The organism is Algoriphagus yeomjeoni, from assembly GCF_049821175.1.
Classification (GTDB): domain Bacteria; phylum Bacteroidota; class Bacteroidia; order Cytophagales; family Cyclobacteriaceae; genus Algoriphagus; species Algoriphagus yeomjeoni_A.
Map to the genome: position 1 here is coordinate 115,343 of NZ_CP187512.1, position 57,671 is coordinate 173,013.

The 57,671-nt window shown below is 40.3% G+C and carries 55 protein-coding genes (2 of these 55 running past the window's edge); 37 read left to right on the plus strand and 18 right to left on the minus strand.

The features are described from left to right. The 15 genes from ACPUEN_RS00385 to ACPUEN_RS00455 form a co-directional block, all read right to left on the minus strand. A protein-coding gene (locus ACPUEN_RS00385) for a DUF3137 domain-containing protein (protein WP_425637865.1) crosses the window boundary here: on the minus strand, nucleotides 1-216 show its 5' portion. The gene continues 858 nt to the left of window position 1, outside the view; only the first 216 of its 1,074 coding nucleotides appear in the window; the start codon lies at nucleotides 214-216; the stop codon falls past the left edge of the window. Next, the gene (locus ACPUEN_RS00390) at nucleotides 217-1,026 is read right to left on the minus strand and encodes a DUF1266 domain-containing protein (RefSeq protein WP_425637866.1); all 810 of its coding nucleotides are present in this window, start codon (nucleotides 1,024-1,026) and stop codon (nucleotides 217-219) included. It abuts the gene before it with no gap. Between the two features lie 3 nt (nucleotides 1,027-1,029). Beyond that, nucleotides 1,030-1,596 (minus strand): LemA family protein, encoded by a 567-nt coding sequence (locus ACPUEN_RS00395; RefSeq protein ID WP_425637867.1) that lies wholly within the window; start codon nucleotides 1,594-1,596, stop codon nucleotides 1,030-1,032. 19 nt (nucleotides 1,597-1,615) lie between these two features. Beyond that, entirely contained in the window at nucleotides 1,616-2,341 is a 726-nt protein-coding gene (locus ACPUEN_RS00400) for a hypothetical protein (protein ID WP_425637868.1), read from the minus strand. Further along, nucleotides 2,338-4,209 (minus strand): hypothetical protein, encoded by a 1,872-nt coding sequence (locus ACPUEN_RS00405; RefSeq protein ID WP_425637869.1) that lies wholly within the window; start codon nucleotides 4,207-4,209, stop codon nucleotides 2,338-2,340. The genes ACPUEN_RS00400 and ACPUEN_RS00405 overlap by 4 nt, the downstream gene beginning before the upstream one ends. 15 nt (nucleotides 4,210-4,224) lie before the next feature. Then, entirely contained in the window at nucleotides 4,225-5,247 is a 1,023-nt protein-coding gene (locus ACPUEN_RS00410) for a hypothetical protein (protein WP_425637870.1), read from the minus strand. 10 nt (nucleotides 5,248-5,257) lie between these two features. Continuing rightward, nucleotides 5,258-5,590, minus strand: coding sequence for a hypothetical protein (locus ACPUEN_RS00415; RefSeq protein WP_425637871.1), 333 nt, complete (start codon nucleotides 5,588-5,590; stop codon nucleotides 5,258-5,260). Nucleotides 5,591-5,609: 19 nt separating this feature from the next. Then, nucleotides 5,610-7,097: a hypothetical protein gene (locus ACPUEN_RS00420; protein ID WP_425637872.1), complete on the minus strand. Its 1,488-nt coding sequence runs from the start codon at nucleotides 7,095-7,097 to the stop codon at nucleotides 5,610-5,612. 209 nt (nucleotides 7,098-7,306) lie between these two features. After that, on the minus strand, nucleotides 7,307-8,362 hold the full coding sequence (locus ACPUEN_RS00425) for a hypothetical protein (RefSeq protein ID WP_425637873.1): 1,056 nt from the start codon (nucleotides 8,360-8,362) through the stop codon (nucleotides 7,307-7,309). Further along, on the minus strand, nucleotides 8,352-9,437 hold the full coding sequence (locus ACPUEN_RS00430) for a trypsin-like peptidase domain-containing protein (protein ID WP_425637874.1): 1,086 nt from the start codon (nucleotides 9,435-9,437) through the stop codon (nucleotides 8,352-8,354). The genes ACPUEN_RS00425 and ACPUEN_RS00430 overlap by 11 nt, the downstream gene beginning before the upstream one ends. 2 nt (nucleotides 9,438-9,439) lie before the next feature. Beyond that, nucleotides 9,440-10,645, minus strand: coding sequence for a hypothetical protein (locus ACPUEN_RS00435; RefSeq protein WP_425637875.1), 1,206 nt, complete (start codon nucleotides 10,643-10,645; stop codon nucleotides 9,440-9,442). A gap of 113 nt (nucleotides 10,646-10,758) precedes the next feature. Then, nucleotides 10,759-11,325 carry a hypothetical protein gene (locus ACPUEN_RS00440; protein WP_425637876.1) on the minus strand — a complete coding sequence of 189 codons (567 nt, stop codon included), beginning with the start codon at nucleotides 11,323-11,325 and terminating at the stop codon, nucleotides 10,759-10,761. Between the two features lie 17 nt (nucleotides 11,326-11,342). Beyond that, nucleotides 11,343-11,564, minus strand: a complete 222-nt coding sequence (locus tag ACPUEN_RS00445) for a hypothetical protein (RefSeq protein ID WP_425637877.1) — start codon at nucleotides 11,562-11,564, stop codon at nucleotides 11,343-11,345. A gap of 211 nt (nucleotides 11,565-11,775) precedes the next feature. Then, nucleotides 11,776-12,513, minus strand: a complete 738-nt coding sequence (locus ACPUEN_RS00450; RefSeq protein ID WP_425637878.1) for a LytR/AlgR family response regulator transcription factor — start codon at nucleotides 12,511-12,513, stop codon at nucleotides 11,776-11,778. After that, a complete protein-coding gene (locus ACPUEN_RS00455) occupies nucleotides 12,510-14,699 on the minus strand; it encodes a tetratricopeptide repeat-containing sensor histidine kinase (RefSeq protein WP_425637879.1) in 2,190 nt (729 codons plus the stop codon). Before ACPUEN_RS00455 ends, ACPUEN_RS00450 begins: the two co-directional genes overlap by 4 nt. A 672-nt stretch (nucleotides 14,700-15,371) precedes the next feature. Between ACPUEN_RS00455 and ACPUEN_RS00460 the strand changes: the two genes are divergently transcribed. The 10 genes from ACPUEN_RS00460 (at nucleotide 15,372) to ACPUEN_RS00505 (ending at nucleotide 29,691) form a co-directional block, all read left to right on the plus strand. Further along, nucleotides 15,372-16,100 carry a hypothetical protein gene (locus ACPUEN_RS00460; RefSeq protein WP_425637880.1) on the plus strand — a complete coding sequence of 243 codons (729 nt, stop codon included), beginning with the start codon at nucleotides 15,372-15,374 and terminating at the stop codon, nucleotides 16,098-16,100. Between the two features lie 362 nt (nucleotides 16,101-16,462). After that, the gene (locus tag ACPUEN_RS00465; RefSeq protein ID WP_425637881.1) at nucleotides 16,463-16,678 is read left to right on the plus strand and encodes a hypothetical protein; all 216 of its coding nucleotides are present in this window, start codon (nucleotides 16,463-16,465) and stop codon (nucleotides 16,676-16,678) included. Then, nucleotides 16,650-16,925 carry a hypothetical protein gene (locus ACPUEN_RS00470; RefSeq protein ID WP_425637882.1) on the plus strand — a complete coding sequence of 92 codons (276 nt, stop codon included), beginning with the start codon at nucleotides 16,650-16,652 and terminating at the stop codon, nucleotides 16,923-16,925. Before ACPUEN_RS00465 ends, ACPUEN_RS00470 begins: the two co-directional genes overlap by 29 nt. Then, entirely contained in the window at nucleotides 16,867-17,253 is a 387-nt protein-coding gene (locus ACPUEN_RS00475; RefSeq protein WP_425637883.1) for a plasmid mobilization protein, read from the plus strand. The genes ACPUEN_RS00470 and ACPUEN_RS00475 overlap by 59 nt, the downstream gene beginning before the upstream one ends. Further along, nucleotides 17,254-18,471 (plus strand): relaxase/mobilization nuclease domain-containing protein, encoded by a 1,218-nt coding sequence (locus ACPUEN_RS00480; protein ID WP_425637884.1) that lies wholly within the window; start codon nucleotides 17,254-17,256, stop codon nucleotides 18,469-18,471. Nucleotides 18,472-18,480: 9 nt separating this feature from the next. Next, entirely contained in the window at nucleotides 18,481-20,460 is a 1,980-nt protein-coding gene (gene mobC, locus ACPUEN_RS00485) for a conjugal transfer protein MobC (protein ID WP_425637885.1), read from the plus strand. Between the two features lie 997 nt (nucleotides 20,461-21,457). Continuing rightward, nucleotides 21,458-23,818, plus strand: coding sequence for an ABC transporter permease (locus ACPUEN_RS00490; RefSeq protein ID WP_425637886.1), 2,361 nt, complete (start codon nucleotides 21,458-21,460; stop codon nucleotides 23,816-23,818). A gap of 96 nt (nucleotides 23,819-23,914) precedes the next feature. Then, the gene (locus tag ACPUEN_RS00495; protein ID WP_425637887.1) at nucleotides 23,915-26,350 is read left to right on the plus strand and encodes an ABC transporter permease; all 2,436 of its coding nucleotides are present in this window, start codon (nucleotides 23,915-23,917) and stop codon (nucleotides 26,348-26,350) included. Nucleotides 26,351-26,908: 558 nt separating this feature from the next. After that, on the plus strand, nucleotides 26,909-27,895 hold the full coding sequence (locus ACPUEN_RS00500) for an ArdC family protein (RefSeq protein WP_425637888.1): 987 nt from the start codon (nucleotides 26,909-26,911) through the stop codon (nucleotides 27,893-27,895). A gap of 317 nt (nucleotides 27,896-28,212) precedes the next feature. Further along, nucleotides 28,213-29,691, plus strand: a complete 1,479-nt coding sequence (locus tag ACPUEN_RS00505) for a Fic family protein (RefSeq protein WP_425637889.1) — start codon at nucleotides 28,213-28,215, stop codon at nucleotides 29,689-29,691. Between the two features lie 148 nt (nucleotides 29,692-29,839). On the opposite strand, the gene ACPUEN_RS00510 is transcribed toward ACPUEN_RS00505, so the two are convergent. Next, a complete protein-coding gene (locus ACPUEN_RS00510) occupies nucleotides 29,840-30,139 on the minus strand; it encodes a DUF3892 domain-containing protein (RefSeq protein WP_111612663.1) in 300 nt (99 codons plus the stop codon). Between the two features lie 450 nt (nucleotides 30,140-30,589). Next, complete coding sequence (locus ACPUEN_RS00515) at nucleotides 30,590-31,111, minus strand: VOC family protein (protein ID WP_111612662.1); 522 nt, start codon at nucleotides 31,109-31,111, stop codon at nucleotides 30,590-30,592. Nucleotides 31,112-31,409: 298 nt separating this feature from the next. Between ACPUEN_RS00515 and ACPUEN_RS00520 the strand changes: the two genes are divergently transcribed. From ACPUEN_RS00520 to ACPUEN_RS00545, 6 genes are all read left to right on the plus strand, one after another. Next, a complete protein-coding gene (locus ACPUEN_RS00520) occupies nucleotides 31,410-31,634 on the plus strand; it encodes an ATP-binding protein (RefSeq protein WP_425640224.1) in 225 nt (74 codons plus the stop codon). A gap of 3 nt (nucleotides 31,635-31,637) precedes the next feature. Beyond that, nucleotides 31,638-31,853, plus strand: coding sequence for a hypothetical protein (locus ACPUEN_RS00525; protein ID WP_425637890.1), 216 nt, complete (start codon nucleotides 31,638-31,640; stop codon nucleotides 31,851-31,853). Nucleotides 31,854-32,182: 329 nt separating this feature from the next. Further along, nucleotides 32,183-32,641, plus strand: a complete 459-nt coding sequence (locus tag ACPUEN_RS00530) for a hypothetical protein (RefSeq protein WP_425637891.1) — start codon at nucleotides 32,183-32,185, stop codon at nucleotides 32,639-32,641. Between the two features lie 27 nt (nucleotides 32,642-32,668). Continuing rightward, the gene (locus tag ACPUEN_RS00535; protein ID WP_425637892.1) at nucleotides 32,669-33,058 is read left to right on the plus strand and encodes a hypothetical protein; all 390 of its coding nucleotides are present in this window, start codon (nucleotides 32,669-32,671) and stop codon (nucleotides 33,056-33,058) included. A 1,027-nt stretch (nucleotides 33,059-34,085) separates the two neighbouring features. After that, the gene (locus ACPUEN_RS00540) at nucleotides 34,086-36,902 is read left to right on the plus strand and encodes an outer membrane beta-barrel protein (protein ID WP_425637893.1); all 2,817 of its coding nucleotides are present in this window, start codon (nucleotides 34,086-34,088) and stop codon (nucleotides 36,900-36,902) included. Between the two features lie 28 nt (nucleotides 36,903-36,930). After that, nucleotides 36,931-37,674 (plus strand): GLPGLI family protein, encoded by a 744-nt coding sequence (locus tag ACPUEN_RS00545; RefSeq protein ID WP_425637894.1) that lies wholly within the window; start codon nucleotides 36,931-36,933, stop codon nucleotides 37,672-37,674. Nucleotides 37,675-38,408: 734 nt separating this feature from the next. On the opposite strand, the gene ACPUEN_RS00550 is transcribed toward ACPUEN_RS00545, so the two are convergent. After that, nucleotides 38,409-39,125 (minus strand): PQQ-binding-like beta-propeller repeat protein, encoded by a 717-nt coding sequence (locus tag ACPUEN_RS00550; RefSeq protein ID WP_425637895.1) that lies wholly within the window; start codon nucleotides 39,123-39,125, stop codon nucleotides 38,409-38,411. Nucleotides 39,126-39,708: 583 nt separating this feature from the next. Here ACPUEN_RS00550 and ACPUEN_RS00555 point away from each other — a divergent pair. From ACPUEN_RS00555 to ACPUEN_RS00655, 21 genes are all read left to right on the plus strand, one after another. Next, nucleotides 39,709-40,647, plus strand: coding sequence for an NAD-dependent epimerase/dehydratase family protein (locus tag ACPUEN_RS00555; protein ID WP_425637896.1), 939 nt, complete (start codon nucleotides 39,709-39,711; stop codon nucleotides 40,645-40,647). A gap of 4 nt (nucleotides 40,648-40,651) precedes the next feature. After that, nucleotides 40,652-41,305 (plus strand): DinB family protein, encoded by a 654-nt coding sequence (locus tag ACPUEN_RS00560; RefSeq protein WP_111612653.1) that lies wholly within the window; start codon nucleotides 40,652-40,654, stop codon nucleotides 41,303-41,305. A 78-nt stretch (nucleotides 41,306-41,383) separates the two neighbouring features. Next, the gene (locus ACPUEN_RS00565) at nucleotides 41,384-42,136 is read left to right on the plus strand and encodes a hypothetical protein (RefSeq protein ID WP_425637897.1); all 753 of its coding nucleotides are present in this window, start codon (nucleotides 41,384-41,386) and stop codon (nucleotides 42,134-42,136) included. Nucleotides 42,137-42,190: 54 nt separating this feature from the next. Further along, nucleotides 42,191-42,634 carry a nuclear transport factor 2 family protein gene (locus tag ACPUEN_RS00570; RefSeq protein WP_425637898.1) on the plus strand — a complete coding sequence of 148 codons (444 nt, stop codon included), beginning with the start codon at nucleotides 42,191-42,193 and terminating at the stop codon, nucleotides 42,632-42,634. A 61-nt stretch (nucleotides 42,635-42,695) separates the two neighbouring features. Then, a complete protein-coding gene (locus ACPUEN_RS00575) occupies nucleotides 42,696-44,225 on the plus strand; it encodes a M20/M25/M40 family metallo-hydrolase (RefSeq protein WP_425637899.1) in 1,530 nt (509 codons plus the stop codon). Between the two features lie 60 nt (nucleotides 44,226-44,285). After that, entirely contained in the window at nucleotides 44,286-45,170 is an 885-nt protein-coding gene (locus ACPUEN_RS00580; protein ID WP_425637900.1) for an alpha/beta hydrolase fold domain-containing protein, read from the plus strand. A gap of 137 nt (nucleotides 45,171-45,307) precedes the next feature. Continuing rightward, a complete protein-coding gene (locus ACPUEN_RS00585) occupies nucleotides 45,308-45,829 on the plus strand; it encodes a RidA family protein (RefSeq protein WP_211320494.1) in 522 nt (173 codons plus the stop codon). 67 nt (nucleotides 45,830-45,896) lie between these two features. Continuing rightward, nucleotides 45,897-46,805 carry an amidohydrolase family protein gene (locus tag ACPUEN_RS00590; protein ID WP_425637901.1) on the plus strand — a complete coding sequence of 303 codons (909 nt, stop codon included), beginning with the start codon at nucleotides 45,897-45,899 and terminating at the stop codon, nucleotides 46,803-46,805. Nucleotides 46,806-46,829: 24 nt separating this feature from the next. Continuing rightward, nucleotides 46,830-47,354: a cupin domain-containing protein gene (locus ACPUEN_RS00595; RefSeq protein WP_425637902.1), complete on the plus strand. Its 525-nt coding sequence runs from the start codon at nucleotides 46,830-46,832 to the stop codon at nucleotides 47,352-47,354. Nucleotides 47,355-47,427: 73 nt separating this feature from the next. Then, complete coding sequence (locus tag ACPUEN_RS00600) at nucleotides 47,428-47,571, plus strand: hypothetical protein (RefSeq protein ID WP_425637903.1); 144 nt, start codon at nucleotides 47,428-47,430, stop codon at nucleotides 47,569-47,571. Nucleotides 47,572-47,619: 48 nt separating this feature from the next. Further along, the gene (locus ACPUEN_RS00605) at nucleotides 47,620-47,934 is read left to right on the plus strand and encodes a hypothetical protein (RefSeq protein WP_425637904.1); all 315 of its coding nucleotides are present in this window, start codon (nucleotides 47,620-47,622) and stop codon (nucleotides 47,932-47,934) included. Between the two features lie 76 nt (nucleotides 47,935-48,010). Continuing rightward, a complete protein-coding gene (locus tag ACPUEN_RS00610) occupies nucleotides 48,011-49,192 on the plus strand; it encodes a P1 family peptidase (protein WP_425637905.1) in 1,182 nt (393 codons plus the stop codon). A 315-nt stretch (nucleotides 49,193-49,507) separates the two neighbouring features. Next, nucleotides 49,508-50,812, plus strand: a complete 1,305-nt coding sequence (locus tag ACPUEN_RS00615) for an APC family permease (RefSeq protein WP_425637906.1) — start codon at nucleotides 49,508-49,510, stop codon at nucleotides 50,810-50,812. A 154-nt stretch (nucleotides 50,813-50,966) separates the two neighbouring features. Next, a complete protein-coding gene (locus ACPUEN_RS00620; RefSeq protein ID WP_425637907.1) occupies nucleotides 50,967-51,743 on the plus strand; it encodes a hypothetical protein in 777 nt (258 codons plus the stop codon). Nucleotides 51,744-51,900: 157 nt separating this feature from the next. Next, nucleotides 51,901-52,122 carry a JAB domain-containing protein gene (locus ACPUEN_RS00625; protein WP_425640226.1) on the plus strand — a complete coding sequence of 74 codons (222 nt, stop codon included), beginning with the start codon at nucleotides 51,901-51,903 and terminating at the stop codon, nucleotides 52,120-52,122. A 427-nt stretch (nucleotides 52,123-52,549) separates the two neighbouring features. Next, nucleotides 52,550-53,113 (plus strand): ArdC-like ssDNA-binding domain-containing protein, encoded by a 564-nt coding sequence (locus tag ACPUEN_RS00630; RefSeq protein ID WP_425637908.1) that lies wholly within the window; start codon nucleotides 52,550-52,552, stop codon nucleotides 53,111-53,113. A 6-nt stretch (nucleotides 53,114-53,119) separates the two neighbouring features. Continuing rightward, a complete protein-coding gene (locus ACPUEN_RS00635; RefSeq protein WP_425637909.1) occupies nucleotides 53,120-53,536 on the plus strand; it encodes a zincin-like metallopeptidase domain-containing protein in 417 nt (138 codons plus the stop codon). 97 nt (nucleotides 53,537-53,633) lie between these two features. Then, nucleotides 53,634-54,095: a hypothetical protein gene (locus tag ACPUEN_RS00640; RefSeq protein ID WP_425637910.1), complete on the plus strand. Its 462-nt coding sequence runs from the start codon at nucleotides 53,634-53,636 to the stop codon at nucleotides 54,093-54,095. 82 nt (nucleotides 54,096-54,177) lie between these two features. Then, nucleotides 54,178-54,861, plus strand: coding sequence for a hypothetical protein (locus ACPUEN_RS00645; protein ID WP_425637911.1), 684 nt, complete (start codon nucleotides 54,178-54,180; stop codon nucleotides 54,859-54,861). 1,251 nt (nucleotides 54,862-56,112) lie between these two features. Continuing rightward, entirely contained in the window at nucleotides 56,113-57,264 is a 1,152-nt protein-coding gene (locus ACPUEN_RS00650) for a DUF4856 domain-containing protein (RefSeq protein WP_425637912.1), read from the plus strand. A gap of 49 nt (nucleotides 57,265-57,313) precedes the next feature. After that, a protein-coding gene (locus ACPUEN_RS00655; protein ID WP_158530607.1) for an imelysin family protein crosses the window boundary here: on the plus strand, nucleotides 57,314-57,671 show its start. 713 nt of this gene lie beyond the right edge of the window; the window shows 358 of its 1,071 coding nt (coding positions 1-358); it begins with the start codon at nucleotides 57,314-57,316; its stop codon lies beyond the right edge, outside the window.

Here is a 57,671-nt window from a genome sequence, read left to right on the forward strand (position 1 = left end):
GGCCGAGGGCTGAGCTTTTGAAAGGATATCTCCTAAAGGGAATTCTGTGCCTGGTAGATAAAGTGAAGACATCATCAATAGCATTCCTAGCAGATATATACCTGTGATTCCCCAAGTGATTTTCTGATAAAAATGCGTCTTCTTTCGCTTTGTCTGGATATCCTTCAATGATTCTTGGACTTCGCTAAATGTTTCCAGGAGTAGGTGCTGATCCATTTAATTAGGCCAGTTAATGGTATTCCAGGGACTGGCTTTATCATTCAATACTTGCTTATAGATATGACAGACCTCCTGATAATAGTTGTCATATTTCCCTTTCATGTCCAAGGCAAAACCTAAGGCAAAGCTCTTTCCGAAATCTTCCCATGAACTAAACTTGTCCAATGCCAATTGGGTGGCAAAATCGATGACTTTCCAGGCCTCTTCTTCAGAGATGATATTTCCTGTGAAAGCTATTCTGGCCTGTCCCACCAACATCGCAGCATCATATCCTGCCAGACTTAGTTCCATGTCAGAATCGAAGGTAAAAACGCCTTTTTGCTTTAAATCATTTAGGACTTCACCGGAGCTCAATCCATCAAAATATTTCTGCGCCCGCTCATTGGTTCCGAATTTTTGATCCATCAACTCATCCCAGTTTTCCTTCGGCTCAGATTGAATCATTTGAAAGATATAGTCAAAATACCAGCGTCTGCCATCTTTCATGAAATACTCCGTCAAATCCCAGTATCCGCTTGGGGAATCAATATCCCAGCCCTCCAAATAAGGTTGAATGGTTTTTGCGTCCCTGAATATCAAGGTGTTGGTGTAAGCTCCCCACCATTCAGAAATCGGGGTAAAAAGGGCTAATGAGAAAAGCCGGTCCAAACCAAGATTCGCGGCTGAAGATTTTTTGAATTTTGCCTTTTCTAAATCAGGTTTGTCGTATTCCTTTTTTCCGATATTAAAATACTTGTAAGCATAGGAGGTGATGGCCAAAGCGAGGATAACATATCCGTACCAAGGCAAATTGTCGAACATTTGCATAGTTTATGAATTTAAAAGTTGATTGAGATTTACTTCTTTTTGATCTGATTTTGGGATTTCCAAAAGCAGCTCTTTTTCATCCTTGCGGAGACTGGCGATTAGGTTGGAAGGAAATAGCTGAATTTGATTGTTGTATCGAGTGACCGAGGCATTATAGGCTCTTCGGGCTGCAGAGATTTGATCCTCCATTTCACTGACCTCATATTGAAGATGAAGGAATTGCTTGTCCGCTTTAAGCTCCGGATAATTTTCAATCGCGATATTCAGCCCGCCTAAAACCTTTGTCATTTGGTTTGACGCTTCAATTTTCTCCTTTTCGTCAGAGGCGCTTTCTACCTGGGATCTGAGTTCGGTGACTTTCAACAGAATCTCTTTCTCATGTTCCATGTATTTTTTGACCATGGCGGCCAAGTTGGGAAGTAGATCAAATCTCTTTTTCAGATAGATCTCAATACTCCCATAGGCTTGGGCAACCTGATTTTTTTTGACAATGATTTTGTTGTTGATGATAACAACAATTATTGCCATCAAAGCTGATAGGACTAATAAAACTATAATGCTTGTATTCATATCTTAATTAGGTTAATGGTCAAATGTGTAGATTCTGAAATAGCCATTGAAAGGGCTCTTTTAATGATTTGATGGATTGTAATTGCAGCAATTCAAATTTTATGATTTGCTTGTCAGATGTTTGTTCGTTGGATTCCTCGTCGCTTTCAGTGCTGATGATGGTCATAGTACCCTTTTGAAAATCGACTTGACGGGATGTTTCATCCCCGGATATTCTTTGGGTAGTACTTTTCCCATAGCTGACCAATTCGAATGCTTTGTTTTGGTATTTAAACCGATATTCATGGGAGGACCATGATGTACATTCCCTGCATTCCCAGATGTAAAAGTTTAATTGGAGTAAACCATTTGAAAGTATTTGAAGCCCTTTAAAAGGTTCATCCATTGTAGGCGTGCTCCGATTGATGATGAAGGAATTGGATTGCAGTACTTTATTAAGTTTTCCATTCCTTTTTCCAAAGTATATCCCTAATACCCTGGGATTAGTGTGCACGGTGTCACTCTCATAGCCGTCATGGTACTCAATTGTCTCTTGTATTGGGCTTTGAATTGCAAAGACTACATCTTCAAGTCCATCCCCATTCAGATCTCCTCTGGCTTCGGATAATAGTTGCCAACCCATTGGAATTACTGCTTCTATACTTCCCCCTTTTTCAGACAAGTCAGGATAGTTGAATTCGCTTTGTGCATAGAGTCCATGGGCTAGGAGAAACATCCCTAAAATGTGCGTCTTTAGATAAGTCATGGGGTATTTGTCTTTAAAATAAATTGATCGCCTTGATAAACGTAGATGGCATTGGTGACCTGGGTACTGGATTCCTCACCGGGTTTCAAAGTCAATTGGTCAGATTTTAGGGAGAAAACAAGGTTGTTTCCTGTCTCTTGGATATCTACCAAATCAGTCAGAAATTTTCCTTCCTCATTCCCTTCTATAGCTAGGGTTCCAATGTGTTTTATGCTGCTTTCTTCAAGGATAAAAACTTCCCCACCGAAAGGATATTCAAAGGCTTTTTGGCATATGATAATGATTTTATCGGAGGTTTTGGCTTGATAAAAATGGGTATCAAAGAGATACAAATCCCCAAAGCCAAGTGACTGAAAGACTACGTCATTTTCCGAATCCAGGATAAGTAACCTATCGCCCCAATCAAATTGGGATTCAGTACTTGATGTATAGTGGCTTCCCTTTTCGGGTTTGTAATTTCCTGTTATGATTTTTTGCCCATTTAATTCATAGGCTTGATCTACCTCGAACTGGTCGATTTGGAAGTTTGTCAGCTTCCTGGGATGGATTTGTGAATAAGATTTTGTTTCAAGGCTCTCTTCCACCTCGCTGTAGGTTGTACCATCAAACTTCAGAATTGAGTTTTTGATGTGATAGGAATTTTCTGTTTGGCACTCCTCATCCTCATTTTTGTAATCCTTCGATTCCGTGATTTTTTTGTTGACCAAAAAGTCAAAGTAGCCCTTGGTTTTATGGGTTCCTGGAAATACTATTTTTTCCTCGTTGACAAATTCCCCCTCACAATCACCATCCCATTCTCCTCCGAAATCTTTGATGGAGTAATTGGAAAGAGCTTTTTCAAGTTTATCACCTGATTTAATGAACAGGGACCATGTTTGTTTGGAATAGGGGTTTACTCTGGACATTCCTAGAAAATCGACCTTTATTCCATAAGCCTTCGTCACCTCAGAAAGGGGATACTGCGCCGTATCGATGGTGATTTCCCGCAATTCAATAGCATCGGAGACCCATTGGTTGGTTTGATGACTTTCGAAGAAATCATGGGTTATTTTTCCTGTGGGCTTATCGGCAATTAATATATGGCTGTTGAGCTCGAAAAACTGTTCACCTTCATCGACTACTTCCGGGATGATCAGGAAGATTTCATTCGGATTATCAGGGAATACCTTTGTCTTGATTATAGTGGTTTTTAATTGTACCCAATCCAATTCAAGGCTGGTTAAAACATCATCGATCAGACTAAAATCTGTAAAGAAATCGTTCAGGCTTAGGGTATTTACTTTTTCGATGGTGCCATCCCATCGGATTTCATATTCGATTTGCTCGACTTCTTTGGTATTGCCCCAAAATATTCTGTTGACCGTAAGCCTGTTTTCACTGATCCGGGAGACTACTTGTGACATGCTTTCGGCGATTTCATCATAGGAAACCAGTTCATGGTCAATGATATCCCCCTCAGTAGTGTAGTTGATGAGAATGCTTTCCATTTCATGCTCATTTTTTAAAACTGTGACCACCACTGAATGATGGTCATCCCGAATCGGGAGGGTGTACATGTCGATGGCCCTGAAATTGGGTTCTTCAAAATTTCTTTCCGGATAAACCTGATATAATTTCAAAGCCTTGAAATCTATCTGGGCATACTCGCTTTCATCGCCGAAACTGTCAAAGTTGGTTCGCTCTAGTTGAGGTAGCTTTTTGGTTTTGGAGGAATTAATCGTTTTAAGAAAACCGGTTGTTACACCTGAGGAAATAGTCTCTTTGGCCCCGTCAATTAGCTCTATGGCTCCTGTAGTGCTTTCTTCCTTTTGGGTGCCGGAACCGCAGGAAAAGATGATTAAAAACAAGGCGAAGTAGGATATTTTCATAAGGAGTATGCCGCTTTATTTAAGGTCATTATTGGCATCATGATCAGGATTCAGGTCTATTTCATGTTCAGTTAAATCTGTTTTTTTGGAATCGACTAGCATGATATGATCTTTACCATATTCAAACCGGTCGGTCTGTGACCATGCCCAGGATTTTGATTCCCGCATGTTAATTCCGGTAATTTTAGATTGGACAGTTATTGTATTATTGGATTCATCCTTTTGAATTAGAATCTCATCAAAAGTGCTTTGGATGGTTGCCGAATTAGGAATAGTAGGGCAGCTTTTTAGTTTATCAAATGCCACGGTGTCTTTGGAAAACCAGGTCCTTAAAAAGGCTAGTTGGGTATCCGAACACTGATAATCCAAATTCAGGGCAGTTACAATTTGGCAGAAGAGAGCTCGGTTTCCTTCTGAATCATAGCCCCATTCACATTCATTTCCGATATCAAAGGCGATGTAGCCCAAAGCCGCTCTTTCTGGTGGGCTGATGTTATGAAGGTAGGATTGGTTGATGACCATTTTACTGACAATGGCCTTGACCGATTCATCATAGCGATCCTCTCGGGTTAAGAATTGAATAGGTAGGTTTCCGGAACTTATCTTTTTTGCATCCAGCACCCGTTCCACCACATTCACAACTTCCTCGTCTCCGGCCATGCGGATGCTGTCCATTTTCCATTCAATAAGGATCAGATCTCCCGGTCTGAAATTGTATTCCTGATTTTCCGTCCAGTCCCAATGGTAAACGAATGATAGATTTTTCCCGTTTTTTTGCCCAATTAAATTCCGATAATCAAAGTCATCGTTGTAGTCTATAAATTCAATGGTGTCGGTCTGGATTTTGGTAAAAGGTGTGGGATCGTAGGGAAGGATTGTGCTGTCAAGTTGATTTTGACCTTGTTGGGTTTCTAAAGAATTGCGTTTTTCTTCTTTCGTTTGCCTTTCAAGGATTTCAGGTTCATCTGCGGTTTTCAAATCACCTTTGTGTTGACAGGCGGAAAGAATAAGTAAAAATAGGATCAGCTGGTATTTCATTATTCTTCTGTTAGATGACATCGATTACTTTTTCGAGGATATAATGAACTATTGCAACTACTACAGTAATCGCCAATAAGGTGAGCAGCTGTATGGTTGTTTTTTTGGGGTTGTTTTTCAGTTTTTTCCGGATAATAAAGACATCCAAAAGGATAAAACAGGAGGCGATAGCCACGCCTATCCAAACCCCAACATGGAACAATCCCATGTCATAAAACAAATGCAAAAGATACCACATGCCTTCTTCGGAGACATCATTGGGCCCCAAAACGAGCCTCATGTATCCAATGCCCAAAAGCAGGGATAGGATCGTCCAAATGAAGTAGGTCAATATGAGTTTCAAGAAGCGCATCCTTATTGCCTTAATTTATTTTTTCTTTGGTACAAAGGGTTTCTCTTTCCTTTTCCTCTGGCAACCCTTTGAGCTGTTCAATAAAATGACTTTCCTTTAGGCTTAGCCCTTGCTTTACATCACATACATAGATAAAAGCATTTTTTTGATTACTACTTTGGGTTCTGTAAACTGTATGGGTCAAAACCCAACTATTGTCTTCAAAGCTTATGTGATGATAGGCTTCCAGAATTCCTTGATCAGGAAATGCTGTTTTAATTACAAAACCGCCTTGCTCTGGTTGGATATCAACAATTTGATTGCCTCCATCCTCTGAGAAATTGATGGTTTTAAGGGCAAACTCATATGCTTCTCTATTTTTTAAAAAGAGATAAAGTTCATCACCTTGATAAGGATCTGCACTCACTATTTTATCCAAAATGTTGTCTTGATTAAAATCGATGTCCCTGATGAAGTAATGTTCCCTATTCTCAAAATCAGCTAACTCATAGCTTTTGGGTTCTTCGTAGTCTATAGGGCCTGGATTTTCATTGTCATCATACCATGCGGATTCGAAGAGCTCTTCCAGTATTTCTTTTTTTGAAGGACTGAGATGGGAGGAAAAATCAGCGTCAAACTGGGGATGAGGTCCATCGAAGAGGAAAAAAAGAACTGATTTGGCCTTCTTGGATGGTAATTCATCAATGAGATGATAGCTATTATTGCGCTTGATGTATTCTATTGCAGAATTCTGAAAGTAATTCACCCCATCTTCTTGCCAGACCCCATTCGCTGCTATGCCCATTAATTTTGATTCAAATTTCTGGTGTTTGTCCTGAGACAGTAAATCAAAGAAGTACACGATGTATTCATAGCTTACTTCGTATAGTGGGTTGGGTTGGTTACTATCAGAATCCCATCCGAAATAGGTCATGAATTGCTGGAAGTCTGCCGGAAATTGTTCTAGAAACTGAGTTTCGTTTTTTGTTTTATAGGCTTCTTTTAGCTTTTCAATAGCCAAAGTCTGATTTGAAATGGTATAATAGATCGTTCCGGTTTTATGAGTTTTTTTTGGTGAATCCGAAAGGTTCTGGGTATCTAAGTGGATGGAATAAAGATCTTCCAGCCTATCTACCTTGACATGTTCTCCCTCTCTGAAAAAGTTGATTTCACCACAGACTAAGGAGTTGTCCCGGGAACAGGGTTCATAGTAAAATTCGGCCAGGCGATAGTCTTGGTACATGCCCAATTCTTCACTTACAAAACCGCCTAAATCCTGTTCATGATCTATAAAATAACCGGTTCCGGCCTCACCTAAAAAGCCAAAGCTCATTCCCCCCAACTCATAAAAGTAGATTGCTTTTTCTCCGGTATAAGAGAGTGGTTTCCCCGTCTTATATTCAGACTTCAGGTGTTCTTTAATTTTTTCTTTGATGACGTCTTCCACTACAGAATAATCCTTGTCAGGGTATTTAACCAGGTACAGATTGGGGTAAACCTCTGACTGGATAAACCGCATGTTTTTAAAAAAGAAGTGATGGATGCCTATTCCTATTCCACTAGCTACCAAAATGATTAGTAATCCCTGAATTCTCCTTTGACTTTTTAAGGTCCATTTGAATAACCTAATGCCCAGTAAAAGCAGAAGAATTAATAGAATAATCAGGATGACTATAATCAGTATGAACACAAGTTTGGTCTTCTTATTTTTTAATTGATCCCTGTTTCCTATTGATCCACAGAGGTTTTATCTATATGAATTGTGTACAGCGGTTTTTCAGCATAATCTGAATCCTCATGAAGGATCCTGATGAGATAAGACCCTTGATTTAGTTTATTCCGGTATTGGTCATAGAAACCTGCATTATTTTTCAGGTATTCGTTGATAGTAAGAAATTCTTGGTTTTTAAGCACTGAAAATTTATAATCTTTTCCCGGAGTATGCGATTTGATTTGAATCGACACATTCATGTCTGATTCTAAATCCAACAGGAAAAATGAGGCATTGGCGTAGAAAGCATCTGTAATGGAAGAATGGGATACCGCATCAGTATCCATGGCGTTGGCGTAATAAATGGGTTCTACAAAATTGTAAATCCTGAATTCACCAGAGTTACTCTGGCCCTGAATACTATACAGGCCCCCCTGAAACCTGAAGCCTAAGTCCTCTCTTTTTTTCAGAAAACTTCTTTCAAATAGGATTTGGGTAGGGTTGGGACTGGAGTACCAATTTTCGCCTGCCCCCAAAGGATTGTCCTCGTAGAGTTCCTGGTACAATTTCTTTCTGCCGATTTCAATAGGATAAACACCTGCAATCACCTCAAAATCAGTTCTGTTTTTTTTCTCCGAATCCTGCTGCAGTTCTTGTTGGGAAGCCCCTTCATAGAGGTAGAATTGATTGGTAAATGCTCCGTTTTTTCTAAAAACCAGGTTTTGAATGCCCTGACTACTCCCCAGACCAAAGTGGATGAACTTTCCTTTATGAACTCTATAGATCGGTTTAAGATCACTGGAGTGATCAGTACATCCGATGCATTCCGATTGAAGCAAGCGCTCAGGAGCTCCCAGGGAGTATTTCCAATTCTTGAGAATCAAGATTTCATCCTCCTTCAAAAAATCGGAAATGGAAAAGTTTCGGTTTTCATTTTTGAATTCAGTAAAAGGATACTCGATCTGGTTGAGGTAGTTGAATATTTTGGATTCTTCCTCAGTTGCTTTAACCGAAATACAAGAGCTGGATAAAACCAGAAAACTAAGCAATAGGATAGGGGCCTTAGGTCTCATGTTGTTTGCTGAATTTTGACATGTTCGCTCCAAAATCACCCACGAACCTATTGTCCAGTTCATCCGCTTTTTTAGCCAATTGGGCCAGATTTTTAATCACCTGACCCTCGTAGTTGGAATACAGATCGCTGATATGAACGCGATAGGAAAGGAAAACCTGATTGTCAGAGATGGACAAACGGTGTTCTCCGGTATCCGTTCGCATGATGTATTCGTAAATCTCTGCCAGGTTTTTCCTTGGGAGCTCATTCAAAGGAGAGGTGGCAAACAGGTAATTGTTGTCATAGACGAACATTCTTATTTCAGCACTTCCTAAGTGGAATTTCCAGTATTCGCTGCCTGTCCTGGCCAAAACCGGATCAATCCCCAGAGTTTGAATCGCTTTTTCAACTTTCACACTGAAATCGGAGGGAAGGCTTTCTTGGAACAGACTCTCTTCAATATCATTCCCACAGTTGGGACAATAGGATGTTTTTTCCTGAATCAAGGAATTACATGAAGGACAGCCGATGGTGAGCTCGTCTAAAAGTTGGTCAATGATATCAAACTCTTCGCGGATTGTTTCTATTGGAATCGCAAAGCCCATATTGTCAGCATCAGAAAATTTAGCTGTGACGATTCCAAGCAATTCCCCTTTTTCATTGATCACTGGCCCGCCGCTATTTCCGGGGTTGATGGCTGCATCTGTCTGAATGTAATCACTACTGCCGATGGCTTGTTTGGGATTGGAAACAGTCCCTTCAGTCACTGTAAAGGGCATGCCATAGGGGAATCCCAATACCAAGAGTTTGTCCCTTGTAGAAACTGTAGTGGCATGATTGGTAGTGACTGTTTGTATAGGGATGGGGAGACTTTCTACTTTCAAAAAAGCGATGTCCTTACCGGGGTTTGCATAAATGACTTTTGCTAAATACCTGTTTTTTAACCCATCTTCAATGCTTACAGTTAAACTTCCTGAAACCACATGGAAATTGGTGATAATCACGTTGTCTTTAGCGCTGTAAAAACCAGTTCCTGAGCCAAAGGCGGTATTTATTTTATATACTGAATTTTCTAAATTTTGTATGGTGTTCATTTTCAATAAGTCTTAAAGTTTGCCATCATCTGTTGAATTGCTGCCATGGATTCCTGCATTTGATCCCCCATGATTTTTGATAGGTCCATGCCGAATTCTTCTCCGAAAAGTGAATCTTCCATGATGGATTCCATCCCGTTCATCAAGATTGGAGCTGCCAGGTTCCATTCCATTTGACTTGCTTGTGCCAAAGCATCCGTGATGGGTTTACTGGTGGATTCATTTACCAGATTGTAATAGAATAGACTGTAAAAACAGGACTGCATGAGGTTGCAGGCATCTTCAAACTGGCGGTTGGAGATTTGCTCCTTTGCCTCATAGTAACTGTCCTCCCAATTTTCTCTGATATTCTCTTTTTTGCCGCTGTATTTGTGAGGGACGAACGTTTCTACTTGATAGAGATCGGAAATAAACTTTTCCCTGGGATGGTTTATTAACACTTCAAGACTTGATTTGCCCTTCTGTAGCCTGGTTTGAAACTGCATTCTTCGATCCTGGATTCCATCCACCGCTTTTTCGATAAGAGTTCTGAAATAGCCCTGAGGTTCGGAGTAAAACTCCAGCTTTTTAAAAGTGATGCTAAGCGTGTACCAAGCATTGTTTGCCTGTCGCTTTTCCATGTAATAGTTAAATCGCTCTAGGCCTTCTGAAAGAATTGCCTGACAATTGCCATAAGCCTGTTCTTTCAAATTATCCGGGAAAGGAGAGACGGTTGGTTCCTGAAGGTGGGCTGCACCGTATTTTTCAATTAATTCATCATCAAAGCTGTCGGCGTACAAACAGATTTCGCGTAAAACGCCATAAATTTTATATGGCTCACTTAGCTGGATAGGACAAGAAAAAGTGAAAAAGACCCGATCTCCCTCCAGTGTCAAGTTGGCCAAATTGAGGGGGTACATCCGCAACTCTGCCAAACGCCTCATCAATGGCACTTTCTTGGAATCTTCTATACTTAAAAAGGGGCATTTGATGATCAGTTCTGTCTCCGTTTGGGAAATGAATAGCACCACAGATCCATGCGCTATTTCATAGGTGTTTCCCTTTTTCTTCGTTCTTAGATTGCTGTCGATGTAGTCCAAAAGTGTTGGGAGGACTAATTCATATTGTCTATTGTTAAATAAGGCTATTGATTCATCCCACTTTTCATCCTGTTTTGTTGAGGCCTTTTTGGGATTGATGGGAGGGAAGTAGCTTAGATTTTTATTCATGGTATTTGTTTTGGCTGGGTTTGCAGTGACCTCTGGCTTTTTGAAAAATAGGGTCACCAATCCAGCGATGATTATTGGAAAGGTTTCCTGATTTAGAATGCTATGATTCTGGATTAATAATCCATAGAAATGAAATTGCCGCTTAGATCATAGCTATAGGTGAAGGTGGTTCCTCCGTTTTCCGGCTGAAGGAGGACTAGGTATTCAATCTTTGACCGCACTCCATCTTTGGGGATTTTCACTAGTGCCATATGAAAAGAAGGGCTAGTGATCTCCTTTTCTTCCGCTAACTTCTCTTTGGATTTTTCTACCAGGCCACCCAGTTTGCCCAGGTCGATCGGATCACCCAATTGGAACATGAAGTCCGAAGCATCCATGTTTTCTGGTACTTCCAAAGTGATGTCGGAGGTTTGGGACCAACTGTCATTGGATTGTGTCCATTGTCCCATTTTTAGAGAAGATGGATCATCGGTGACCGTCACTGAGATGATGTTTCCAATTGATTTATTATGTGTGATTGTTAAATCGGTAAAGTATGCATCGGCTCCAAATTGGTCTTTCAGAGCTTCTTCTATGGCCAGGAAACCATCTTCATTTGCTTCTTGATTGCTCGCGCCACTACCGCAGGAAATCAGGAATGTCAGTAAAAGGAATAGACAGGGGATTTGAAGGCTTTTCATTTCTTGGTGGTTATAGATTAGTTTTCAATTTCTTCAGTATCCCTGCCGTAGATGTAGAACAGTGCCCCACCAATGACAATCAGCAGAATCCGAATGATCCAGCCCATTCCATTTCCCCAGATATCAATCCAGGCCAATAGCCTGATGTTGTAATTGAAAATTGAGAGAAGCATTGAAATGATTCCCATAGCAGCTAACAATAGTCCGCCTTGGCCAAGTTTTGATTTGATGTCTTCCATTTGTATTGATCTTTTATTTTTATAAAAAGTGATCTAGGGTTTGTTACTCCTTAAATCCTTGAAATCTTAAGATCAATCTTGGCAATTTTTTTTTGTAGTGAAATAGGCAGTCTATATCCGTATTACCTAACTGTATATTTGTAAAAAGTTGACAGGTTTTCGTTTGGCTGAAAATTGGGGACAAGGAAGTTTTTGCAAATAAGAAGAAATTCTAATGCCTGTTAAATTCTAGAAAAGTGGTCAAAAAAGCATCTTTTTTTCGGAAGGAAACGGGGATTTGCTTCCCGTTTTTTAAATAAATGGTTCCTGATTTGTCGTATTTGTCAATGAACTTCAGGTTCACCATAAAAGATTGATGGGGTCTCGTGAAATTGACTTTTTCAAGTTGTTTCTCATAGTTTTTGATGGGTTTGGAAGCCATGTATTTTTTTCCATTTGATAAATGAAAAGTGGTATAACCTTTATCCGACTCGCAATACAATAATTCGGAAAGGTCAATTACCTGAAAGCTGTCGCTTAAAGAAAGTACAAGCGTAGAATCATCTTGATACCACACTTTTTTTGTTTGGTTGATCTGCTCTTTTTGTTGAAGCGAACTTTTGCTCTGCACTTTTTTCAAAGCGATCTGAAGCTCCTCCGGGTCCACTGGCTTCATCAGGTAATCTACAGCTCCGATTTTCAGGGCTTGAAGCGCGAATTCTTCATACGCTGTAATAAAGATGACCTTGAAGCACAGATGTTCGGTTTGGTCCAAAAAATCGAAGCCTGTCCCATCGGATAAATTGATGTCCAAAAATACCAGCTCAGGCTTGCAGGCATTGGCGACGATCACTGCCTCTTTGACAGATTCACATTCACCGATGATGTTGATTTCAGCGCTGACGGAGTTGAGTAAATTAATCAGGCCTTTTCTGATGTAAGCCTTGTCTTCTATAACAAGTGCATTCATGATTCTTGGCTTAGTTTATAGGGGATTGTCAAAGTCACTAGGGTTCCTTTTTCATTGAATTTGCTTCTATCGGCTATGCTTATTTCTCCTTTCATTTTAAGATCCTTGGATAGTATTTTTAGCCGCTCCGAAGTGATTGTGGTTGCCAAAGATTTTTTAGTGTTTGATCGACTTCCTGTATGGGAACCTATTCCTATTCCGTTGTCGGAGATGGTACAGATAAGTTGTCCATGGTCCAGCCTAATAGAAATTTCAATTTTGTTTTCTCCGGATTGCCCATGGAATGCATGTTCTATTGCATTTTCCACAAATGGCTGAATTAACATAGGAGGGATTTTTATTGCTGTTGGATCAATTTGATCGGCCACATGAATTGAAAAGCGGAATTGATTGTCTTCCAGATTATGGAGAGAAAGATAATTCTCCATTGCAGTAATTTCCTTGGAGAGTAAAACCAGTTTATCCCTGGAATTTTCCAATATGATTCGCAGGAGTTTGGAAAATTTGGAGAGATAGTTCACTGATTTACTTTCCTCTTTATTGAGAATCATCCCTTGGAGTACGGAGAGAGAGTTGAAAATAAAATGTGGGGTCATCTGAGAGCGAAGCAGCTTTTGCTCCACGATGACATTTTGGGTTTTGGATTTTTCGTTTTTAAGCTTTTCTATAAAAATCACTGTTCCCAAGGCGATGGAGATCAAGAGAATGCCGATGATGGCCCAGAGGTAATTTTGCCTGGTTTTTGCCAAGTCCTGAGAGGTGTCCAAAATGGTTTTTGTTAACTTCAATTCTCTGATATTTGCAGAATCCAGTTCCAACTTGTATTTATATTCGTATTCCAGTTGAGCTATTTTTTCTATGTTTTCCTTATTAAAAAGACTGTCATCCAATATTTTGTATTGCTTATGGTTTTTGAGCGCTTCTTTATAATTTCCCGTTGCTTCATAAATTAAGGCAAGTATTTCGGAGGCTTCTTTTTGATAGTTTAGGAGCCCTGCTGTTGTTGAAATTTCATAGGCTTTCTGCACCTTGGACAAAGCCGGGCCATACGCTTTTTGTTTTGCGAGAATTCTGGACTGTCCGATATATGCTCCTGATAATGTCTCTGCGTTTTCAATTTCTAAACTGACTTTTTCTGATTCAGAGAGGTAAAAACTTGCTTTCTCAAGGTCATTAAATTTCAGATAAGTCCCCCCGATATTATTTAGAATAAAAGGGATTTCACTGTTTGAATTTATTTGTTTACTTATTTCTAAAGCCTCAAAATAGTTTTGCAGAGCTTTATCGAACTCTTTCTTTTCCTCATAGATGGTTCCTATTCCGTTCAGGGTATTGGCTACCCCTTGTTTACTGTTGATCCGTTCATAGATTCCCAATGAGCTTTCAAAGCTTTCCATAGCTCTATCAAAGTTTTTCTGAATCTTGTAGATCGCTGCTATATTCCCGAGGTTATGAGCCATACTGATACTGTCCCCCAGTATCTCATTCATATATAATGATTTTTTGAAATGTTCTTGGGCCAGGGGATAATTACCTAACTTCCTATAGACGTTGCCCAAATTGTTCAAACTGTAGGAAATCCGTTGTTCGTTTTGATTTGCCTCAGCTATAGAGAGCGCTCTATTCAAATTAGAAATGGCTTCATCAAATTCACCCAATCCTTCGTAAGCAGCTCCTAAATTCAAGAGGCTTGCTGAAAGATTATCGCTTCCGATTTCTTCCTCGATTTCAATTGCTTTTTTAAAATTTTCAATGGCATCCCTGAGTTCGCCTTTATTTCTAAAAGTGATACCCATGGCATTGTGACTGTTTGCTATTCCCTTTTTGAAATTGATGCTTTCATATAGTTTTTGTGCCTGATCATAATAATCTAAAGCCTGATCATAATTGGATTGAATAGCTTCTGTTATTCCTTTAATGTATATACTTCTTGCCTTTCCTTTTTTAAATCCGATAGCATTGGCCAACTCCTCGGATTCACTCAAATATTCCAGTGATTTCGGGATGTCCCTGCTGAAAAAGGAGAATGCAAGGGCATTGAGAAGGTTGACCCGAATACTGTCCTGATGTGTGTGTAGTTCTAACTCTGATTGTAAGCTATCAAGGACTGGGGTTTGCCCAAATGCACTTGTCCAAACTAGGTTGGCGAGCAAAAAACCAAGAATAATCCTAAAAGTAATGCGCATGATCTTATGACAAATCTGATTAGAGGTAATTCAAAAAATGAGGATGAACATAGACCTTATCCCTATTCACATTAGACTCTTTTTTGATTTTTTGCGTTTTTAATGAGTTTCTAATCTCGACCAAAATAATTGATTTAATCTCTTTTCGGTAGAATTGGACCAGATTTCTGGATAGGATCTATCATCAAAAAGAAATCCGTAAGACTTGAATCAATATTCGTAGTTGTTATTGGATGTTTTAGTCATAAAAATGAATGTGATGAAAAGGGGGTAAGGGATCTTTAGTTAAAAGCAGATTCGAACTTTCCAATTGGCTAATTTCATTTGATTTTTTAAAGTCATATGGAATGCCCGCGTCTAGTTATGGGTTTGAATCCCACCTGATATCGCTGAAAATTGACTCCTTAAATATCATGGAAGCGAGCATGCCGAAGATTGTCACACACTTCGATGATTATAATATATGCGAGATTCCTCCCGAGCTATCGGGCTGGTTATTCAAATAAAAATTATAAACATCGTGAAAAGAATCTTTTTAAGCTATTTGACTGTTGTGTGCCTTTTACTCTCCTGCACCGATCATGCAGAATATTCTATGATTTTTCCTTCCCAAGATCAAATAGAAGTCGAGGCAGAAGGTGGGGTTCAGCAGGTTGAATTTACTACTCAGGAATGGCAAATAGAAAAAATAAAAATGTTCAAGGCGACACCAGGATTTTTGGTGATATTTTTAACCTTCAAGATGAAAAAACTGGCGAGAATGTACTGTTGCAATTGGAAAATGAAGGAAGGTTAGAAGCCATATGGCCTAACAAAGGTTTTGTAGTAGTTCGGGATACCGGCAATACACTACAAATCCAGCTCGAAGAGAACAGCTCAGGCGAGCCATTTGAATTCAAGCTCTTTCTGAACTCACCAAAAGCCACAAGAACAATCCGTGTTTCTCAAAAGGTATCCCAAGGGAACTCCTTCAAACAACTTAAGTACTACGTGGGAGAAGGAGATGATGACTCGCTTTATTGGGAAAAGGGCAGTACAATCAAAATGGATTTGCCGTATAGGCAGGAGATTGAATTTACACCTATTGGAGGAATTGACCCAACCAGTAGCTATTTATTCAGCAGTGATACTCCAGATGCGTTTGTTTGGTTAAAATCTGATAGTATAGCCGTCAGACTTCCTACCCATATACAGGATCAGGAGGTTTTACTCGGTGAGGAAGAAGGGATTTATACCGAATATACCCTGTCAGAATTATCAGACTGTACTGCCCTAAAGGAGAAGATCACCGTGCCCGCCGGAACCTCGCAATTACGGAGTGAATATGAAATGAGACACAGGATTTTGAGCTATAGCTTGCTGCTGACCAACAACCACACTGGTGATCGAAAAAGCAATTGAAGGTAAGCTTATACAGATAGCACCCACTGGTGATTATAAGATTATTTCTGAGTAAAGATTCTTTTTTTGACTGTGTTCAGCAAAAGTTTGAGTTGCGTCTTTTCATGCATCCCTTGTAACATCTGATGAAACCCTAAAATTGAGGGGTTTTAGAGGTAGAGTATTTTCCGGATTTCGCTTTTACCTAAAATGGATATTTTCAATAGAGCAGATTATGCTTTTATTCGTGAGAGAGGAGGGTTTTACCTGTATTTAGGAGAAGCTTTTTAACTTGATAAAGTACTTGCCCCATTCTGATCTCAGTGTGACCATTCCAACACACACTCCCCCACTTTTGAGCTTCACCAAAGACGATAAGCGTTATGAATCTCGAAGCTCAGAATCTCAACTTTTCCAGAAATGTTCCGCCTAGACTGGAACAGGTACAAGCTTACTTTAACTCCCTCCAAGTTCCATCTTCCGAAGCGGAGGTATTCTATTTCTATTACCAAGGAATGGACTGGTGTAATGAATCAGGGTCCGCCATACGTGATTGGGTGATGGCTGCAGATGACTGGGTCTGGAACTTGGAAAACTGAGGCTTTTACCAAGAATGATAATTTCCTGCTTGATCAACACGACCTTCCACTAAGGGCAGGTTTGGCATTGCGTGTTGGCAATGAGCAAGATGTAGGATTGTCTGACGCCAATCCGCTCTTGCCCACCGCTGCCGGAGTTGCGGTTGGGGTAAAATCCTCCGAAGTCGGATTTTATTATCCAGAGAACGATGAAAAAGAGAGCCGTAAACTATCCGATAAGAAAGACAATCCGATTCACTCCAACTGAAGTAGAGAAACTGGAAAGCTTACTATCGAGAAGTGCCTACTGTCAGACGATAAGTGAGCTTGTTAGAGAGATGCTTTTCAAAAGAAAGCTAACCCTCAACACGCGAAACGAATCCTTGGAGACCACTTTGGTAGAGTTAGGACTGCTCAGAAATGAACTGAATAAAATAGGGGTGAATATCAACCAGATTACGCATTATTTCCATATGCAGGCTGATCCAAAAGAGCGGCTGTTTTTTGTGAAGGAAATGATCCCTCACTTTGAGTGGACTAAAGCAAAATTAGAGGCGCTCCATCACTTGATTGAAGGGTTGAAAATACTAATCTAATTGGTTGCTAAAATTAGTACCGGAAAGACTATCGGAGGAGTGATCCGATACAATGAACAGAAGGTGAAAAATGGACAGGCAAAACTGGTACAGATGGGAGGATTTGCAGTTAAAAATCTTACTGTGAATGATAAGATCCAATCATTTGTAAAGGTGCAGAAGTTGAATACCAGGACGAAAACAAACACTGTCCATATTTCGCTCAATTTCTCTCCAAAGGATAAAGTAGATGAGTATATGCTTCAAAAGATTGTAGCTGATTATTTGAAAGGGATTGGATTTGGAAATCAACCTTACTTGCTCTATCAGCACTTTGATGCTGCCCATCCACATATTCATCTGGTTACAACCAATATTTCAAGTTCAGGAAAACGGATTGAAACGCATAACCTGGGCAAGGTGCTGTCAGAAAAGACCCGAAAGGAAATTGAGCAGCGATACCATCTTGTAAAAGCCGAAGAGCAGCGGAAGCAAAAAGTCAATTTGCTTCAGCCGTTGGAGAAAGCTTTGTATGGAAAAAGGGAAACGAAATCTTCCATATCCAATATAGTTCAAGAGGTTACACGTTCGTATCAATTTGCTTCCCTGCCTGAGCTGAATGCAGTGTTGGGGCAGTTCAATGTATGTGCCTACCGGGGTGAAAAGGAAAGTGAAATGTTTAAAAATAAAGGGCTGGTGTACTCGATTTTGGATACGGCAGGGAACAGGGTGGGGGTTCCTGTGAAGGCCAGTTCAATTTATTGCAAGCCCACTTTGGTTAAACTGGAAAGGCTGTTCTTACGGAACAAAGAAGCAAGAAAGCAACACAGGGAAACGCTCCGGGGCCTTATTCTAGATATGTTGAAAAGTAGCAGTTCCATGGAAGAATTTACTTCCAGACTCAGGCCTAAGGGAATCAAGCCCCTAGTCAGGTTCAATGAAGAAGGACGGCTATACGGGGTGACCTATATAGATAACGTAAACAGATGCGTATTTAACGGTTCAGCATTGGCTAAGGAATTATCCGCTAATGCGCTTTCTGTTAGATTTTCGAAGGACCATGTGCTTCCCGATCCACCGGAAATAAAGCAGGAGGTAAGAATAAGTGGGCAGGAGACTGAGCAAGGCATCAAAGTTCCCAGCTTGGAGATTTCCTTAAATTCTTACCACCCAGAAGATCCGACTCCTTATGAACTAAGGCAGAAGAAAAAGAAAAAGCGCAAAAAACGAATTCAATAAACGGAGTCTATGCAAACCGGAGAAAACACCGAGGGGTTAAGAAAGATCATCGATCTGACCAGAAAGGCAAGTATTGGAATGCTGTGTCTGCATTGCTATTACTATTGTTATCATTCATTCAATCAATGGGGACTTACTCATCCTATTTCTGAAAGACTTCTGGTCAATATTAGGGATACGGGCCTGTTTAATGAATTCTATATATCCAAAGTTTTTGCATTGGGGCTTTTGTTTATATCCTTGATCGGAGCGAAAGGCAAGAAGGATGATAAACTCAGAATGGCCCAGATATGCTGGCCACTGATCAGTGGATTGTTAATCTATGCGGGCAGTTTTTATGTCTTTTACCTTTCTTTTAATGAGGATACACTAAGCATTACCTACATAACAGTCACCAGTCTCGGGTTCATTCTAATTTTGAGGGGAGGAGCCCTGCTGAGTCGCTTGCTGAAAAACCGGTTTGATCAGGGGGTATTTAATCATTTGAACGAGACATTTCCTCAGGAGGAGCGCTACCTGGGAAATGAATACTCGGTTAATCTTCCTGCACAATACCGACTGAAGGATAAGGTCAGAAAATCATGGATCAATATCATCAATCCCTTCCGAGCATTATTGGTGGCAGGTACGCCAGGTTCTGGAAAAAGTTACTTTGTGATCCGACATGTGATTACCCAACACATCAGTAAAGGGTTTTCCATGTTTGTCTATGACTTCAAATACGATGACCTCTCCCGAATAGCCTACAATACGCTTCAAAAGAATTTATCTGCCTACCGTATAAAGCCTAAATTCTATACTATCAATTTTGACCGCCTGTCACATACCCATCGGTGTAATCCCTTAGAGCCGGATACCATGTTGGACATTACAGATGCCTCCGAAGCAGCCCGTACTATTATGCTTGGACTGAATAGGGAGTGGATCAAAAAGCAGGGAGACTTCTTCGTAGAAAGTCCGATTAATTTTCTTACAGCTATTGTCTGGTTTCTCAAAAAGCACAGGCAAGGAAAATACTGTACGCTACCCCATGTCATCGAACTGATGCAGACCGAATATGAGAAGCTGTTTACTGTGCTCCGAACCGAACCGGAAATTGAAGTTCTGATGAATCCTTTTGTCTCTGCTTTGGTTAAAAAGGCATTTGATCAGTTGGAAGGTCAGGTGGCAAGTGCCAAGATTACCATGGCACGGCTATCTTCCCCCCAACTGTATTATGTGCTTTCAGAGAGTGAATTTACACTTGACCTGAATAAACCTGATGAACCTAAAATCATCTGCATGGGAAACAATCCCCAAAAGCAGCAGGTCTATGGGGCGGTCTTATCGCTATATATTTCCAGGGTTGTCAAGCTGGTCAACCAGAAGGGCAAGCTGAAATCCAGTCTGGTGTTCGATGAGTTTCCTACGATCTATTTCAATGGAATTGATAGCCTGATTGCCACAGCACGATCCAACAAGGTAGCTACCTGCTTGGGAGTACAGGATTATAGCCAGCTTCGGAAAGATTATGGGAGGGAGCAGGCCGATGTGATTATGAATACGGTAGGGAACTTCATCAGCGGTCAGGTTTTAGGCGACACGGCAAAACAACTTTCAGAGCGTTTTGGTAGGATTATTCAAAACCGAGAGAGTATCTCGATCAACAGTTCAGAGACATCGGTAAGTAAATCCACGCAACTTGATCAGGCGGTTCCGTCATCAAGGATATCGTCACTCTCTTCTGGTGAATTTGTGGGAATGGTAGCGGATACTCCAGATCAGAAGATTGAACTGAAAGCTTTCCATGCTGAAATAATTAATGACCATGCTGCGTTGAAACAGGAGGAAGAAAGTTATCAGCCGATCCCTAAAGTGCGGGATATTACCCAAGACGAGGTAGAGGAAAACTATCGGAGTATCAAACGTGATGTGGAGGATATTATCCGATTGGAAATGGAACGGGTGTTCGATACACCGGAGTTGGGGCATTTGATTATTAGGGGTTAAGACTAAAAAACTGATGCCTTTGTGACACCAATCTATAAATAGATTGTAAATTTAGTTAAAGATTTTTGTCACAATTATTGTCAATATTTGTGACAAAAAATTATTGTGGTTTTGAGAGTAAATATTTGGAAATCAATTAGAAAAATTAGAAAAAGAGTACATGGTTTTTACTTTAGTTCAACTAGATAATCCCACTGGCTCGAAATATTCTTAGATAGTTAAAAACATATTATTTTTTCTATTCCTTCTTCAGCCAATTTAGCCTGATCCGGTCACACGAGGCAAGAGACTTCGGTATAAAGCCAGAGCTCTTGCCTATGCTGGTTTATTCCGTTTCCTCTTGCAGGTAGTGACGGTCTCAGGCTGGTGCAGCTTCATAAGTATTTGTAAAAACCTAAACACAATAGACTATGAAGACTGAATTAAAAACATCAACAAACTGGTCTTTAAAAAGAAGAAGCCTCTCTCGCAAACTACGATATGGAAAATAGGTAGTTACTTTTATGACAATAAAAGTAAGGAGCGCAATCGGAAGATAATGGCCACAACACATCCGGGGATAAGGTAGCAAAGCCGACCCCGAAATCATTGGAGATCCTGCGACAAGCTTCCTGCCCCAAAATTTAAGCGTTTCGGGAAAATTGAAGAGGTTTTTATGGGAATTGATTTTCTGTCGATTACTCGTTTCACACGAACAGGTAGTACTTAGTTAATTGTTTTTGTTTCACAGACGTAATCGAATAATTTGTCCGATCACGGACGAAATTGTCCGAGCCGTAGATTTTTTTGTTTCTAAATATGCTTTTCGAATTGTTCTGAGGCTCTTTTTAGTGGCACAAAAGTGGAAATACTTTTTTAGACTCAAGAAGTAAGACATCAGTATTCATTATCAGGGGATAAGAATTGAGACATAAGAAATAAGAACCAAAAAATTAAGTAATAACCTAGGTGGGGGAACAATCTTCCAACTTTACCACCTATAAACCTTTCAACCGCAATGATCAAAAACTATATCAAAATAGCTTGGAGAAACATTCAAAGAAGTAAAGGATTTACTTTGATTAATGTCGCTGGACTTGGAATCGGGATGGCGGCGTCGATCTTGATCCTTATCTGGGTTCAATTTGAACTATCTGTAGACCGCTTTCATGAGAATTCGGATCGGGTCTATGCAAACTGGAGAAATACTGAAATGCAGGGTGATATGTTTACCTGGGATTATACACCTGCGACCTATGCACCTACAATAAAAGAACAGTTTCCCGAAGTGGAAGTGGTGGCAAGAATCACCGAGTGGGATCAATCACTTTTGACAGTAGGGGAGAGAAATTTTTACGAGGAAACTACCTTTACTGATCCCGGATTTTTCGAGATGTTTAGCTTCGAAGTATTGGAGGGGGATCCGGTAGCAGCCTTGACAGAACCGGGGAATATTGTCTTGACAGCCTCTGTGGCTAAAAAGCTGTTTGGAGAGGCCTCAGCTCTGGGTAAAACCGTCTCGGTGGAAAAGCAATGGGACTTTGAGGTAAAAGCGGTGATTGAGGATTTGCCTGAGAATACAGACTTTCCTTTTACCGTCTTTTTGCCTTTCAAAAAACTGGAGGCAATGGGATGGGTGGATGATTATTGGGGAAATAATTCGTTTCGAACCTTTACCATGCTAAGTGAAGGAACTGACATTACTTCTTTTAATGAGAAGTTTAAGGATTTCACGGCCAAAAACTCAGAAATGGCTGAGGTCTCTGATTTCCTCTTTCCGATCAGGGATCTTCATTTGTATTCGAAGTTTGAAAATGGTAAGTCCGTAGGGGGCAAAATTGAAATGATCCGATTGTTTGGGGTAGTTTCCATTATCGTCTTGCTCATAGCCGCCATCAACTTTGTCAACCTGAGCACTGCTCAGAGTGACAAGCGATCAAAAGAAGTAGGGATTAGAAAAATCTCAGGAGCCGGGAGAGGAATGTTGATTGGTCAGTTTCTGGCGGAATCGATTTTAATAGCTATTACTGGCTATTTGGTAGCAATTGTTATGGTTAACTTAACTTTTCCATGGTTCAAGGATTTGGTGGGACAGGAACTGGAAAATCCATTTAACCAACCTTATTTCTGGTGGATTTCTATTGGGTATGTTTTTGTCACAGGAATTTTGGCCGGAAGTTACCCTGCATTTTTGATGAGTTCGTTTCAACCTGCGATTGCAATGAAATCAAAGATGAATTCCAATCGAAGTTTTGGAATCAAGCCGCGGGAAGTTTTGGTGGTTTTTCAATTTGTGATAGTGGTAATTTTGATCTCTAGTGTTTGGATTGTGCGAGATCAGCTCAGTTACGTGCAAAATAGAGACTTGGGAATTGACAAAGACAACTTGATTTTTCACCAGGTCACAGAAAGTATTCGAAATAATAAAGCAGCTCTTCGAAACGAATTATTGGCTCTGCCAGAAGTAGCTGAAGTGAGCTATACTTTTTCTCCCCTGACAAATATACATAGTGATACAGACGGCATGGAATGGCAGGGGAAAGATCCCGAGTACAGCCCAATGATTAGCAGAATGGGAACTGACGCTAACTTGGTGAAAACTGCTGGAATGGAGCTTATAGCAGGTAGGGATATTGATATTTACACATATGCAGGCGATAGTCTCTCGGCAATTGTCAATGAAAAAACGGTGGAGGTAATGGGATTGGATGATCCGATTGGGCAGGTGATTAAGGATGATTCCTTTGAGTTTACTATTGTGGGCGTGGTAAAGGATTTTATTATGGAATCACCATTCGATGATGTCATACCGATCATGGTAATGGGACCTAAGCGTAACTTAAATTTCATCCATATCCGATTTGCCGAGGGAGGTAATTATGTGAATGCTTTGACAAATGTGGAGGCTGTTTTCGATAAGTTCAACCCAGACTCTCCCTTCGATTATAAGTTCGTGGATCAGGAACATGCCCGCAAATTCAGTTCTCAGGAACGCACCGCCAAGCTTGCTGCTCTATTCACTGGATTGGCTATTTTGATTTCCTGTATGGGGCTATTAGGATTGTCGGCATTTGTGGCAGAGCAGAGAAGTAAGGAGATTTCCGTGCGGAAGGTTTTTGGAGCTTCTGTGGCAGGTTTGATTCGATTGATTTCTTCCGATTTCACCAAGCTTGTTTTGGTTTCAGTTGTGCTGGCAATCCCCGTGACCTGGTACCTGATGGATTCCTGGCTGGATACATTTGCGTATAGAATACCAATTGATTGGAAAGTATTTCTATGGACAGGAATTGTCGCAATGGTTCTTGCATTTATTACAGTGAGCTCTCAGGCGATCAAAGCGGCACTGGTAAACCCAGTTGATAGTTTGAAGAATGAGTGAGGCACGCAAAAGTGAAGAGGAGTATGAGCATTAAAGGTTGGCAGCTAATAGTGGGAAACGCTGGGGCTGATCTATTAAATTTTAAAGGCTAGTATCATGTTTTACCATTATCTCAAAATCGCACATAGGAATCTTTGGCGGAACAAAGTGTTTTCGCTGATAAATATTATGGGATTGGCAGTCGGCATGGCTGCCTGCCTACTGATTTTTAGGTACGTGGATTTTGAACTGAGCTACGATGACTTCCGAAAGCCCACGATTTATCGTGTCTCGAGTAATGCATATATGAACGGGGAACTAGTGGGGAAACGGGCCCAGACTGTTCCTGCGCTGGCACCTGCCTTTCAAAGGGATATTTCAGAGGTGATTCATGGAGCCCGTATCGTGCACACTGCTCCATTGATGTCAGATCCCGTTTTTCAAGTAGGTGATCGGAGTTTTCATGAAGAAAAAATCTATTATGCGGATTCTTCATTCCTCTCCATGTTTTCTTATAAGATGTTGCGGGGGGATATCCAGACGGCACTTACCCAACCTGGTAGTGTGGTTTTATCTGAATCGGTGTCAAAAAAATATTTTCCCGACGGAGATGCAGTAGGAGAGTCTCTAAATTTTTATATGGGAGATAGAGGTCAGACACAGTTGCTTATCAGCGGGGTTTTTGAAGATATTCCTAATAATTCCCACCTGCAAACAGATTTTCTTATCTCCTTCATTTCCTTGCCTTGGAATCTTAATGAAGATTGGGATTGGGGGAACTTCTACAATTACATCGAGATTTTGCCAGGTAGCGATGTGGCGATAGTAAAGCAAAAAATTCATGGGGTACTGGAAAAATACAGAGGGGAGACACTAGCTGAATGGCGTAAAGATGGTTATTACGAGGAGTTTGAATTGCAACCCATCCAAGGAATCCATTTGGACTCAAATCTGGAAGCGGAGGCGGAAGTAAATGGCAGCCGGCGTACCGTAACTTTTCTTACACTTATTGCTTTTTTTATCCTCGTTATTGCCTGGATCAATTACCTAAACCTGACCACTGCGAAAGCTATTGAGCGGGCAAAAGAAATTGGAATACGGAAAGTAGTGGGATCAAATAGGGGACAGTTGATCGTCCAGTTTTTGACGGAATCATGTTTGATTAACTTGGTTGCCGCACTGATGGCCCTGCTAATTTCAAATCTGCTGATGACCCCCTTTCATGACCTCACACAGGGGCATTTTGCAAAGGGGTTTGATTTAGAAATGGGGCTTGGCATCATGGGCTTGTTTTTATTCGGAATCCTTATTTCGGGATTGTACCCTGCGATAGCACTGTCATTTCAGCCGGTGCAGTTGATCAAGGGCAATTTAAAAAAAACCAAGGGTGTACAGCTCAGGAAAGCACTTGTTGTGTTCCAGTTTGCTGCATCGATTGCCCTGATTGCCGGAACATTTGGTGTACGTAAGCAGCTTGACTTTATGCAACATCAGGACATGGGTTTGGATTTGGGGCAAACGCTTATCCTTAAAGGACCTGGGATTAAAGATTCTACCTATCAGAGCCAGCTTACATTTTTCAAAAATGAAGTGCAAATGCTACCTGAGGTTGAATCTGTAAGTGTCTCTTCCAATATTCCGGGACAACAACTTAGCTGGGGAAGGTCTTTTTATCCACCCGCAAACCCAGAATTCAGGAAGGGAGTGAAAATAGTCGCTGTTGATGAAGATTTTTTCGAATTATATGGCAGTACATTTCTTGCTGGACGTAACTTTTCCCCAGAAATCACCTCTGATAGAGGAGCGGTGATTTTCAACGAAACAGCCATCCGCCAACTAGGATTCAACAGTCCAGAAGATGCAGTCGGTCAAACAATCATTTGGGATGAATCTGATAATGATCAACATGAAAAGGAAATCTTGGGTGTGATCAGCGATTTTAACCAGCAATCTCTGCATAATGAAGTAGGTCCTATGGTTTTTGCACTGAAAGAATACCTGAACGCTCCTTGGGCAGGGGAATATTATTCATTGAAAATCACTTCAGCTGACTACCCCTTTGCATTAGAACAAATCCAAGCTAATTGGAGTGAAGCTTTTCGGGGAAGTCCCTTTGATTACTTTTTTCTTGATACCTATTTTGATAACCAGTATAAATCTGACAAGCAATTCGCAAAAGTGTTTAGCCTGTTTGCTGGTTTGGCTATCCTGATCGCGTGCCTGGGCTTATTTGGGCTATCTTCTTACATGACATTGCAGCGCACAAAAGAAATAGGGATAAGGAAAGTTTTGGGAGCCTCAGTGTTTACCATCATGTCTCTGCTTTCCCGGGAATTTATCGGGCTAATAGGTATAGCCAGTATAGTCATACTCCCGGTAGTATGGTTTTTTATGAAAAAATGGCTTGAAAATTTTGCTTATCAGATGGAGTTCCATTGGTGGCTTCTAGCGTTACCCGTGGTTCTAGTCTGGTTTATGGCTCTTATTACGATCAGTTTCCAATCCATCAAAGCAGCACTGATGAATCCGGTGAACAGTTTGAAGAGTGAGTAGCAATGGAAATAGGAATGATGAGGATTAAAAGTTCAAAAAAGAACTTGTCCCTTAAGTGCGAGTGGGATGTGCGAATGGGTGCTTGGTGAATACCTCCATACTTTTTGAAACAACTTATTGATCCGTTCCTAGTTGGGTTTGGTTTTGGACTTAAATACGTTGACGCACTTAGCGTGATTTTTTTGAAAACCTGTATGAATGCTTTTAGGTAAGCAAAACCCACATCATATTTGAGTTGGTTGACCCGTGTCATTGCGATTTCCAAGATCTTTTTTGCTGCTTCAATCTCCCACTAATTCGGACCCGCGTTATTTTTCCAGCCTTTGAGTCAAAGAAAATTAGGCCTTTAATATGATCGCTTCTTTAATTCAAAATGTTTTATTTTTTCTATTCCTTCTTCCGCCAATTTAGCCTGATCCCGTCACACGAGGCAAGAGACTTCGGCATAAAGCCCATGCTCTTGCCTTTGCTGGTTTATTCCGATTCCTCTTGCACTTAGTGCCGGTCTCAGGCTGGTGCAGCTTCATAAGTATTTGTTAAACCAAAACACAAAAGATTATGAAGACACTAGCAAAATCATCAGCAAAGCCTGCGGTTAAGAGAAAAGAAGGAAATGACTTTGGAATAAACAAGGGATGCGGTACACAACCCGCAAAAGGGTCACCGGATACCTATCAGAAGTTTACTGATCTGATCATCGAGAAACTGGAGCAGGGAGTGATACCCTGGAAACAGCCCTGGCATGAGATGGGAATGCCTTCCAATTACCTGACCAAGAAACCCTACAAGGGAATTAATCTGTGGCTATTACTATCCTGTGGCCATCAGTATCCCTACTACCTGACGTTTAAGCAGGCGAACTCACTTGGAGGCAAAATACAAAAAGGAGCGAAGGCACTTCCGATCTGCTACTGGAACTTTGCCTTTCGGGACAAGAAAACGGGAAAAGTGATTCCAGAAGATAGAATAGGAGAATATGATCTGAAACTGGTGAGTAAATCCGGTTTTCTAAAGGAGTTTAAAGTGTTTCCCATAGAACAGATTGAGGGAATAGACTGGGAGTTTCCAGAAATCAGCAAAGAAGAGCCAGTGCCTGATAATGAACAATGCAGGAAGATCTATGAGGAAATGCTGCGGGCACCTGAGTTGATACATTCCGGTTCCTCAGCCTACTACCGGGCAGACTTGGATCAGATTACCATGCCGGAGAAAAAACTCTTTGCATCCGCTGAGCAATATTTTGCGGTATTGTACCATGAGCTCGTCCACAGCACAGGGCACCCTTCCAGATTAAACAGGATAGGAGTTTCAGAACCTCAGCAATTTGCGTCAGAATTTTACAGTCGCGAGGAGTTGATCGCCGAGATGGGAGCGGGGTACCTGAACAACCTCACCGGGATATTGGATGAGAATCTGCTGGAGAACTCTGCAGCTTACATTCAAAACTGGCTAAACGAACTTCGCAACGACAAGCACTTACTGATAGAGGCTGCGAGCAAAGCACAAAAAGCGGTGGATTACATCCTGATGGAACCTCCGTTTTAGAACTAGGGGAGAGATCCCCTTTTTTGGTTATGGCTGAATGCTAAACAGGTTTTGGTCTGTCTAAACTCAGCATTTAAAAATGAAGAAATTGAACATTTGATGTACCTGCTGAAGTGTGTACTATGGAAGCCTTTAGGACGTAAAATTCAATTCTGTAAATTATTTTTTAATAGAAAATATTTATCTTTTTCGATTTTCAGAGCACTTGTAATGGAAAATATTTGCGAAAAATGACTTCCACTATCATAGAAAATATTTGTAGAAATATCATTCAAAATAGAAATTATTTGTCATATTGATCTTGAATCTGCTTTATAATGGAAAAAAATATACCAATCCACTTACAGGAAATTATATATAGTTCCTCTGACCCAACTATCTCCAGGTATGTTTCAAAACTGGAAAAAGAAGGAGCAATTCGAAAGATAGCGCCTAGACTATATTCGGCTAATTTCGACGATAGTCCGGCAGCTATCATAAGAAGAAACCTGTTTTCTGTTCTTGGAAAATTATATCCAGGAGCGGTGTTAAGCCATCGTTCTGCGCTGGAATTTAAACCTACGAAAGCCGATCAGATATTCCTGACATATAAATACACCAGAAAAATTGAACTTCCGGGCATAATGATCCACTTTTTGAAAGGCAATGGGCCAATAGAAGGAGATAACCCATTATCTGGGGAGTTATATGCTTCCCAACGCGAACGGGCATTTTTGGAGAACCTGCAAGTCTCAAGAAAGCCGGGTCCAGATTCAAAAACGCTAACATTTCCTGAAATCGAAGATCGTCTGGAACAAATTATAAGAGTAAACGGAGAACAGGAGCTGAATAAAGTAAGAGACCGGGCTAGTATCATAGCCAAGGAATTAAATATGGAACCCGAGTTTGATAAACTGAACAAGATAATCAGTGCACTACTCACCACGCATCCATCTACTATATTAAAATCTCCAATAGCTGCCGCACGGGCATTTGGTAATCCTTATGATCCTGCCAGGATTAGTTTATTCGAAATGCTGTTTCAGGAATTGACTCAACAGGAATTCAAATTCAGGGAAGAGCAAAACGTAAGTAACAAGTCTTACCGGAGTTTTGCATTTTTTGAAAGTTATTTTTCTAATTACATCGAGGGTACCGTGTTTGAAGTGGCGGAGGCAAAGCAGATTATCCAGACCCAACAACCACTGGTAAAGAGAAATGAAGATTCGCATGACGTTTTGGGCACCTATAAGATTGTCTCAAATAAGAGTGAAATGAGTACAACCCCCAACTCTCCGGAAGAATTGCTTACCATATTGAGTTACAGACACCAGCTATTGTTGTCAGCTAGGGTAGATAAGAATCCCGGAAATTTTAAACATATAAATAATTATGCAGGTCAAACTGAATTTGTTGATGCTTCACTTGTGAGGGGAACACTTATTAAAAGTTTTGAATTTTACCAAGCACTCAAGCACCCATTTGCGAAAGCAGCCTATATTATGTTCGTTGTAAGCGAGATTCATCCGTTTTTGGATGGAAACGGCCGTGTGGCCAGGGTAATGATGAATGCTGAGCTGACAAAAGCGATGCAATCCAAAATAATAGTACCTACTGTGTATAGGGAGGATTATTTGGGATCCTTAAGAAAATTAACCAGGCAAAGTGATCCTAAACCATACATTAGAATGCTTACCCGTACCCATGAATTCAGCGCCACAATAGTAAGCGAGGACATGGACAAAATGCAGGCATTGTTGGAACAAAGCAATGCCTTTTTGGAACATACGGAGGGTAAATTGAGGATTATTGGCTAAGTGTAAAGTAGCTATAGTAACTAAATCCAATTGATGTTAAAGTGTATCCATTCGGACATCACTTGCGGCACTAGGCTTCTTCCGTTTTCTGTCTTCCCTGCGGTTCAGCAAGAAAATACGGCTATTGGCATTATTTAGGATAATCAGATTAAAGAATTTCCTCTGAATTAATTTCTGGCAGGTCTTCCAACAGGTTATGGAGGTATCCGTCTCCCTGGGCGATCAATACCGGGGGTTGATTTTCTTCTTGCCTGATCCGCACCGGGATTTCATTGTTGTTGGCCAAAATAAACAGCTCCCACTGCCCGGACCGGATTCCTTCTATGGCTTCTTTGGTGCTGATCGCCCATCGCTGACCGGTATTGTTTACTCCCCCGATCTTCAGGATCTTGATAGCTTCCTTGCTTTTTTTGTCCTTTTCTATAAAATGGACGGTTAATTTTCTCATGCGTCTCTACTTCTCTGCTGCAAATATGTAAAATACTCCCCAAGTTGTCCTCCCCAGTTTACCTTAAACCATATTTCTCTGAGGCGGAAAACACCCATCAAACTTGTATTAAGCACTATTCCCTCACAGATTTCAGCTTGACTCCTTTTTCTAACAGTATTCTCAGGATCATCTCAGCATCTTTATCCAAATCCTGTTCCATCAGAAGACAAATGGATTTTAATAGGCGATGATCTCCTTTCCCTAACTTTTATGAAAAAGAACCAGCTTTTGTAGGCAGCCTACTTAAATCACACCATCAGGAATTGGTAAATCCTGATTTTTTTATTGTTGATGTAAGGATAACAATGGCGGTAACGCTGCGGTCTATAAGGCCCTTTTTCCTATATTGTAAAGGATTTGCACATCACTTGAGCCACTAATAATGACTATATGGTTATAGTTGTGACTTTATTCCAATGGCCCTATCAATTCAATAAAGATACCATCTGGATCCTGTACCAAAACAAAATGTAAATTTTCATTTAATGGCGTTGGTGTACTTCCCAATAATTTCACCCCTTTTTCTTTTAATCGTTTGATCACGGGGTTTAGCGCTTTTACATTGATGGTGATGTACTGAACGCCCGTTCCATCTTGGATATATTCCGGTTTAGTTTCAGTTTGTTCATTGCCAAAGCTCATTAGCTTCCATTCATTTGCATTTGGGCTATTCTCTAATTTCAGGACACTTACCTCGACGGCCACACCATTTGAAAGGCCCGAACGTTTGGAAAACTCTTCGTTGATGGTGAAGTTATATGCCTTGACCATACCGATTCCATCCATGTAGAAATCTAAGGAACGATCTAGGTCAGATACCACCACACCCGAGCCTATTAAATTACTGCTGAAATTAGACTGGGAGTGGGCAGTATAAGTAATCATCATTCCAGCGACAATACCAAAAATTTTTAATAGGGGATTTTTCATAAATTTTTAATGCAATAGGTTGAGCAATTGTTATTTCGTCCAATTTAGCAAAAAAAGAGTTTTGAAGATTGAGTCTACTTAGTCTACGAAGGAGATATAGATAGAGTTAAGCAGCTTAAAATCCCGAAAGAGATTGAGTTTAAATAAAAAAGACACTAAATAAATTGAGCTTTATATTAGGTGTGAAATTGAAGGAGTAGGGCCAAGAAAGGAAATTTGGGAGATTCCCGAAACGGCTCTGAAAGAAGCTATCCTTAATGCAATCTCACACCGAGACTATTACGACAAGGAGGCGAAAATAACCGTTGAGCTTTTTAAAGACCGTGTGGAGGTCAGTGATCCGGGTGGATTGAGCAGTGCTATTTCTTTAGTTGGTTTTGGTACCAAAAGCCACAGCAGAAATCCCTTGATTTTTGGTTTGTTTCTCCGTATTCATATGGTGGAACAGGTGGGCTCCGGGATTGACCGGATTAGGGATTTGATGAAAAAAGCCAATCTTCCTGAACCTGTATTTAAGACTTAAGGGATGTTTTCAGTAGTTCTCCATAGGACTGTGGAAGAAACTGTGGAGATAATACTGAATGCTATGAAATCAAACCCTAAGATAACATCTATAGAGTTACAAGAAAGGAAAGGACTGATAATGAGAGGCGTTGAATATCAGATAAGCAAACTGAAAAAGGAGAAGAAAATAATGCGTGTTGGATCTACAAAAGATGGAGAATGGAAAGTTTTGAATTAAAAGTATAATTCGGCTTTGGGTTAAAATAGTAGTTTTCATTTGTTCCTTTAATTTATTTCTCTTTAATTACTGATGTAAAGTAATTTAGGTTTTTATTGTTCTGTTGGGTTTTTTATTGGTATTGAATTTCACTGCATTCTAATCTCAATAGGCGCATTTCAAACCACTTCTTTCAGTTTATATTTTTAAAGCTAATACCGATGAGCACATATCTAGAGATTATTCAGTTTGTATTGATTTGCTTGATAGTTTTTCTTCTAGTTTATTTTCTGTATCATAAACAAAGGAAAACCCATCTTAAGATGAAGGGTGATCATCTATACTCTGCAATGGCAAACCTTTTAAAACTCTATCCGCTTTCCCACGAAATGTATAAAATACCGGATCTCGACTTTGGTAATGAAGGCAAGGATGATATTTCCGATGAGGGGAAGCTTTTGGTAATTCAGCATACGCTTAAGCGCCAACAACTGGTCAGTACAATGCTTGATTTGAGAAACAGTATAAGGACTGACTTGGAGGATTCCGGAGAAAGGGAATTTCGGGAAGCATACAATGATTTAGAGAATGTGTATTCCGACCTTGATTCTGTCTATGGTAAGTTTCTAAAATACTTACAGACAGACTACAATCCCAGCAAATTAAAGAAGATGTACCAAATCATACCTAAAGGTTTTGCAGATGAAAATAATTTGATCACTGATGGTGTAAACGATATTTTCTTTGGAATGATAGAAAAACTACGTCAGTCAGGTTTTGACCTTCAACTAAAGATTGTTGACAAGTAGATGGATTGGTAACTAAAAAAAAGATTAATGAAACCTGTATGGGAAACTCTAAACCCGAAATTGTTCAAGCCTTATGATGAGGTATGGAGCGTAGAAGATCATCAAAGATATCAGCTGATTCTTGATTATCCCGTGGGAAAAATAATTAAGCTGCTACACAGCTCCTATAATAGACTGTTTAATTCTGAAGGTTTGTTTAATCCATATCTGGGCAAAGATAAAATTGAGAATATTAAAGACAGGTGGACGGTTGATTTACCTATTGATCCGCCACTTCTTTTTTGGGATTATTCTACAAAAAGCACTATGATTGAAAATGGGATCCATCGGATAGATTATGCCATAGAATTACGCACTACCCACCTCCCTATTTTAATCCCAAGAATCGATTATGCAATATTCTGTTTGATGGAGTAATTGAAAAATATCAACAAAAGAATTGTCAGATAAGAATTCCTTATAACTGCGAGAAATTTCGCTATATACACTGATGGGATCCTATTACGGATTAAAAATGGGTGTTTGGGAGCAATGTCAACTCTCAACAACTGAGTTGAGTGATAATTCTTTATAACAAATCCAATATCTAACAAATGGAGGATATTCCAGCGCATTGCCTCTCCCGAATATCGGGATTGACCACTCTGACGATAGCTTTGGTTGTTAGCCTCTATTTTCTTTAGCTTATAAGCTAATTCTGCTGGCAGACTAGAAAACACCGCATTTCCTTCACATTTTCCCGCATTTGAAATTTCAACCTTTATTGGATTGGAAGCCGTAGGAGGGTGCTGGAATTCTTTAGCGATGACTCTGGGTAATTATACCAGACAATTGCTGTTTAGCAGTTACCAAAGGCAGGAAATATTCGCCTGTTCTGAGCGAGAGCTATGATACTTTAGCCGGGCATTACAACACTACAATTTTTCCTGTAAGACCAGGTCACCCTAGAGAAAAATTCACCTATTAACAGGAGTCATTTGTTACTTTTTTACCTGAAATATTTTCACAGCAACTAAGCTTAATAACAATATTTAACAAATTAGTTTCTTGCCATTATTTAAATTATCACTAAACTAGCAGTAGTAAAATAATAGAAACTAGAATACTAATTAAGTATTTGCTGATTTTTTATTACATGGCACTACTTGATTGAAGGAATTTTTGATTTGTTTAAAAAGATAACTATTCGAAGGATAGCGAAGTGAAGGGGATATATACAAGTAAAATTTGAGGCTCAATAGTACTATTTAAGAAGGTCGTTAAAGCGTGCATACAGTAAAAGTCACTCTTCTTCAACTTTTTTAGCTGGATTGAAAAGCAATTCAATTATTGCTGAGCCTATCATCTCATACTACCAATTCAACATATGAAGATGAATTGGTAGGGATTAATGGGATAGTTTTTAGTCATGGAAATGATTGTTAAAAATATAAAACTGAAAAAAATGAAATTCCTCATTTCATGCCTTCTCCTGGCTGCCATCACTTTTGCCTCCCATGCCCAATCCAAACTTACTATTCGGGGTGTGGTGAAAGACACCACTGATACTCCGCTAGATTACACCTCAGTGTTACTTCTTAGCCCAAAAGACTCGGCTTTGGTGGCATATACGCTGACTAATAAAGAAGGAGAGTACCAATTTAAAAACGTAGATAGGCAACCGCTGCTCGTCAAAGCCACCTATATGGGCTACCTTCCTGTCCAAAAAGAACTTGTTCTGCCCGAAACAGGGGACTTGGAAGTGGAAGAGATTCAGTTGATGCCCATCTTACAGGAACTTTACGAGGTGGTGGTGAAGGCTGCCAAAGCACCTTTGATTATGCGGGGAGACACAATAGAGTACGATGCTAGTAAATTCAAAGTACCGCCTGGAGCAACCCTGGAAGAATTGCTCCGCAAGCTACCGGGGATAGAGATTGACAAGGATGGAAATATAGTTGCTCAAGGGCAACAAGTGCAAAAGGTAACAATAGATGGAAGGCGTTTTTTTGGAGGAAACACCAAAATGGCCACGCAAAACTTGAATGCAGAGTCAATTAGCAAGCTTCAGCTATATGATGACAAGTCTGAACAATCCAAGCTCACAGGTGTGGAAGATGGAGTAAAGGAAAAAACTTTAAACGTTGAGTTGAAGGAGGAAGCAAAAAAGGGAGGTTTCGGTAAACTTTCAGCTGCAGGGGGTACAGACGGAAGATGGACTACAAATGCTTCTTTCAATAAATTTGACAAAGTAAACCAGTTTTCTATCATCGGCTATGGCAATAATGTCAACCAATCAGGTCTGAGCTGGGATGATTTGCAGGAGTTTAGAGGGAGCAATGCTTTTCAATTTGGCGACACTGGGGACTTTGGTTTTAATGGAAGCGGTGGAATGAATATTATTTCGATTTCAGGTGGGGACAATGGAGAATCCTTCGAAATCCCCTTCAACAACCTCAACTCCGGCTACTCCAACAACCAAGCCATTGGCATCAATTATAATTACCTGAAGGACAAAAAGGATTTCAGTAGCAACTACTTCTATAGCCGCAGTGATCAAACGTTAGAGAGCTTTAACAGCAGGACAAACTTTCTACAAGACAATACATCCTTCACTTCCACTGACCAAAGCTTACAAAATAACATGGCAGGTCATCATCGGGTAAACCTTCGTTTTCAAAACGAATTAGACAGTGCCAACACCATCACCATTAACGCAAAGGGAAGGCTAAGTTCACTCACTACATCATTGTTTAGCCATCAGGAGTTGATTCGCAGTAGCACCGAGCAAAGCCAAATGGATAGGGACAACCAATCGGATAGATGGTCAGGTGCCTTTCAGGGAACAGCACTCTATAGGCATAAATTCAAAAAGAACGGACGAAACTTTGCTGCTAGCATCAGTGACACATGGAGCAAGGCAGACCAGGAGGGCACACAAAAATCCGTCGTAGATCTGATGAACTCAACAGACCCAAATACCTATTTCCGAAACTTGGATCAATTAAACCAGGCACTGAATGGCTCCAACCTGATCAAATCGAGCCTACTCTTTGTCGAGCCCATCAAAAAAATATTTTTCTGGGAGACTTTTTACAATTTCAGCCAGTCAAAAAGCGAAACAAACCGACAAGTATTCGATGTGGAATCAAGTGACACCCAAGAACTAAATCCAGACCTCAGTCGCTTTTTTGACAACACAATTACTTACAACAGGTTTGGCTCCAGCATCCGATATGCTAACAAAGGCTCTAATTTAAGTGTGGGTTTAGCCGCCTCCAATTACCGATTGAATGGAGAGTTTTCTGTAGTAGAAGATAGTGATATATTAGGCCGAGTGGATAAGAGTTATCTCAATCTCACTCCTAATGTGTCTTACTTTAAAACAATGAAAGGCAACAAGCGTATCAACGCAAGCTATGCAATGGCCGTCACTCCCCCAAATATCGCGGATTTGCAGCCATTCAAGGACATATCAAATCCATTGTATATACGTGAAGGAAATCCTGATCTGGAGCCCCAGGTATCCCATTCTTTCAATACAGGATATAGTATGTATGATCCTGCCACATTTATAAGTTTGCAGTTTTCATTCAATTCAACATTCTATCAGAATCAAGTCGTTCAAAATCAAACCATAGACCCCGAAACCTTTGTCACTACCTACAAGGCAGGCAATGTTTCAGGCGGACAGCGTTATTACCCCTATCTAAGTTTTGGTTTTCCCATCGTAAAAACCAAGGCTACCGCGTTCTTATCGGCAAATCCATCCTATTCAAAAAGCCTTTCCCTCATCAACTCCATAGAGACAGAGACCGAGACTTTAAGCCATAACTTTGGGCTAAACTTAAACTTGACCCCTTTAGAATGGCTCAGCCTATATACAGGGTCATCGTTTCGTCTGAGCAAAACCAAATACGAACAAAACCCCTCCCAAAATCAGGACATTATAAATTGGAGTGCTTACAGTAATATGAACATAAAATTCCCCAAAGATTTTTACTTAGACGTGAAATTCAACTACAACCGATACGAAAACGAAAGTTTTGGATTTGATCAGAAAGTCCCTATCCTCAATGCATTCGTATATAAACTACTCGGCAAGGCTAAAAAATGGGAAGTCAGACTATCCGCTTACGACATCTTTAAGCAAAATCAAACCATCAGCCAGTATGCAGGCCAAAACTACGTTTCCACTGGAAGGATTGAAACGCTATCAAGATATTTCCTACTTGGAGTGACCTACAATATGCGGGGAGTAGAAGTGAAAAATAGAAGATAGTTTAAACTAGCAGACAACCTTAACAACCATGAAATTAAAATATCTTATAATCCTTGCGCTAATTCTGATTTCCACAGGACTTAGAGCCCAAAATATAGTTGGTGAGGTAGAATACAGATACCGCATTTTCTATGATAAAATCTATTCCAACCTACCCCACATTACTCAACAGGAAAAGGATAGAATTCTACTAACTTGGAGTAACCCTGAAGGTTATAGTACCCGGATGAAACTCCAGTTTTGTCCAGAAAAAAGTATCTACACTTTCGGGGAACCTTATGAGGTAAGCAGTTACTCTTGGCAAGTGCAAGACTATTTTATTGAAAATAATTTAGAAGATCAGACCTATCTTAAATACATGGATCAAATGGGTAAAACTTACATCGTTCGTGACAGCCTAAATAGTCCAAAATGGAGGGTTATGAACGAAATACGAGATATTCTCGGACACATGTGTATGAAAGCCGTGGCTGAAGACAGCATTAAAGGCCAAAAGATCACTGCTTGGTTCGCCTCTGATATTCCAGTTTCAGTCGGTCCTGAAGAGCAATTCGGGCTTCCGGGTTTGATTTTGGCCTATGACATCAACGACGGCATGCTTATCGTGGAGGCCGAGAAAATCACTTTTGGGGAACCGGAGGAAATCATTACTCTGCCAAAAAAAATGAAAGGGAAGGAGGTTTCGGGTATTAAATATCAAGAACTAGTCAGTGAGTTTATCCAGACTTCTATGGAAAGGAAGCAAGCTTGGATGTGGGGCATTCGCTATTGAGAAGGTTGAAAAAGTACAAAGGCGAAAAGTAGGAAATTGGATGGTGGAATTCTGATCTTTGCCACAATATGACCTGAGTAAAGGAACTCACGCTGATCCATAATAAACTAATTTAGCCAAATCCAAAGACCAATGGCAGTGATGCGCCCTAGACGCAATCGGATAAGTAGGAATTCGGGAAGAGGGTTGAGGTGAGGAAGGGGACCAAATTTAAATTGGTTAGGATTGGAGGGTAGGACATGGCGTTAATTAGTCTTCCTCTGGAAGACTTTAGACTTGAGCCAGGGAGCAGGATCAGCAAATCCCACCCAGTCAAAATGACGATTTGACCACAGCCAGGCGTGGCTCGAGATAGACGGGGTACATTATTTTCTGAAGATTCAGTATTCGGGAAAGTGGTATTTATAATTGTGGTTCTACCACGAAGTTGATGGAAGTCCGGTAAGAAAATCTACCTCCTTGCTGAATAACGCTTAAAGGAGCCTAATATTCAGTCTTAAAATGCTCTTGGCCTTTTCTCCATTGATATATAAGGCTAACAAGAACCATGTTTTCCACTAACTTAAGGGTAGTGCCCCAAAATATATATTACCATTTTTCTCTGTTACCATGGATGGTATATGTTCATAGCAAAAGGCTGCGTCCATTTTCCAAGCAATCGGTTAGGATTCCTTGCTGGTGGCATAAGGCACAATTTCATCATTCATGGTTTTGCCATTGATCCAATTTTTGTCTTAAGAAATACCAAATGATTCTCGGACAGTTGCCACATTGCTCCGCCATAATTCTTTGCCAGAATGAATATCAAGTGCAGTTGGATAGCGGTCTGGACCAACAATGGATACAATACCGTTGTCTGTCACTGGAATGTACATGACCGTGGAGTAGATTCGGTTTGGGGAACCGTTATTCCAAGCCCATTTCAATAGCCCTGTATTCTGATCAAGCGCATAGAGGTTTTTGTCCCAAGCCCCAAAAATTACGAATCCCTCTGATAGCAGAGGCTTGCTTACTACCACTCGCTGAAGTCCTTCAAATTCCCAATTGACTTCACCAATCGATGCAGATAAAGCTCTGAATTTGCCATCGCTTCCTCCTATATGTACTGAATCACCTTCAATGATAGGTGATCCCAGTACGGCAGCTCCAGTTGTTACTTTCCATTCTAAATCTCCATTTTCAGTGTTTAAAGCATAAATATTACCATGTCCATATCTGAAAATGACTAAGCCATCCATTGCAGTAGTAGAGTAAAAGATACCTGCAGAAGTTTGGTAAGGCCAGTTTACTTGGCTAGTTCCTGCATCCAATGCTTCGAATTTCCTTATACTTTTCCAAAAAAAGACGTGATCGTCTTTCACTAATGGAGTTGAAATTACATTGGCGGAAGAATGATAACTCCATCCAAATACTTTTCTGCTGCTGCCAAGAAGAAAAATATATCCTGTCAATTGCTTCTAATGTATATGGATCTGCTGTAAAAGTAACCCTCCGCCACCCAAGCCCTTTCTACAAGCTATCAGGCATTTGATATGCTATTAAGCCATTTGGGTCAATTTTGTGCCAATCAGAATCTTAAAAATTTGGGTGGCCCACTCCAAATTATATCCAAGTTGATAGTGCCAAGCTTCTTTGGATTTTAACTCCAGTAACCCTTTCTAAAATTGGCTGTTATCCAAATTTGGATTTTGGCCATAGGAATCTAACGTCTCAGAAAAGAAGAATAGGAAGGCGGATAAACAGCTGAAAAAACATCTAGAAATTTTGAACTTAAGTGGCGTTTGGAGGCTAACCCGCATCTTCCAAACATAATTGTATTTGTCGAGATAGTCAGTTTCTCACGGCTTTTTAGCATTCGATAATTATAAACTAGTGGTAAAGTGAAGTTTTATAGTGAACCATTTTTCTGCCAATCCTTCCTCCGAAAAGTATTCCCTTGCATTGGGACATGTTTTGGTACAGTTTGTCCAAAGCTTGGGACTTTGAAACATTGGTTTTACTACTTTATCCAATATAAAACTAAGCCAGGAAGTCATGAAAAAAGTAGGTGTCATCGGGGGTTCAGGCTTTATTGGAAGCTACAACACCCAAAAGTTCTTAAATGAAGGATACCAGGTAAAAGTATCTACCACAGACCTTTCCAAAAAGGAAAAGTATGAACATTTGCTCAGCCTCAAAAATGCTGGGAATCTGGAAATCGCTCAATTGGATGTGGAAAACAAAGAGGAGCTTTTGGATTTTCTGAAAGACTGTAACATAGTGATCCACGGAGGAACACCATTTCAATTGGATGTGAAAGACCTCCAGAAAGAGCTGTTTGACCCGACCATCAAGGGAATGGAAAACTTTCTAGAAGCAGTTCTTAAGACTCCCGGGATTGAGAAAGTCGTGTTCATTGCTTCCGTAGCTGCTTTTAACACCAACTTTCCATTTTTACCTGCTGGAAAAGCAGAAGGTGAGCAAATCACTGAAAATGATGCGCCATTTATGAGCGAAGAAGGCATTCCCTATGCCCAAGCTAAGTTTATAGCCAATCAGGCGGTTAATAAATTCATCGCCGACAACTCTGATTTAAGTTTTGAAATCACATCCGTTTCACCGGTGGGAGTGATGGGCAAATCTTTATCAAACAGACAGGATTCCACTTCTACGGGAATACAATTTCTGTTTAAAAATAAAATTGCTCCCAACCCCTTCATACAAATGATCTATGACGTGGATGTTTTATGGGCATTGGTAGATGTAGAAGATGTTGCCGAAGCGATTTACAAAGCGACTACAACCAAAAACATCCATGGAAAAAACTATCTCTTGTCAGGGGAAAGTTACAGGGTATCGGATGTGACATTGATGCTCAACAATCAACCTCCTGCAGGTACCCCTGAAATCGTCTATAGTTCTGTTTTGGCAATAAAGGATTTGGGAATAGCATTTAAGCCTGTCAGCAATCCTTTGAATAACTATTCCTCCTAAGAAAATGAAAAATAACAACCCTTCTACCCGCAGAGATTTTATGAAATCTTCCATGGTCCTGAGTTCAGGTACATTAGGCCTGTCAATGATTCCAAACGCAATCCTTGCAACTGCCTTTAAGTCCGATGAACGTGTCAATGTCATCGGTCCGCGCGATGGATTTGCTCCCCAAGTCGGTACACTCTTATCTATGATGACTTGGATGCGGGGAGTAATATTAATGCCTGTCATGGGCCTGACTGTGGATCAGCTGGATTATATCCATGATGAAAACTCCAATTCCATCGGGGCTATGCTGCTTCACTTAGCTGCTACAGAGCGTTTTTATCAAGTCCATACTTTCGATGGGAAGGAATGGGGAGATTTTAGTAAGCAAGATTTAGATCGGTTTGATGTGGCGATGAATCTTGGAGAGGAAGCCAGAAAAACAATCAAGGGCAATAATCTTGAATACTATCTGGATATTATGAAGGAAGTGAGAGAAAACACCATAAAGGAATTTAAGAAAAGAGACGACGAATGGCTGATGTCAGTCGATGAAGAATGGCCATGGGGACCTACCAATAACTATTGCAAATGGTTCCATGTCTGCGAACATGAGTCCAACCACAACGGGCAGTTCAAATACATTAAAAGCAGGCTGCCGGGACTTAAATAGCAGGAATTAATTGTCAGGTAAATTGAAAGTAAGAAAATGGAAACTTCGAAAATCAACATGCGCAAAAATTAAAAATCAGTGAATAGAACCTTATTCCCACATATCGAAAAATGGTTATTCTTATTGATACCTTTAATATTCTTTGGCTTTTACCCAAGTTATTGGAGTAAGTTGACAGATAATAAAACAACTGTACAGCATATTCATGCCTTTTTTATGTGCTTATGGGTAATCATGAGTATTGTGCAGCCGTATTTGATTATAAAAAAGAAGATCCACGCACATAAAATGATAGGCAAAATAAGTTATGTGTTGATAGTTCTAATAGTAATTTCCGGATATACACTAATTCAGGCACGATATGACAGAGTGCTTCTACGTGTACAGGACAGAGTGGAAACCGGTGAACTTCAGCTTTCTCCTCAGGAGGTGCTTGAAAGAGTAGCAAGTTTACAAAGCATCGGAATCCTGTTTTTGCTTTTACTCATCATCTGTTACGTCCTTGCCATTGTCCATCGCAAAAAAATCCTTCCTCATGCCACCTACATGATAGGGGCTATTTTTACCTCCATTGACCCCGCTTTAGACCGACTGATTGGGTTTTGGTCCAATTCCTTTGAACTCGAGCCCAACTTCTTCCTTACTTATGCTTCCCAATTATTTGCCATGATCTTGTTAGTTGCCTTAGCAATTTTTCAACGGTCCAAGCAACTCTCGCTCAAACCTGTATTGGTGGTGATTGGTCTTTATACCATTGTTTTCCTGATCAACAACAACGCAAGTGAAACTGCTCGCTGGCGATGGTTTGCAGAAACAATATTATTTCGATAAAAAACAGGAAAGCCGAAAACTATCTAGAGTAGGCAATATTAAATAAGGGAAATAATGAAAATATCTCATGTTATATGTGTTGTGATAATGTTGGTATCATCCAGCTCTCTGTTTGGACAGACGAAGAGTGATTCTTTATTAATCAAAGAAACCGCTCTAAACTATATTGAAGGTCTATGGACAAATAATTATGAGAGAATGGAAAAAGCAATACATCCAGAATTGGCAAAAAGGGTAATTAGAAAAGATGACAAAGGGAATTATCGATTAAGTAATATGGGGTATTCAGAATTACTGTTTTACACAAAAACTTTAACGCCCAATGATGAAAAACCAGAAGAACCTTTTAAAGCGGATGTTATAATCTTTGATATTGCATCAGATATCGCAACTATAAAAATAACCCAAAATAAATATAGTTTCTTTGACTATGTTCAGGTAGGAAAGATAAGTGGGGAATGGAAAATGATAAATTGGCTATGGGCGAATACAAAATAAACTCATAGTAAAAAGAGATAACCGAAAACCTATCAAAGTAGGCAAAACACAATTTAATACAATGATGAAAAAATCTAAAATCCATTTTTTCTATTTGATTATTGTCTTTACCGGCTACAATCAAATCTGTCTGAGTCAAATCAAACAGAAGGCGGAAAATACAAGCGATTCTTTAAAAGTCACTAGACCTACTGATAATCAAATTATAGCCTACAATAATTATTTTGACCAGAATTATGAAAGGCATATTGATGAATTGATAGCTTTAATTTCATACCCCTCTTTATCTATGCAAGCTGATCATCAAAATGATTTGATAGAAGCAGCAGAATTCCTTAAAAATAAACTAATCAATATTGGCTTAGAAAAAAGCCAAATAAATTTCTCCAATGGCTTGCCGGTAGTCACTTCGGATTACAATCAGCATATAGATCAGCCTACTGTCCTTTTTTATGGACATTTTGATGTGCAACCTGTCAATAGCGAGCAATGGCAGAATGATCCCTTCAAAGCGGAAATCAGAGATGGTCGATTGTATGGTAGAGGAGCCACTGATGACAAAGGCCCTATCATAGCCTTAATAAGCACTCTTGAAGCCTTAATGACTATAGATGGGAAGCTTCCAGTAAATATTAAAATCCTTTTGGATGGAGGAGAAGAAATCGGGAGCCCGCATTTACCAGGCTGGTTAGCCGATCACAAAGATTGGTTAAAAGATATAGATTTCGGCATCAATGTAGATGCCGCCATGTATAGTGATGAGCAGGGTTTGATATGGAAAGGCCTTCGTGGTGCTTCGGATATAGAAGTCACTTTAACCTCCGCCAATACTGATTTACATTCAGGCATCTATGGAGGAGTTGCACCCAATGCTGCAGTTGCTTCCTCCAGAGTAATTGCTTCTATGTATAATGATGATGGGTCAGTCGCCATTGAAGGATTTTATGATGATTTAAAAATATTCTCTGAGGGGGAAAAAATAGAAATCGCTGCTTCTGTAGACAAAAACCAAGAAGCAGATGAATTGAAGAAATTTGAAATTGATCAATGGATAGGAGAAGCCGACTACACCTATACTGAACGAACATGGATTCGTGGATCCATGGATATCACTGGTTTCAAATCAGGTTATACTGACGGAAAAGCCTCTATCATACCGCATTCAGCCTGGTTCAGGATCATGACACGATTGGGGCCAGGTCAGAACCCGGAAAAAATTAACAGCTTGATTAAAAGCCATATCGAAAGAAATATCCCCTGGGGAATCCAAGCAGAATTTAAAGCAAGTGGAATGGCAGCCGCTACTGTCTTAAATGAAGATGATATGGGGTATAAGATTGGAAAAAAAGTGCTAACTGACTTCTTCGGAATTTCCCCAAAAATTCTCTACATAGGTGGAACTGTCCCAGCCCTATCTTTTATCCCTGATGCAGGTGGGCCTGATTTGGTCTCGATTGGCTTTCAGCGAAGTGATGAGAATTTTCATGCCGATAATGAATTTATGAGAATTGCTAGCTTTAAAAAAGGTCAACTCATTTATGCGCAATTATTACATGCATTTGTCGATCAAAATCGCACTGATACCAAGTAAATCTATAATTAGAAAAGCCGAAAACCGGTTAGAGTAGGCATTGGATATAAAAATAGCACAATGGAAAAATCATCAGACTTATTGAACCGAATACTTGTAATTCTAATATTGTTGTTCAATCTCAATCCGGGTAATCTTTTATTTGCACAACAAATAGCCGGATATGAGGTATTTAAGGACATACCTTATGGTGAAGACATGGAACAGAAGATGGACATCTATCTTGCTGAAAAGGAAAAAGCCAATGGAAATAAAGGCTTTACTATTGTATTCCTTCATGGAGGAGCCTATTATTTAAGTGACAAAAGCCAAGAAGAAAGATATATTGAGCCATACCTCAAAAAAGGCTTCCATGTAGTCAACCTCAATTATAGATTAAAAAGAGGAATACCACTAGCGACAAGTGACCTTACCAATGCACTCAACTTTCTCAAATCTAATAATGGTGAATACAATTTAAATCTCTCTCAAATTATTGTAACAGGCTTTTCTGCGGGAGCACAAATTGCCACGAATGTAGGATTAGCTCAAAACAACCCTATGTTTCCTGATAAGCTGGAAGATGAGGTTGAGATTATTGGAGTTATAAACGTCTCTGGCCCTGTAGATGACTTAGATGTTATAGAAAAAATATTTATAGATTACGAATACGAGCTATTTAGTAAAGCCGGTAATGCGCTCTTTCCCTCAGATGGCTACGCTAGCAGAGAGGTGTTATCGGTTTACGAACCTGTAACCTATTTTGATGATAATGACCCCCCGGTTTTTCTTTGGCATGGAGGCCTGGATGACCAAATTCCACCTGCGACTTTCGAGCAGTTTGTTTCCCTGATGAGGAAGGGGAAAGATACCAGGATGTTTATCCCTAACGGAAAGCATAGTCCTACAAAGGAAGAACTAGCCAATGCCTATGTGGAAATATTCAATTTTTTAGAAGGCTTATAAAGAAAATCCAATACCTGTCGGATTGCACAAATTCCCTTGATAATTCATGAAATATCGGACAAAATACGAACCCCAGAATTGGATAAAGAACGACAACAAAAGCCAGTCATTTTATTATTAAATAGTCAACCATAACTATGAAAAATTTATCAGCACCTGTTTTAATTACTTTTGCGCTCATCATGGGCTGTACAAATAATCAAAAGGAGACGGCCGGTTTTACTGAATCGCATAATAACCATCAAAAAACAGGAATAGCGATTGGTGGGATAAATCAATCTCCGGTATTTACTCCTTCCGAACTTCCCTATCCTTTCTCCAGTGCAGTACAGGTAGGGGATATCCTTTTTCTTTCAGGTGAGATCGGAGATGCTGGAGATGGAACTGGCCCCGTGCCGGGAGGCATAGAACCTGAAACACACCGCATGTTCGAGCGCATTAAGGCAACACTTGCCAGCCACGGCCTGGGTCTGGAGGATGTCTTCAAATGCACAGTAATGCTGGCTGACATGTCCGAGTGGCAGGCCTTCAATAAAATATATGCAGGTTATTTCGAGCTGGGCCGATATCCTACACGCTCAGCAATGGGAGTAAATGGCCTTGCCCTGGGTGCTAGGGTAGAAATGGAATGCTGGGCCTATAATCCTCAAAAGAAATAGTAACGTTCATTACTGAATTTAGTCAACCTCTATTATATCTGCCATAAGCCCCTTATTAAAATAAATTATGAAAAAACTTCTTCTCTTCCTCACATTACTACTGGAAATCTTTATCGTCCAGGCGCAAACGAAAATAATAGACATGCATGTTCACTCTTATTCACCAAGTGATTTCGGAGATAGACAACCAGCCACAGATCATTATGGAATCAAAGGTTCAACAAATGCAGAAGAACATCGCCTAGTGACTTTTAAGTATTTTGAGCAATTCAATATTGTGAAAGCGATGGTCAGCGGAAATCCTGAAAGCGTAGTAACATGGGCAGATAAGGATAATTCCGATCGGGTGATTAAAGGGATATTACAGTTTGCTCCGGATAGTTACGACATGGATACCATCCGCTTTGAGCAAATGATAAAGGACGGGGAAATTGAAATTTTCGGGGAATTGGGACCTTACTATAGTGGCACCACACTTAGTGATCCTGAATGGCAACCTTACCTGAGGATTTGCGAAAGATATGATATTCCTGTAGCCGTACATACTGGTGGAGGTGAACCATTAGGCACCCAAACATGGGCTCCCAAAGCAAGACTTCAATTAGGTGATCCCTACCTGATTGAAGATGTGCTGGTCAACTACCCGAAACTCAGAATTTATATGATGCATGCAGGTGGTGAAGACTGGCCCGAGCATGCCATCAGATTGATGGCCTATTATCCACAGCTCTACACTGACCTAGGTGTCATGCTGTGGGTGGAACCCAATACGCAACGCTATATCACAGAATTTCTGAAAAACATTAAGCATGCAGGCTACTTGGATCGAGTTATGTTTGGTTCTGATCAGATGATCTGGCCTTACGCAATCGAGAAGTCTATTGATTTTTTGAATAGTCTTGACTTCCTGACAGAGGAGGATAAAGAAGGGATATTTTATGGAAATGCAGCGAGATTTTTGAAGATGGAAGAGTAACCTCATCCCAATTAAAATGACCCTATGAATAGAAAAATAATCCTTCTGACTTATTTGTGCCTGCTTGGATGTTCTGAGAAACATGAAAAATTTAACTCACCTGTTAAAGCTTTTGGATTCGATGAAATTCCTGATTCAAGCTTTGTGATACAGTCACAGATACGATTTGACACATCTGATTATATTATTGAGCCTAAGCATTTAAAGAAATATTATGACCATCCTGGTGAACTTGGTTATATAGCTCAGGGTGAAGATTATGATTTTAAATCCCTTTCAGTAATAATGGCAATGGCAATGCCAAATGGAGGGCCACCATTGCATTCACACGGCATGGAAGAATTACATATAGTGTATGATGGCACTGTGGAGTACATGATCAATGAAAAGCAATTTACGGCAGTTGGACCCTACATTGTGAAAATTCCAGCAGGCGCTCCCCATGCATTTATGAATCGAGGGGAAACTCCAATAAATATTGTGGGCATATTACCCGAAAACAACACTAGCTATCAAGAAATTGGTCCAAATCCGCTATTGGAGAAATAAGTTTACAACTTATTGAGTGGTGGATTACAAATCAAAAGCATAATAAATACCGACTGACAGAAAATAAATCTAGATGAAATACATACTATTTGTAACCTTATTCATGAGTTATTCACTGGTTTTCGGCCAAAAAGCTGAAGATAAATATGCCAAAGATATTCAATCCATCGATGCCATTATCAATGCATATTATGATGTAGTCTCAGGTTCGAGTTAGGAACCTTGGCAATTTGAAAGAGACCGCTACATTCATTCCCCAAATGCTGTGATAACAAGAATTGATGAAAACGGGCAAGCAGAATCCCATGCCCTAGAAGCTGAATACATTCCGCTTGCACTAGCTCCAAAAGAAGATTTTTATGAAAAAGAACTGAAAAGAAAAGTCAGCCAATTTGGTAATATGGCGCAGGTGTGGAGTGCTTTTGAAATAAGAACTGAGCCCGAAAAGGAATCAACCCTACGCGGACTGAATAGCATTCAGCTCCATTATGAGAATGGGAGATGGTGGATTGATAGTTGGACTTGTGAAATGGAAACTGAAAATAGTGCTGTCTTCACTGAATTTATGGCTGACCAATGAAGCTTACCCATAACCATGATCTGATGGCCAAAAGATTTATCAATTAAACGAAAAAAGAAGAGCTAAACATTTTAAAATGAAACATATAATCCGATTATTCTCAACTTTTATAATACTGCTTATTTGTTCGCCATCCTACGCCCAAAAACCACGAGCGAGAGATTTGGGAGTTCCCTTTAATGGCACAACTGGTCAATTCAATGCCATCACCGATGTAAAAGGTGTGGAAGTCGGATACAGCACAATCATTTCTGGAAGTGGTGAAAACATTGTAGGAAAAGGTCCGGTAAGAACAGGGGTCACTGCCATTTTTCCACGGGGCAAAACTCAAAAATTTAGTCCTGTATTTGCCAATTGGTATAGCCTGAATGGAAATGGGGAAATGACCGGGACCACATGGGTCACGGAATCCGGCTTTTTGGAAACACCAATTATGATTACCAATACCAACAGTGTTGGAGTGGTTCGAGATGCTGTTTTGAAGTGGTATGTAGATACTGACTGGTATAATGGCGAAGAGTGGTGGTACACCTATCCGGTAGTGGCAGAAACTTTCGATGGGTTTTTGAATGACATCTATGGATTTCATGTCAAAGAAGAGCATGTGCTAGAAGCAATTACCAATGCAGCATCGGGTAAAATAGCTGAAGGAAATGTGGGCGGAGGCACCGGAATGATGGCTTTGGGTTTCAAAGGTGGAACCGGGACATCCTCAAGAATGATGAAGATTATGGATTCCACTTACACAGTCGGTGTTTTAGTTCAGGCTAATTTTGGCAGGAAACCTTCCCTCACGATTGCAGGAGTCCCTGTAGGAAAAGAACTAATGGATACCTTAAATAATGAATTGAAATTGCCTCCTCAATCATACAGGAGAGAAGGAGACGGATCCATCATCGTGGTGGTCGCGACCGACGCGCCTTTGCTGCCTCATCAGTTGAAACGGATTGCCAATCGTGTTCCGATCGGAATTGGATTGACAGGTGGAATAGGTACAAATGGCTCGGGTGATATTTTTGTAGCATTCTCCACCGCAAATCCAAATGCTTTTCAGCGCTATGATTTCTCAGATGTTGACATGCTGCCAAATGATTTGATCGATCCGCTATTGGAAGCGACGGTGCAGTCTGTCGAAGAAGCCATTATCAATGCCATGATCGCAGCAGAAACTATGGAAGGAATCAATGGAAATAAGTCTTATGCATTACCTCATGGATTGCTTGTGGACTTGCTGAGGAAATACAATAAGGTTGAATGAATAATTGTGAAAAATGTCGTTAAGATGCTTATCCAAAAGCAGTTTGTTAATCCAAACCGGAGTCCGGTTTCTGGAGAAGTAGGACTGCTCCTTCCGCCCCGAATTTCCCGACCTCGAAGGGGTTGAATTTGAAAATATTCTTGATAAAACCACCAATCCCACTTTGCCTGAAGAATAATCTGGTCTGTTGGGGAATAAATCAAGGCAGTTCGTCCTAAGTGGAGGCATAGTGGCTTTTGATTTTTTTATCTTTTCCAGCATCTCCTAAATCAAATTTTAATGAAAAATCCTTGAGATAAATTTTTTAAAAAACCTATGAAAACCACCCAAGAAGGATTAAAACGTGAAGTCGGCGTATGGGGGCTCTCAGCCAACATTGTCAATATCATGGTAGGGGCCGGCATCTTTGTTTTGCCTGCCATCATCGCCGAAACCATGGGGGCTTCAGGGGTCTTGGCTTACCTTTTTTGCGGATTGCTGATCGGTTTGGTGATGCTATGCTTTGCAGAGGCGGGTAGTAAAGTCACCCATTCAGGAGGGGCCTATGCCTATGTGGAGACCGCATTTGGACCATTTTCCGGATTTTTGGTTTCGGCGTTTTATCTGACAGGATCCATTTTTGCGGATGCGGCAGTTTCCAATGCCCTCGTGGAAATTTTAGCTTTGATTTTCCCTGTTTTCAAAAATCCGACAGTCAGAGTGCTTTCCTTATTTTTCCTTTTTTCTGGATTGGCCATTCTCAATGTCATTGGTGTCAAACAGGGGATCGGTTTGGTCAAAATCACCACTATTGCCAAATTGATTCCGATTGTTTTATTGATCACTATTGGTTGGAAGGATTTGCAATGGGTCAATCTTGCTTGGGAATCAGAACCGACTATCCAAAAGGTGGGAGAAACATCCCTGATTTTGTTTTTTGCTTTTATGGGTGGGGATGCAGGATTGGCCATTGGAGGGGAAATCAGAAATCCCCAAAAGACTGTTCCACGTGCGATATTTATCGGTATTTCTGGTGTCTTATTGCTTTATGTCCTGATCCAATTGGTTTCTCAGGGAGTCATGGGAAGTGAACTGCCAAATTTCAAGGAAGCTCCTTTGGCAGAAACAGCTCAACTTGTTTTCGGCCCAATAGGCTATACCCTGCTTTTTGTGGGCACAGGCATATCCATGTTTGGAATGATCAGTGGACAAACCCTGAACAATCCAAGAGTGATATTTAGATTGTCCCGGGATGGCGTGATCCCTTTCAGCAAGTTGGCTTCTATTCACCATAGGTTCAAAACCCCATATTTAGCGATTTTGATTTATGCTGGGCTGGGCTTCACGCTCGCGGCAATAGGTGAATTTAGGCAGCTTGCAGTGATTGCTGCTTCAAGCGTACTATTGGTTTATTTTGGGGTATCGCTCTCGGTCATCGGTCTTCGGAAAGGGAAGGATTTGGAAAAAGGGGGTTTCAAAATCCCTTTTGGTTACACTGTTCCTCTGCTTTCTGCAGGAATCATTCTTTTTTTTCTGTCCAATTTGACAGGACCTGAGATAAAGGGAATGTTGCTCTTGATAGGGATTCTGACTGCGGTCTATTTCTTGGGAAAGGTTTATAGAAAATGGAGGAAAAGCTAAAATATCTAGCTAAGGTCAAGGGTATCAGATTCCAATTCTTTATCCTATTTGGTTGGACGGAAGATGGAACACCGGAGACGGAAGATAATTTGACCTTACCTGATTTTGGTTTAAATTTTCAACCGGATTAAAGTATTGAAATCATTGGCAAATAATGGAAGAAAATCAAGCCCCCGAAACTGAAAAAGATCTCTCCAACAATGAGGTAATTAAATCTTTGAAAAAGACGAACTGGAAATCCTATTTCAAGGAATTTTTTATGCTTTTTCTGGCGGTCTTTTGCGGATTTCTGGCAGAGAATTATCGGGAATCTCTCAGTGCCCAAAAAATTGAAAAAGAGTATATCGTCTCTTTGGTAGAGGACTTAAAAACGGATACGACCAATCTTAGCGGGTATATCTCCTTCCGGAAAGAAAAAAGCGTACTCATGGATTCATTGGCAGGAATGATCCTATCAGAAGAGTGGAGTTTGTTGGGGAATCAGATTTACTTTTTAGCCAGACAAGTCTTCAATGATCAACCGTTTTTCTATTCCAACGGCACCATTCAGCAGCTTAAAAATGCCGGGAACCTTCGGCTACTTCGCAAAAGAAATGTCGTCAATGAATTGCTTAAATATGAGAAAAAGGTAAAGGTGTTGGAGGAATGGGATGAAAATGACAACAGAACCAAATCCACTTTTCGCGAAATGGGAGGAAGGGTTTTCCATTCCTCGGATTTGAATGCCACGATGGATTCAAATATGAAATTCGTGATGCCAACGACCAATCCTCAATTGATTACAGACGATTTTGGGATCATCAATGAGATTGCTTTTCAGATCCACTACCTATCCAAAATGACCAAAGGCAATAGCCTCCGAGCGGAATCCTTAAAGTCTGACGCAGTTCGCTTACTGGAATTGATTCATTCAGAATATAAACTCGACTGAACATGGAAAAGCAATCCATAAATCAAGGTCAGAGGATCGAAGAGCACAATCCAAAGAAGCCGATTGTCTAGAAAAAGAGAAACTGGACCTCCTATTTCAAGGAGTTCTATATACTGTTTTTTGGCTATTTCCCTTGGATTTTACAGCAGGGACTGTGGTGGAAATAAAGCTGTTATATGCTGCTGTGGTTAAAAGTTGCGCAAGTTCTCTTAGACTCGCACACAACCATCCGAGTGGGAATATGCTGCCTTCAGAACAGGATAAGAGATTGACCCTGCGAATCAAAAAAGCAGGTGAAATCCTGGATATCCCGGTACTGGATCATTTGATTATGACCGCTGAAGGATATTATTCCTTTGCAGATGAAGGGGAGCTTTAGGGCTCTCTTTTCTTTTTTTAGTTTCCATGAACTTTCCCTTTCAGAAAATTCATGGAAACTATTCATAGGCATTCATTTTTTTAAAATTGTGATAAATGACAGATTGCTATAAAGGCGTATTTCAATATTGAGGATTCCTGATTCTGTAGCTATCTGTATGTTTTTTAGCTGTTGCAAATGGGATTTATAAGCTTTGATCAATCAGACTGCCGGTTAGGAATTTCTGGTAGGACTACAATAGGACTTATTATTTTTTCCATTCCTTTTTCCGCCAATTTAGCCTGACCCCGTCACACGAGGCAAGAGCTTACGGCATAAAGCCCTCACGCTTGCCTTTGCTGGTTTATTCCGTTTCCTCTTGCACTTAGTGCCGGTCTCAGGCTGGTGCAGCTTCATAAGTATTTGTCAAACCAAAACACAAAAGACTATGAAGACGCAAACAAAAAAATCAGCAAAAACATCCACTAAGAGAAAAGGGGGAAATGACTTAGCAAGAAACAAGTGGCGCAGTACACAAAGCCCAAAAGGCTCACCGGATATCTATCAGAAGTTTACTGATCTGATCATCGAGAAACTGGAGCAGGGGGTGATTCCCTGGAAGCAGCCTTGGCATCAGATGGGGATGCCCTCCAACTACCTGACAAGGAAGCCTTACAAAGGGATCAATCTATGGCTTTTATTATCCTGTGGACATCAGTATCCCTACTATTTAACTTTTAAGCAGGCGAACTCACTTGGAGGCAAAATCAAGAAGGGAGCGAAGGCACTTCCGATCTGCTACTGGAACTTTGCCTTTCGGGACAAAAAGACGGGCAAGGTGATTCCAGAAGATAGGATAGGAGAATATGATCTGAAACTGGTGAGTAAATCCGGTTTTCTCAAGGAGTTTAAGGTGTTTCCCATAGAACAGATTGAGGGAATAGAATGGGAGTTTCCAGAAATCAGCAAAGAAGAACCACTGCCTGATAATGAACAATGCCGTAAGATCTAGGAGGAAATGCTCCGGGCTCCTGAGTTGATTCATTCTGGTTCCTCAGCCTACTACAGGGCAGACCTGGATCAGATTACCATGCCGGAGAAAAAACTGTTTGACTCCGCTGAACAATATTTCGGGGTATTGTACCATGAAATTTGCCATTCTACAGGGCACCCATCCAGATTAAACAGGGTAGGAGTTTCAGAACCTCAGCAATTTGCGTCAGAATTTTACAGTCGTGAGGAGTTGATCGCCGAGATGGGAGCAGGGTACCTGAACAACCTTACAGGGATATTGGATCAGAGCCTGCTGGAGAACTCGGCAGCTTACATTCAAAACTGGCTAAGCGAACTTCGCAACGACAAGCACTTACTGATAGAGGCTGCCAGCAAAGCCCAGAAGGCGGTGGATTACATATTGATGGAGCCCCCGTTTTAGAATTAGGGGAGCAATCCCCTTTTTTTGGTCATGGCGATCTAGCTAAAGATAGGCTGATTGTTTATTTTCAGGAAAGCAACCAATCAACTTCAATCTGATGAAACTTACCAAAGAGACAGCAAGTGATCTAGACCTTTTAATTAAAGAGTTGGTTGCGGATAATTCAAAAGTTGCTTCAATAGAAGATATGAAGTCAGTTCTTTTTCCTGATAAACCTGAAGCGTATTTGATGGCTTTATTTCATTACTTGAGAGCTCATAGTCCTAGTTTGTTCTTTCCAGAACCAGAACCAAGTCCTGAATTGTTTTTGGCAAGTGATTATTTGCCAGCTTTTTATTACGAGGGAGCATTTACAGCGATTTTCGAAAGTCAAGAAAAAGAAAGGTTTGAGACGGAGGAGAAGAAAAAGCTGGAACTGGAAAAATTGAAATTTGATGTCAAGAATACCAAGAGGATTTATAAGACCTATTGGTGGACATTCGGATTTGCCCTGATTGGTTTTGTATATGTTCTGATCCGCCTGGGTACTTGGCTTTTGGAAGAGCGGATTATAGAATAGAAGGGAAAATTCAGGTATTTTGAAACTCCTTTCCTAGTTTTGGGCTGTAATTGAATTATCCCCCATTATAAACTTTTGAATATTGGACCTGAAACACGCATTTTATCTGAAGTCTAAAAATGAACAGGTGTGGATTCAGGTAAGAATAGGTTTTTTCGCAGTACTGATCCTGCTGATAGTTTTTCTGATTTGCTGGAACACTGGCTTTTTTCTTCCCCTGATTTTAGGCCTTCCCATCACCCTGTCACTAGTAGCTCCCTTTTTTGATGTGCCTGCCCTGAAAAAGAGCGGGGATTTGGTTTATTATTCCCCTTTATTTCTTGCTGAAAAGCCAAAGAATGGGAAAATAATCGTTCATGGTGGGACTTTGTTTGATTATGTCTTTGTGATAGATCCGAGCCTCAAAGGCCGAGAAAGAAGCAAGTTGATTATGGAGCAGTACCTCGAAGGCTTGGTAAACCTGATTGATCATGTGCAAAAAGAAAATTCGAAGAACCTTACTATCCGGGGGACTAGCTATATCCTGAATACGAGAACAGCTCGAAAAATTGGCTTTCAGGTAGTTCAGACTGATTTTTTGCAACGATGTATTTTGATATATAATTACTTCAACCTATTGTGCGCCAATTCCTTAGCAAAAGGCAAACTGACTTTTCCAAAACTTGACGAAATCCAAACCTTTGAGGCAAAACTTGATAAGCTGATGGAAAGAAGGAATTTTATCAACAGTTTGAATAAGAAATTGAAGCAAAGCCAAATAGTTTGAGCTTCCGGCAAATCAGATTTCATTTGATTTGGGTAGCGTTAAAATAAAAAGAGAAAATTGGTGAGGAAAGTTTTGCTAGGCGATGGCAACACTCGGTAAATCTTTGATTAAGGCACTAAAATCACTCCCTTGAAGCGCCCTTAATTCTCCGAAGGAGTACTGGATCAATAAAGGGACAGGACAGGAATTACTCTGGAGTTCTATACCCTTTGCTATAAGGTAGATGCAGTGTGTCTACGATGCTCCTTCGATGCTTCTACGATGCATGTCCGATCTGGTATCGAAGAAGCATCGCCGATTGACTGGGATTAAAAGGTAGAAGCAAGGGACTTCTTGTAACTATAATTAAGCTCCGGAAAAGGAGCTATGGCAATATTCCAGCCAGTTACAGTAGCGTAGCCTGCTAAGGTATATTCCTATCTTTCAATTTACTTGCGAAGTAGACCAATGGTTCTATACCTTCGACACTGCATCGAAAATAGATTGACGATGGTTCTATATTTCATCTCTAGGTTGGCGAAGAAAAGTGGACTGACAGCCGGGCTAGACCGAATGATGATGAAGGTTTTCTATTCCATTTATCATCTTCGTGGAGAATTTTGAAAGGTGTCATATGCCTGACAATTGTATGCTGAGGAAACCCGGAGCATGTAGCAACATTCCCTTTATGTACTTCTACAAAAAAATCGAAACGCACGGTTTATTCCTCTTTCTGGCTTGGTTCTGCATCGGAATAGACTATCAAGACGAGGCTTTGGTGGTTCCTATCATCTAACTGGATGCGAATCAAGTGGTATATCCTGCTATTTTTCAATTATTTACAATACAGTTAGGAAGAATTAGCGAACAGGTTCAATTTGTCTCAAAATTTCAATTCAATTGAATTGAATCGAATTTGAATCTTCGAACTGTATGAGGTGTGTGAGGGATATGAAATGTACGAATTGAACGCCCCTTATTTTACTTTAAGAATATGTTTCTTAGTTGATTTATTCTGGGCTATTATTCTGCTAAAAATCTTTGTCCAGAGTAATGTTCACAATTTTATTTAGGCACATTTTTTCCTGCTGTCCATTCAGCTCAAATGGTTGCATTTGATTTTTCACATGGGTACTTCCTATGATTCCTGACAAAACCCAGTATGTCCAAATTTTATTTATAATTAATCTAGATAATATTTGAATTTAGATTTTTGGATTTTACATTTGTGCTAACTTATAATTAATCTAAATAAAATCAATACTAAATCCAATGAATCTAAAACAAGCTTCCTTAATAGTCTGTTCAGGAATTTTGGCTTTTTCGTGTATCGAAGATGATATTCCTCAGAATGAAGTAATCAATGCACCTGCTACTTATGTTTTCGAAAGAGATGGAGCATCTACTGTCAATTATCAAGGCCAAACAGACCGCTTGAATATGCTTTCTGAAGTGAAAAGCTATCTGGTGACCGGAGACCAGGGTCAAGCACTTTCCCTTCAGAAATTGTTGGACATGTACTCTAATACCAATTCCCCTTTTTCCAGCCAAGAATTGAATCAGGCTACAACCAAGCAGCTTGAAAACAAAACCAATGCAGCCCAGATTGATTTTTTCAAGGGGTTAATGGCAAATGCAGCTGAAGTCAGCGAGGACGTAGCCGCAAATAGTACTGCTGCCGGTGAGGGAATTGCAGGAAGGATCGAAAGGGGTAATACCGGAAATTTTGTCAACGTAAACGAGAAGGGTTGGGAATTTACCCAGCTAATAGAAAAAGGATTGATGGGAGCTGTTTTTTACGATCAGATCTTTAATTCTTATCTCACCGATGCAAAAATCGGCGATGCTGTGGACAACGATAATCTTGTCGAAGGGAAAAATTACACGACGATGGAGCATCATTGGGATGAAGCTTTCGGCTATTGGGGAGTACCTACTGATTTTCCAAAAGGTGACCCCGTTTTAACGCCTGAATACAAAAGATTTTGGGCTAACTATACCAACGGCAGAGATGGGTTACTTAATGTAAACCAACCGCTGATGGATGCCTATATTTTAGGAAGGGCTGCAATTGTAGCAAATGACCATACTGTCAAAAAAGAACAAGTCGAGGTAATCATCGATCTCCATGAATTGGTATCTGCCGCAACAGCAGTTCACTACATTAATGATGCTATGGACTATCTATCATCAGGCGATCAGGGTAACCTTTTTCACTCCCTGTCTGAAGCTTATACTTTTGTAAGTGCTCTCCAGTTTAGCCCACGCAAAAAAATCACTCAAAGTGATATTACAGAGATTCTCACAAGCGATTTCGGAACCGATGGGGATTTTTGGAAAATAAGCAATGAAAGTTTGCAAAATGCCAAGAATAAATTGACGACCGCTTATCCTGAACTAAACGATCACGCCGATGTGTTGTAAGCATATTTCTTCATTTGGATCTATGTTGATGGTAACATGCCTTTTGGGCATGTTACTTTCTTGTGTTGACAATGCCGAGGAAAAAATAGAACAGACTACCGCTAGACGACCTGTTTTGGAGAATCTGGCAAGTACTGTGATCATTCCAGGCTATGAAAACCTGCATTCTTTGCTTTCTAAGTTAGATCAGTCAGTGAAAAATTTCACCGCCGGACCGAATGCCGAAAACTTGACATCACTTAGGGGGGATTTTATGGATGCTTACGCAGCATGGCAAAAAGTTTCTTTTTTGGAATTCGGCCCTGCCTTTTCCCAAACCTTAAGAGCCGAGCTCAATACTTTCCCAACGGATAATTTTTCTATTGATAATGCTGTTCAATCCGGGGAATTTTCCTTCACTGGATTCA

Coding starts and splice junctions, on each gene's coding strand:
- ACPUEN_RS00390 (WP_425637866.1), bottom strand. CDS start 1,026: ATGCAAATGTTCGACAATTTGCCTTGGTACGGATATGTTATCCTCGCT.
- ACPUEN_RS00395 (WP_425637867.1), bottom strand. CDS start 1,596: ATGAATACAAGCATTATAGTTTTATTAGTCCTATCAGCTTTGATGGCA.
- ACPUEN_RS00400 (WP_425637868.1), bottom strand. CDS start 2,341: ATGACTTATCTAAAGACGCACATTTTAGGGATGTTTCTCCTAGCCCAT.
- ACPUEN_RS00405 (WP_425637869.1), bottom strand. CDS start 4,209: ATGAAAATATCCTACTTCGCCTTGTTTTTAATCATCTTTTCCTGCGGT.
- ACPUEN_RS00410 (WP_425637870.1), bottom strand. CDS start 5,247: ATGAAATACCAGCTGATCCTATTTTTACTTATTCTTTCCGCCTGTCAA.
- ACPUEN_RS00420 (WP_425637872.1), bottom strand. CDS start 7,097: ATGCGGTTTATCCAGTCAGAGGTTTACCCCAATCTGTACCTGGTTAAA.
- ACPUEN_RS00425 (WP_425637873.1), bottom strand. CDS start 8,362: ATGAGACCTAAGGCCCCTATCCTATTGCTTAGTTTTCTGGTTTTATCC.
- ACPUEN_RS00430 (WP_425637874.1), bottom strand. CDS start 9,437: ATGAACACCATACAAAATTTAGAAAATTCAGTATATAAAATAAATACC.
- ACPUEN_RS00435 (WP_425637875.1), bottom strand. CDS start 10,645: ATGAATAAAAATCTAAGCTACTTCCCTCCCATCAATCCCAAAAAGGCC.
- ACPUEN_RS00440 (WP_425637876.1), bottom strand. CDS start 11,325: ATGAAAAGCCTTCAAATCCCCTGTCTATTCCTTTTACTGACATTCCTG.
- ACPUEN_RS00445 (WP_425637877.1), bottom strand. CDS start 11,564: ATGGAAGACATCAAATCAAAACTTGGCCAAGGCGGACTATTGTTAGCT.
- ACPUEN_RS00450 (WP_425637878.1), bottom strand. CDS start 12,513: ATGAATGCACTTGTTATAGAAGACAAGGCTTACATCAGAAAAGGCCTG.
- ACPUEN_RS00455 (WP_425637879.1), bottom strand. CDS start 14,699: ATGCGCATTACTTTTAGGATTATTCTTGGTTTTTTGCTCGCCAACCTA.
- ACPUEN_RS00460 (WP_425637880.1), top strand. CDS start 15,372: ATGGCAAATAGAAAAAATAAAAATGTTCAAGGCGACACCAGGATTTTT.
- ACPUEN_RS00465 (WP_425637881.1), top strand. CDS start 16,463: ATGAATCTCGAAGCTCAGAATCTCAACTTTTCCAGAAATGTTCCGCCT.
- ACPUEN_RS00470 (WP_425637882.1), top strand. CDS start 16,650: ATGACTGGGTCTGGAACTTGGAAAACTGAGGCTTTTACCAAGAATGAT.
- ACPUEN_RS00475 (WP_425637883.1), top strand. CDS start 16,867: ATGAAAAAGAGAGCCGTAAACTATCCGATAAGAAAGACAATCCGATTC.
- mobC (WP_425637885.1), top strand. CDS start 18,481: ATGCAAACCGGAGAAAACACCGAGGGGTTAAGAAAGATCATCGATCTG.
- ACPUEN_RS00490 (WP_425637886.1), top strand. CDS start 21,458: ATGATCAAAAACTATATCAAAATAGCTTGGAGAAACATTCAAAGAAGT.
- ACPUEN_RS00495 (WP_425637887.1), top strand. CDS start 23,915: ATGTTTTACCATTATCTCAAAATCGCACATAGGAATCTTTGGCGGAAC.
- ACPUEN_RS00500 (WP_425637888.1), top strand. CDS start 26,909: ATGAAGACACTAGCAAAATCATCAGCAAAGCCTGCGGTTAAGAGAAAA.
- ACPUEN_RS00505 (WP_425637889.1), top strand. CDS start 28,213: ATGGAAAAAAATATACCAATCCACTTACAGGAAATTATATATAGTTCC.
- ACPUEN_RS00510 (WP_111612663.1), bottom strand. CDS start 30,139: ATGAGAAAATTAACCGTCCATTTTATAGAAAAGGACAAAAAAAGCAAG.
- ACPUEN_RS00515 (WP_111612662.1), bottom strand. CDS start 31,111: ATGAAAAATCCCCTATTAAAAATTTTTGGTATTGTCGCTGGAATGATG.
- ACPUEN_RS00525 (WP_425637890.1), top strand. CDS start 31,638: ATGTTTTCAGTAGTTCTCCATAGGACTGTGGAAGAAACTGTGGAGATA.
- ACPUEN_RS00530 (WP_425637891.1), top strand. CDS start 32,183: ATGGCAAACCTTTTAAAACTCTATCCGCTTTCCCACGAAATGTATAAA.
- ACPUEN_RS00535 (WP_425637892.1), top strand. CDS start 32,669: ATGAAACCTGTATGGGAAACTCTAAACCCGAAATTGTTCAAGCCTTAT.
- ACPUEN_RS00540 (WP_425637893.1), top strand. CDS start 34,086: ATGAAATTCCTCATTTCATGCCTTCTCCTGGCTGCCATCACTTTTGCC.
- ACPUEN_RS00545 (WP_425637894.1), top strand. CDS start 36,931: ATGAAATTAAAATATCTTATAATCCTTGCGCTAATTCTGATTTCCACA.
- ACPUEN_RS00555 (WP_425637896.1), top strand. CDS start 39,709: ATGAAAAAAGTAGGTGTCATCGGGGGTTCAGGCTTTATTGGAAGCTAC.
- ACPUEN_RS00560 (WP_111612653.1), top strand. CDS start 40,652: ATGAAAAATAACAACCCTTCTACCCGCAGAGATTTTATGAAATCTTCC.
- ACPUEN_RS00570 (WP_425637898.1), top strand. CDS start 42,191: ATGAAAATATCTCATGTTATATGTGTTGTGATAATGTTGGTATCATCC.
- ACPUEN_RS00575 (WP_425637899.1), top strand. CDS start 42,696: ATGATGAAAAAATCTAAAATCCATTTTTTCTATTTGATTATTGTCTTT.
- ACPUEN_RS00580 (WP_425637900.1), top strand. CDS start 44,286: ATGGAAAAATCATCAGACTTATTGAACCGAATACTTGTAATTCTAATA.
- ACPUEN_RS00585 (WP_211320494.1), top strand. CDS start 45,308: ATGAAAAATTTATCAGCACCTGTTTTAATTACTTTTGCGCTCATCATG.
- ACPUEN_RS00590 (WP_425637901.1), top strand. CDS start 45,897: ATGAAAAAACTTCTTCTCTTCCTCACATTACTACTGGAAATCTTTATC.
- ACPUEN_RS00595 (WP_425637902.1), top strand. CDS start 46,830: ATGAATAGAAAAATAATCCTTCTGACTTATTTGTGCCTGCTTGGATGT.
- ACPUEN_RS00600 (WP_425637903.1), top strand. CDS start 47,428: ATGAAATACATACTATTTGTAACCTTATTCATGAGTTATTCACTGGTT.
- ACPUEN_RS00610 (WP_425637905.1), top strand. CDS start 48,011: ATGAAACATATAATCCGATTATTCTCAACTTTTATAATACTGCTTATT.
- ACPUEN_RS00615 (WP_425637906.1), top strand. CDS start 49,508: ATGAAAACCACCCAAGAAGGATTAAAACGTGAAGTCGGCGTATGGGGG.
- ACPUEN_RS00620 (WP_425637907.1), top strand. CDS start 50,967: ATGGAAGAAAATCAAGCCCCCGAAACTGAAAAAGATCTCTCCAACAAT.
- ACPUEN_RS00630 (WP_425637908.1), top strand. CDS start 52,550: ATGAAGACGCAAACAAAAAAATCAGCAAAAACATCCACTAAGAGAAAA.
- ACPUEN_RS00635 (WP_425637909.1), top strand. CDS start 53,120: ATGCTCCGGGCTCCTGAGTTGATTCATTCTGGTTCCTCAGCCTACTAC.
- ACPUEN_RS00640 (WP_425637910.1), top strand. CDS start 53,634: ATGAAACTTACCAAAGAGACAGCAAGTGATCTAGACCTTTTAATTAAA.
- ACPUEN_RS00650 (WP_425637912.1), top strand. CDS start 56,113: ATGAATCTAAAACAAGCTTCCTTAATAGTCTGTTCAGGAATTTTGGCT.